The sequence below is a fragment of the Actinoplanes sp. NPDC048988 genome, assembly GCF_043197815.1.
Classification (GTDB): Bacteria; Actinomycetota; Actinomycetes; order Mycobacteriales; family Micromonosporaceae; genus Actinoplanes.
Window position 1 is genome coordinate 171023 of record NZ_JBICTW010000010.1, and the last position, 57101, is coordinate 228123.

Sequence of the window (57101 nt, forward strand, 5' to 3'; positions counted from 1 at the left end):
CTCGTCGAGCCGACGAACGGCACCATCAGCTTCGACGGTACTGACGTCCGTGCGCTTGAGGGCGAACAGATGCGCCGGTTCCGGCGGCGCATGCAGATGGTCTTCCAGGACCCGATGTCGAGCCTGGACCCGCGCCAGTCGGTCGAGTCCCTGCTCGTCGAGGGCCTCAAGGCGCACGGTCTGGACAAGGACAAGGCCGATGTGCGTACGAGGCTGAGGTCCACCCTCGACTCGGTCGGCCTGCCGGCGTCGGCGCTGAACAGGTACCCGCACGAGTTCTCCGGCGGCCAGCGGCAGCGCATCGGCATCGCCCGCGCCCTGGTCCTCGGCCCCGAACTGATCGTGGCCGACGAGCCGGTGTCCGCCCTCGACGTGTCGATCCAGGCCCAGGTGGTCAACCTGCTCGGCGACCTGCAGGACTCGCACGGGCTGACCTACCTGGTCATCGCGCACGACCTGGCGATCGTCCGGCACATCTCGGACACCATCGGCGTGATGTACCTGGGCGCGCTGGTCGAGGAGGCGGACGCCGGCCAGTTGTACGAGCGCCCGCTGCACCCGTACACCCGGGCCCTGCTCTCGGCCGTGCCCATCCCCGACCCGTACGTGGAGGACCAGCGCGAACGCATCCTGCTGGCCGGCGACCTGCCGTCACCGGCCAACCCGCCGAGCGGCTGCCGGTTCCGCACCCGCTGCCCCTGGTCGCAGGCGCGCTGCGCCGCCGACCGACCGGAACTGCGGGTGTTCGACGACTCGGGCCAGCGGGTGGCCTGCCACTTCGCCGAGGAGATCCTGAGCGGTACCCTGAAGCCCCACGAGGTCCACGCGGAGATCGTCCGCCCGGGCTCCGACGCGGCTCCCGGCGTGGGTCCCGAGCTCATCCCGACCCGAAGCGACGTGCCTGCCCCATGATCATGCGCTCCTCCGGAGCACGCCGCCCGTTCGGCCGCCGGGCCTTCGTCGTGGCCACCCTCGCCGCCGTGCTGGGCGGGCTCAGCGGCATCGCGCTCGGTTCCTGGCTGGCCTGGCGCGCCGTGCCCGTCAAGGCTCCCGACGCGGCCACCGCGATCAGCGTGGCCCGCACGGTGCTGCCCGGCCCGTTCGAGGAGCAGGTGAACTACTACGGGCGGAGCACCTTCTGGAACCCGTTCAGCGAGAACACCCTGCACGGCGGCACCGGCGTCCGGGCCGGCCGGGCGGGCGTGACCGGCGCCGCGGGCGGAGCATCGGCCATCGAGCAGCACATGCGCGCCCACGGTTGGCACGACATCTCGGCGGGGACCGCCGAGGTGACGGGCGAACGGGACGGTTATCTCGCCGTCGTCCAGCTGGCGACCGGGAGGCTCGACCTGATGTGGGCCGAACCACCCGGCCACCGGCGCGACACCATCCTCGGCGGCGTGGCCGGCGCCCTGCTCGGCGCGGCGCTCGGCCTGGTCACGGCCCAGCGGATACGCCGCTACGGCCCGCGCCGCCAACGGGTGTACTCGTGGCTCTGCGTGTCGGCGCTCGTGCTGCTGACCCCGGCCTGCCTCGGCAACATCCCCACCTCGACCGGTTCCCTGCTCGCCAACACGAATCGCGAGGGCACGGGCCCCTCGGTGTACTGGGGCGGCTTCGTCATCTGGGGCGCCGAGCCGCTGGCCCTGCTGTCCCCGGTTCCGATCCTGGCCCTGCTCGCGGTCTCCTTCTGGCCGCCCGGCTCCCGGGCTTTCGAGACCGCCTGAACGGCCGGGGTCAGAGAACGGCGCCGACCGGCCGCCCCAGCAGCTTCTCGAGATCGGTGCCGGTGGTCGCGAACTCGCCGCGGCGCGACGCGCGGTACATCCCGAGCATCAGGGCCGCCAGGTGCGGGGGAAGGGTCGCCGCCCACTCCTCGTCGTCGGCGATCACGCGGCGGACGCCGAGCATGCCGGCGATGTCCCGCAGGTCGTAGGCGGCCGGGGCGACCAGCGGGGGAGTCGGGCCCTCGAAGCGCCCGTCCTCGGCCAGGATGATCGCGGCCGCCTCGGCCAGGTCGGCGTGGGTGGTCCAGGAGACCGGTCCGTCGGCCGGCGCCACGATCTCGCCGGTCTCCCGCGCGTTGCCCACCATGAACGCGATCGTGCTGGCGTAGAAGCCGTTGCGCAGCGACGTGAACGGGACGCCGGACTCCCGCAGATACTGCTCGGTGGCCGCGTGGTCGGGCATCGGCGCGAACAGCGAGTCGGGGGCGGCGCCCTGGTGACTGGTGTAGAGGATGCGGCGGGCGCCGGCCGCGCGGGCGGCGTCGATGGCGTTGCGGTGCATGGTCAGGGCTTCGCCGCCGGTCGCGTTGGCCGAGACCAGCAGCACCTGGGTCGCTCCCGCGAACGCCTCGGCCAGGCCGGCCGGGTCGGTGTAGTCACCGCGGCGGACCTCGACGTCGGTGCGGGAGATCTTCTGCGGGTCGCGGACGCTCACCGCGACCCGGTCGGCGGGGACGCGCTCCAGCAGCCGGTCGACGATCTGCGAGCCGAGCTGGCCGGTGGCGCCGGTCACGACGATCATGATGCCTCCTGTTATCGCTGTTGATACCGACGATAACATCGACGATGCTATCGTCGTCATCATGACAAAGGTCACCGGACGCGACGCCATCCGGGCGCGGATCGTCGACGTCGCCGCCGAACTCCTGCGCGCCGAGGGCCCGGCCGCGGTGACGACCCGGGCCGTGGCGGCGGCGGCCGGGCTCCAGCCGCCCGCGATCTACCGCCTCTTCGCCGACAAGGACGCCCTGCTCGACGCGGTCACGCAGCACGTGCTGGCGGCGTATGTGGACAGCAAGGCGGTGGGCGACGGCGACCCGGTCACCGAGCTGCGGGTCAGCTGGGACACTCACATCGCCTTCGGGCTGGACAACGCCCCGCTCTACGGCCTGCTGATCGACCCGGCGCGGCTGGCCACCCCGGCCGGCCAGGCCGGCCAGGCGGTGCTGGCCGAGCGCGTGCGGCGGGTGGCCCGGGCCGGCCGGCTGAGGGTGCCCGAGGCCAGGGCCGTGGCGATGATCCAGGCCGCCGGCAACGGCACCATCATCGCCCTGCTGGCCCAGCCGCCCGACGTCCGCGACCCTCAGCTGGCCGACGCCATGTGGGACGCGATCGCGGCCGTCATCCTGGTCGACCCGTCCTCATCGGCCGGCTCCTCCTCATCGGCCGGCCCGTCCTCATCGGCCGGCCCGTCCTCATCGGCCGGCCCGTCCTCATCGGCCGGCCCGTCCTCATCGGCCGGCCCGTCCTCATCGGCCGGCCCCTCTTCATCGGCCGGCTCCTTCTCGCCGGCCGGTCCCGCCGGCGCCGCGGTGACCCTGCGGGCGGCCGAGCTGCCCACCCTGTCCGCCGTCGAGCAGGCGATGCTGCGGGAATGGCTCGACCGGGTCATCGCGGCGGGGCCGACTGGCTAGGGCGTTGACCACGAACGTTCACCGGGTCAGATCCGTCAGGCGGCCATGGTCCGCGGGCCGGTCCCAGCGTTGCTATCGTTCGCTGCGAGCGGCCATGGTCCGCGGCCGGTCCCAGCGTTGCTGTCGTTCGCTGCGAGTCCGGGCTTGCGCGGTCAGGACGCCGGGGTAGCGGGTCCTAAGTCGACGAACCCCGGGATCAGCGCGTGAGCTGAGCTGCGCTGCGGTGAGGTGATCTCTCTGAGGGGTGGGGACGGGGACATCCCTGGTCCGCACCGGTCGCGCTGCGGCAGACTTCGCGGTCGTGGAGGGGGAGATCGCGAGGCTCATCGGGCTGCTGGACGACGACTCGACGGAGGTCGCTGAGGACGCGAAGGCCGAGTTGATCTCGATGGGCGGTGAGGTCGTCGAGCCACTGGCTGCCGCCGTGCTGTCGTTGGAGCGGTTCGGACAGTTATCCGCGATCGAGGTTTTCGAGCACTTCGGCGATCCCGGAGCCGGGCCTGTGTTGATCGACCTGCTCGGCAGCGAACACGACACGGTGCGTGAATGGTCGGCGTGGGCGATCGCGCAGCTCGGTGTCCGCGAGGCTGCCCCGGCGCTGCGGGCGGCGTACCAACGGCTACGGCTTACTGAGGGCCGTTGGGATGACAGCGAGGCGGTGGCGATGCGTCGTGTGCTCACCGTGCTGGGGGCGCGAGTCGAGGTGATGCCGCCGTTGACGGCGTCGTTACGAGCGCCCGCGGGCAGCTTGGATCACGCCTGGCCGGCCGGCCGGCTGGAGGAGGTCATCAATGAGCTCGCTGATCATCGGCAGGCTGTCTTGTACTTCATGCTGTGGTCGGTCATCGAGGACGGCACCTTCTGGCGTGGTCACGAGACGCTCGATCGAGCGTTCGATCGCGATGCGCCTTGGTCAGCCGTGGTCGAGGCTGCGCGGGAGTCCGCACTGCTGGAGGCGGCCTTCATCCCGCAGCGGGCGAACCTGTTCGCCACCCTGGAGTGGATGGACGAGGGCGATCGGTGAGCGCGCTGTGGACCTGCCATGCGTGGTCACCGCGCTAGGGCAGGTAGAAGCAGCGGTCCGGGTGGGCCGGGGCCAGCTCGAAGCCGAGGGAGTGATGGAGGTGGTAGCCGTCCTGGGTGGGAAAGACGACGGCCTGGACGGCGCTCCCGGCGAGTCGGCGCTGGGTGAGGGCCGTTCCGATTCCTCGGCGGCGCCAGGGTGCGGCGACGCAACAGGCGGCCAGCAGCACGGTGTCGCCGAACTGGAACGAGGTGGCGGCGCCGACCGGAACGCCCTCGTGGTGGGCGGTCCAGTGCCGGATCGGCCGGCCGGGGCCGAACCCGAGGCGGGCGGCCACCTCGACCCGCCGGTCGAGGCCGGCGGGTTCGGGCCACCAGCCGTCCTCGGCGTACACGCTCTGGTTCTCGCGCAGCGCCCGGACGTCGGTCACCTCGCTGATCGGCCACTCGGCCGAGGGTGGTGAAGGCGCCTCGTCCAGCCGGCGGCCCATGTTGTTCCCGGTGCGATCCGGATGGAGTCCCTGGTCGATCAGCCAGGTGGTGGTCGCCGGATCCGGCGGCCCGGTGACGATCACCGAGGCGGGTACGGCCCTCTCGCGCAGCCAATCGACCAGTTCCGGCAGCTCGCGGGCGGAGCCGACGGCGCCGTTCTCGCTGTTGGAGTCCAGGCCGGTCGCCACCGCGAACCCGTCGCCGGCGCTGATCCGGTCGAATCCGCCGTCGGCCAGGTGGCGCAACCAGGCCACCTGGGCTCGCAGCGCCACCTCGGAGATGTCCACCAAGGCAGGCTATCGACCTCGGCCGGCGCCGCATCTGGGCTAGCGTGAAGGCATGTCGGGGTACAAACCGGGAGTTCTGGTCGTCGACGACGACCCGGACGTATTGGCCGCGATGGCGCACATGCTCCAGACCCGCGGCTTCCGCGTGCTGACCGCCGGCGAAGGCGACACGGCCGTCGCCCTGTGCCAGCAGCACGGCGACATCGACGTGCTGGTCGCCGACCTGTCCCTGCCCGGCGACCTCAACGGCAACCTGGCCCGCCGGGTCACCGCCATCCACCCGCACATCAAGGTGGTGTTCGCGACGGGCGTGCCGCGCACCATCGCGCTGGCCATGGGCCTGGTTCAGCCCCAGGCGCCGTACCTGGAGAAGCCGGTCAGCCCGGACATCCTGGAAAGCGCGATCCGCTTGTCCCTCACCTCGCCGCGCTGACCTGCGGTGCGGCAAACGGCTGGCGCAGGGTGAACGCGCCGGCGGTGGGGCCGTCGGCGCGGAGGCGGCCGAGGCGGGTGATGCCCTGGCGCAGGGTGGGGATCGTGCCGGCCGGGATCCACCACAGGACCAGGGCGGCCTCGGTGCCGTGGGGGTGGAACCACTCGCGGCGGCGGCGCAGGTAGTCCAGGTGTTCGGACTGGTAGGCGTACGCCCGCAAATGCTCCGGGGACTCCCAGACGGAAAGCGTGTAGATGCGGTTCGGGTCGTCCGGGCGGGCGATGGTGCCGTCGCCGTTCTCGCCCTCGAGCCGCCAGACGAAGCCGGGTGAGCGGTCGGCGAGCTGGTTCATCCGGGTGAGGCCGTCGACGAACTCGGCCATCGACGGGTCGGTCAGTGGGGCGCGGAGCCGGGCGGTGTTGATCTGAGCCAGGTGGAAGGCGTCCATGGCGTCAGCTCATCAGCCGAGCCGTCTAAAGTCAACGGGATTACTTTTTAGACAGGGTCACGCAGCAGCGGCCGGGCGCGGCGTCCATCCGGGCCGTCCACTCGGCGTCCAGGCCCGACCCGGTCAGCAGGCCGTCGACCATCGCCAGATTCATCCCGCAGATCAGCGGCGGGAACTGCTCGGCCAGCCGGTGGAACGGGCAGTTGCGCAGCACGACGCGGTCCGGGTTCTCCGCCTCGGGCGCGTAGCCCTGCCCGGTCAGCAGCTCGCTCACGTCGGCGGCGGCCGGCCCGGCCGAGCCGTGCCGCCGGGCGACGCCGTACAGGATCTCCTCGGCCCCGGCCTGCTCCAAGGCCTCCGCGAGCAGTTCGGCGGCGGCCCGGTAGGCCCGCGGCGGCACGCTCACCGCGTGTTCCCCCGCGGCCGGCCGGTACAGCTTGGCCGGACGTCCGGCGCCGGGGCCGGTGCGGCCCGAGCGCCGGGCGTACGACACCTCGAGCAGTCCCGCCGCCACCAGCTTGTCCAGGTGGAACGCGGCCAGCGTCCGCCCCGCCCCGAGCGCCTCGGCCACCTCGTCCCGCCCGACCGGCCCGTCACCGGCGGCGACCACCTCGTACGCCCGCCGCCGCACCGGATCGGCCAGGCTGGCCACAGCGTCGAGATCCCGCAGATCGTCCGGAGTCGTCACTCCCCAAGCCTATTGCCAACGCCGATTGGCGCTAGAGCCCGGCGGCGTAACGGCACACCCACGGCCAGAGCCGACCCGCGCCCGGGGTCGGCATCCGGCACGCCGTCGGCGCATCGTCGCCGGTGATCCACTGCGGGCTAGGCTCGGGGCATGCCGGAGGGGAGCGGGCGCGCCGAACTGCGGGGGCGGCGGCGGGAGCGGGACGTGCTCGAGCGGCTGCTGCGTGAGGTGCGCGGCGGGCGCAGCCGAGCGCTGGTGCTGCGAGGCGAGGCCGGGTGCGGGAAGACCGCGCTGCTGGACCATCTGGCCGACCGGGCCGACTTCGCCCGGGTGCTGCGGGCCGCCGGTGTCCAGTCGGAGTCGGAGATCGCCTACTCGGGGCTTCAGCAGCTCTGCGCGCCACTGCTGGGCGAGCTCGACCGGCTTCCGCCACCGCAGCGGGACGCGCTGGCCACCGCGTTCGGGCTCAGCAGCGGTCACGCGCCGGACCAGCTGCTGGTCGGGCTGGCCGTGCTCGGGCTGTTCGCCGAGGCCGGGGCCGGGCGGCCGCTGCTCTGTGTCGTCGACGACGTGCAGTGGATCGATGCCATGTCCGCCGTCATTCTCAGCTTCGTCGCCCGGCGCCTCGACACCGAAGCGGTGGCGCTGGTCTTCGCCGCCCGCACCACCGACGACGGGAACACCCTCGGTGGCCTGCCCGAACTGCTGATCGAGGGGCTGCCCGACGCCGACGCCCGCGCCCTGCTCGACGCGACCCTGACCGGGCCGGTGGACCCGGGCGTACGGGACCGGATCGTGGCCGAGGCCCGCGGCAACCCGCTGGCGCTCATCGAGCTGCCCCGCAACATGTCGCCGGCCGAACTGGCGTTCGGGTTCGGCGGCTACCACCCGATGCCGCTGACCAGCCGGCTCGAGGAAGGCTTCCAGCGCCGGATCGCCGCGCTGCCCGCCGACACCCGCACCGTGCTGCTGGCCGCCGCCGTCGAACCGGTGGGTGACGCCCAGCTGCTGTGGCGCGCCCTCGAACAGCTCGGGGTCGGCCGTGAGGCCGCCGAGCCGGCCCAGGCCGCCCGGCTCATCGACGTCGACACCCGCGTCCGGTTCAAGCATCCGCTGGTCCGCTCGGCCGCCTGGCGCTGCGGGCGGATCGCCGAGGTCCGCGCCGTGCACGCCGCGCTCGCCGAGGCCACCGACCCGGAGCGCGACCCCGACCGGCGCGCCTGGCATCGCGCCCACGCGGCCGACGGCCCGGACGACGCGGTCGCGGCCGAACTCGAACAGTCGGCCGGCCGCGCCCTGGCCCGGGGCGGCCCGTCCGCCGCGGCCGCCTTCCTCGAACGCGCGGCCGAGCTCACCCTCGACGGCGCCCACCGCGGCGCCCTGCTCGTGGCGGCCGCCTCGGCCCGGCTCGACGCCGGCGCGTACTCCCGCGTGCCCGAACTGCTCGGCGCGGCCCAGCTCGGCTCCATCGACCCCCTGCACCAGGCCCGCGTGGAACGTCTACGGGCCCAGGTCACGTTCATGCTCACCCCGGGCCGCGCGGCCGGGCCGCCGCTGCTGGCGGCCGCCCACCGCCTGGAACCGCTCGACCCGGCCGCGGCCCGCGACGCCTTCCTGAGCGCGATCGGCGCCGCCGTCTACGCGGGCCGCTTCGGCGGCGACGACCTGCGGACCGCGGCCCGGGCCGCCCGCGCCGTACCGGCCGCCGGGCAGTCGTTCCCCGACCTGCTCCTGACCGGTCTCGTCTCCTGGATCCTGGACGATCGGGCCACCTCCCGCCCGCTGCTGGAACGTGCCCTCGACGCGCTGAACCCGGCCGAGCACATCGGACTGCTCTGGCTGATCCAGCCGGCCGTGCACGAGCTGTTCCGCATCGACCTCGCGTACCGGCTGAGCGCCGAGGCCGTCGCCCATGCCCGGCGCACCGGTGTGCTCCGGCTGCTGCCGGCCGCCCTGACCCTGCGCTCGGGCAGCCTGCTGTACGCCGGGCGGTTCGCCGACGCCGCGAACCTGCTCGACGAGGGCGACGCCATGACCCGGGCCACCGCCGCCCCGCTGCAACAGTCGGCCGGGCTCGCCCTCGCCGCCTACCGGGGCCAGGAGAAGCCGGCCCGCAAGCTGATCGAGGCCAAGCTGCGCGACGCCACCACCCGTGGTGACGGCCGCCTGCACACCCTGGCCCACCACGTGAAAGCCGCTTTGTACAACGGGATCGGCGACCATCGGGCCGCTTTGGAGGCGGCGCGGGAGGCCACCGCGTACACCGACCTCGGTCTTCCGCATTTTCCCCTGCGCGAGATGGCGGAGGCGGCGGCACGCCTGGGCGAGCGGGAGATCGTGGTCGAGGCGCGGGACCGTCTCGCCGAGCGGACGGCCGACGTGCGTACCCGATGGGCCCGGGGAACTCAGGCGATCGCCGACGCGCTGGCCGATCCGGCCGCCACGGCCGAGGACCGCTACCGCGAGGCCATCGAGCACCTGTCGGTCACCGAGACGACCACAGAGGCTTTCCGGGCCCGATTGCTGTACGGCGAATGGCTGCTCCGGGCCGGCCGGGACGCCGACGCCCGGGTCGAACTGCGCGCCGCCCACCAGGCGTTCACCACCATGGGCGCCGAGGGCTTCGCCGAACGGGCCCGCCGGGAACTGGCCGGCGCCGGCGAGAACGTCCGCCGCCCGGCCGCCGACGCGCGCCGGGATCTGACCGCCCAGGAAACGTCGATCATCCGCCTCGCCGTCGACGGCCGTACCAACGCGGAGATCGGCGCGGCGCTGTTCCTCAGCCCTCGCACCGTCGAGTGGCACATCCGCAAGATCTTCACCAAGCTGGGCGTCACCTCACGCCGGGAGCTGGCCACCACGTGGAAGGGCGCTCCGGACTTGTGAGCCGGCCGGCCTCGCCGGGACCGGCGCCGGTTCCTTGACGGCCTCCAGCCGCAGCAGCGTGGTCAGGCGGCGCGCGCCCACGCGGGTCAGCGAGCGCAGCACCTGCTGCAGTTCGCGGGCGTCGGCGGCGGCGATGTGCAGCAGAACGTCCTCGGGCCCGGTCACCGCGTCGGCCCGCAGGACGGCCGGGATAGCGGCCAGGGCTTCGGCGAAGCGGGCGTCACCCTCGTCGGAGTGCTCGGTGAGGGCCACGAGCACGAACGCCTCGACCCGGGCGCCCGCCTTCTCAGGGTCGACCAGAGCCCGTACCCCGGTGATCACGCCTTCGGCGCGCAAGCGCTGCACCCGCCGCAGGGTGGCCGCCGGCGAGAGCTGGAGCCGGCGGGCCAGCTCGATGTTCGGCAGATCCCCCTCTTGTTGCAGCAGGTCGAGGATCGCGCAATCTTTCTCGTCCAGGGCAGCCACCTTCTTACAATAGTTGCGCGTTCCATGCCGCTGAACGCCCATTAGTTGTGTACGGACGGCGGGCTCGGCACCGTGGCGTACATGGTCAGGAAAGAATGGGCTCTTGTCGCGGTGACCGCGGTCTGGGGCGGCACCTTCCGCGCGGTGCAGAAAGGGCTCGCCGTCGCCGGGCCGTGGTCCTTCGTCGGCCTGCGCTTCGGCGTGGCCGCGCTCGCCCTGGCGGCGCTGTCCCCACGAGCCCTGCGACAGGTGACCCGGCGCGAACTGGCGGTTGGCGCCGTCGTCGGCGTGGCGCTGGCCGGCGGGTACGGGCTGCAGACCGTCGGGCTCCAGTCGATCCCGAGTTCCACGTCGGCGTTCCTCACGGCGCTGTACGTGCCGCTGGTGCCCCTGGGGCTGTGGGCGACGACCCGCCGTACGCCCAGCGCCGGCACGTGGGCCGGGATCGGTTGCGCTTTCGCCGGCCTGCTGCTGCTCACCGGCGCCGCCACGGCCGGGCTGAGCCTGGGCGCGGGCGAGGTGGTGACGCTGATAGGCACGGTCGCGATCGCCGCCGAGATCCTGCTCATCGGACGTTTCGCCGGCACGGTCGACGCCCGGCGGGTCACCGTCGTCCAGGTGGCGGTGTGCGCCCTGATCTGCTTCGCGGTGCGCCCGCTGGCCGGCGAGCCGCTGCCCGCCCCCTCGTGGACCCTGGCCGCGATCGCCGGCGCTCTCGGCGTGGCCAGCGCACTCATCCAGGTCACGATGAACTGGGCCCAGCGCGCGGTCCCACCCACCAGGGCCACGGTCATCTACGCCGGCGAGCCGGTGTGGGCCGCCCTGATCGGCCGCCTGGCCGGCGAACGCCTGACCGCGGGCGCCCTCACCGGCGGCGCCCTCATCGTCGCGGCCGTCATCGTGTCGGAGCTACCGTTCCGCCGCCGGGGTGTAAGAAGTGCCCATGCAGATCACGCCGGAGCAGTACGACGCGTGGACAGCGCAGAGCCGCACGGGCATCGAGATCGTCGACGGGGTGGTCCACCCACTCCCGAGCCCGTCCAAGCGGCACAACCGCCTGGCCAGGTTGCTGGCGAACGCGTGGGACACCGCCGTGGGCCCGGGCTGGAACGCCGACACCAATGTCGAGGTGCGGCTGTGCGACGCTCCGCTGACCAACCTCCGCCCTGACGTCACGGTGTATCGCGCGGACACCATCGACGTCACTCCGACGCGCCCCGAGCACGTACTCCTGGTGGCCGAGATCGTAGCCCCGGGAACGGAGACGACCGACCGGGTCGTCAAGGCGGACCAGTACGCGAGGGCCGGCATCCAGTTCTACTGGCGCGTGGAGCAGGCCGCCACCGGGGCGCCGCTGGTCTACACGTACGTCCTCGACCCGGCCGCCGGCCGCTACCGTGACGGCGAGGTCTTCACCGGCGTCGTGAAGGTGACCGCCCCGTTCCCGGTCGAGGTCGATCTCGGCCGGCTCTGAGGTGTGAGCTGGGCCTTTGTTTCGGCCGGGGGAGGAACAACCCGGCACCGGAGGGTGCTGGAAGGTTGGTGATCGACTCTCGGTTTCAGGTCTCGCTTCTTGACCGGTCCCGTACGCGTGCTGGTGAAGCCGAGGCGGAAGCGCTTCGTGGGACGGTTGCGCGGGCGGCGCGGGCCGAGCGGCTCGGGTATCGGCGGTTCTGGGTGGCCGAGCATCATGGGGTGCCGGGGATCGCGGGGTCGGCGCCGGCTGTTCTGCTGGCGGCCGTGGCCGGGGTCACCGGGACGATCCGGGTCGGGTCGGCCGGGGTGATGTTGCCGCATCATCAGCCGCTTGTGGTGGCTGAGCAGTTCGCGACTCTGTCGGCCTTCGCGCCGGGGCGGGTCGATCTGGGGCTGGGGCGGTCGCCGGGGTTCACCGCGCCGGTGCGGCGGGCGCTTCGGCAGGTGGAGCGGGACTTCGCCGCCGACCTGGGGGAGCTGCGCGGGTTTCTCGACGGGACGTCGGAGATCGGGCTGCATCCCCGGCCGTACGGCGTCGTGCCTTTGTTCGTGCTGGCGACGGGTAGTGGGCTGGAGGTCGCGGCGGCGCTCGGGCTGCCGGTGATCGTGGGTGGCCCGATTCTGCGGGAGGACAGGCTGGACGCGCTGGAGCGTTATCGGCGTGAGTTCCGGCCGTCGGCGCGGCAGGAGCGGCCGTGGGTGGCGATCAGCCTGGACGTGCTGGTGGCGGACACCGCCGCCGAGGCCGCCGATCTGCTCCTTCCGGAGGCGTGGGCGATGGCGCGAAGCCGTACGACCGGGGTGTTTCCGCCTTTGGAACCGGTGGCCGTCGCCAAGGCCGCCGACCGCACGCCGCGCCAGCGGCAATACCTGGAGCAGACCGTCGCGGCGGCCATCGCCGGCACGCCACGGCAGGTGGAGAGCCGGCTCGCCGAGCTGCTTGACCGTACGGGCGCGGCCGAGCTCGTCACCTCCGGCAGCACCTTCGACCGGGCCGCCCTGGCCGCCTCGGACGCGGCGCTGGCGGCACTGTTTCCGAGCGCCTGAACCGCTCCCGCGGCCGGCATCCCCATTGACGCCGGCCGCGGGAGTGGCGGTCAGGCCAGGCGGCGGACCACGTAGTTGGCGTTGAAGATCTTGCGCTTGCTGATCCGGGCGCCGGTGTGGGGCGAGTCGTACATGTACCCGTTTCCGGCGTAGACGGCGGCGTGGTAGCCGTACGAGCCTCGGCGCGAGATGAGCAGGTCACCGGGCTGCTTGGCGCCCTTGCTGATCGCCCGGCCGTACCGCTGCTGGGAGTTGGCCTTGTGCGGCAGCTTGACGCCGACCGACTTGCGGTAGACGTACATCGTGTAGCCGGAGCAGTCGAACCGGTTGGGGCCGGCCGCGCCGTACAGGTAAAGCTTGCCGACGTGCCTCTTCGCCTCGGCCAGGATCTTCGCGCTCCGGCCCGAGGAGACGCGGACGACGGTCACCTTGAGTTTTCCGCCGGTGCGTGCGGCGAAGGCGCTGTTGCCGCTGTAGACGGTGCGGAAGTAGCCGGTGACCTTCGGCGCGGGGGTGAAGGCGACGGTGCCCTTACTGGTGAGCTTCTTCGCGAACCAGGTGACCCACTTGCCGTTGCGGTACGCCTGGAGCCGCACCGTGCCGGAGTTGACCGCGGCGCCGTTGGCGGGGTTCCGGTAGGAGACCGTGATCCTCGTCGACCGGCCCATGGCGATGGTGCGGGCGCTGATCGCGGTGCGGATCGAGACCTGTTTCTTCGCCGCGGCCACGGCCGCGAGCTGTGCGGTGGAGATCGGTGCCGCCGTGGCGCTGGAGGCGGCGACCAGTTGCCCGGCGCCCAGGCTCAGCGACAGGGCGATGGTGCCGGCGGCCATGCGGCGCCGGCTCGAACGTTGTTCGTGCACGGTAGGGAGATCCTTCCGGCACGCCTGCGAGGTTAGCTGTCGGGTTCGGGCGGGAAGGTTGCCCGGCCGCGCGGAGCGGCTTCACCCCAAGGCCCACTGCGTACGTGAGCCGATGGTGGTTCCCCCGTCCCTGCCCCGGATGCCTTCATGGTGTTCTGAACGCTCATGGTCGCGGCGATCGGCCCGGGCAGGGCTCGGCGTGAGCCGGATCGACGCGAGTCGGCCAATGGGTGCGGCCGGCCTCACCTTGCTACACCCCGATCTGCCGTTCCCGTGACGAAGGCGGAATGACCCTCAGTAGTTGGCATGCTGAGCGCCGCCCCCTTTCGCCGGTTCCATCGGAGTTTCGGAAACGGATTGTAGCTGTCTGACTACGGTGCGCTTATCCGACTCGGTGAAATAGCGCACATGATTTTTTGGCCGACGGCGCTGGTCGTTCGGCCTGTTCGAGATCGTTCCGAACAGTACGGGCCCGGCCCGAACACTAGCCGGGCAGTCGATCAAGCGGCTCCACTGTGCACGGCGCGCAGAACGCGGCCATGACGATCGGGGACGGAGTGCCATGGCCGCCGGACGACGAATTCTGGGCTTGTTCGCGTCGATGTCGCTGACCATCAGTGGGGCGGTCCCGCTCCACCTGGCCGGCGAGCTGGAACGCGGGCCGTCCGTCGTCTCGATGCTGGGATCGCTGAAGGCGTACTTCCAATCCCCGCCGACGGTGGCCGCCAAACCCGTCCCGCGGCAGCTCGACGGGGGGCCGCTGCGGGCCGGGCCGGCCTCCGCCGCCGACACCCGGGCCGACGGGGGAGCGGGGCGTAAACCCGGCAAGGGCGTCGGCGCTCTGCCGCCCGCCAGCCGGCCGCAACGGCAGGTCGAGAAGTCCACCAGCCCGAAGATCGTCGCCCGCGGGGCCGCCGCCGCGCTCGCCGCCGCCGGCAACGTCGCGCCGCAGATCGACGCCCAGTACCCCGGCACCGGTGCCACCGTGCCCACCCTGACGCCGGAGCTGATGGTCACCGGCAACGATCCCGACGGTGGCCCGAACGCCACCACGTACGCGTTCACCGTCACGAACGCGGCCGGCACGGCCGTGGCCCAGTCCGGCACCCGGTCGTCACGCAGTTGGACCGTGCCGGCCGGGGCGCTCAAGTGGGGCCAGACCTACACCTGGACGGCCACCGCGAGCGACGGCGCGGCCGTGAGCACGTCCCAGGAGACCAACGCGCTGCTGCCCCGGTTCCCGCAGTCCCTGATCACCATGAGCCTGTCGCAGAACGGCGATCGCGGCTTCGACCCGGACACCCGTAACTACACCACCACGGTCACCGACGTCACCGTGCCGACCGTCGGGCCGTCACTGGCCATGGACCGTTTCTACAACACGCTCGACGTCCGGCGGGACACCGCGTTCGGCGCCGGCTGGTCGAGCATCCTGGACGCCAAGGCGACCGAGGCGCGCGATCGGGCCGGCGCGCTGCAGGGCGTCGTGGTCACCTACCCCAACGGGCAGGAGGTCGGCTTCGGCCGCAACAGCGACGGCTCGTTCGTGCCGCCGCCGGGGCGGTTCGCGACCTTCACCGCGGTCAGCGGGGGCTATCGCCTGATCGACAAGGACGGCACGGCGTACGTGTTCACCGCCGCCGCCGGCGCCGGCCGGTACCGGATCGCCTCCATCACGGACGTGCAGAACCGCGCGCTGAGTTTCCAGTACGCCGACGGGCGTACCAAATCCATCACCGCCGCCTCCGGCCGTCGCCTGTGGATCGACTGGATGTCCACCGGTTCGGGGCGATGGCACGTGCGGTACGTCAGCACCGAACGGCTCGACCCGGACGACCCGGAGACCAGCTACACCCACGAGTACCACTACGGGCCGGACGACGAGCTGACCCGGGTCTGCCCGCCGCACAACGACGGCAAGTGCACGGCGTACGAGCACACGTCCGCCTCCCAGCATCCGTCCATCGTCGCCAACGCCGGCCCCGACGCCTACTGGCGCCTGACCGACACCGGCGGCGCCACCGCGACCAGCGCCGTCCTGGCCAACCAGGGCCTGGACAACGGCGGCTACGTCGATGTGACGCTGGGCCGGCCCGGCCCGCTGACCGGGGCGTCGGCCACCGCGGCCGCGTTCAACGGAACGTCGTCACGAGTCGAGCTCCCGTCGCCGCTCGGCGCGTCGGCCGGCGTGCAGTCGTTGTCGCTGTGGTTCCGGGCCGAGCCCGGCAACCGCGGCGTGCTGTACGGCTATTCCGCCGACCCGGTCACCAAGTCGAGCACCACCGGCCACTACACGCCCGCCCTCTACATCGGAGCCAGCGGCCGGCTGCACGGCGGCCTGTGGGACGGGTCGAAGACGACGATCGCCACCCCGGCCGCCGTCGACGACGGCCGCTGGCACCAGGCCGTGCTGGTGGCGGGCGCGGGCAAGCAGTGGCTCTACCTCGACGGCGCCGAGGCCGGCACGAAGACCGGCGCGCTGGCGATCTCGGCGTTGTCCGGCGCCACCCGGCGCTACCTGGGCGCCGGCTTCAACGGCAACGGCTGGCCGGACCAGCCCTCGTCGGCCGCGGTGCCGAGCTTCTTCAAGGGCGAGCTGGCCGAGGCCGCCCACTTCGACCGCCCGCTGACCGCGGACGAGATCGCCGCGCTGTACCGTTCCGGCACCACCGACTCGCACCCGGTCATCAAGATCCTGCGCCCGTCGGGGAACGCGACAGCGGCCATCGACTACGACCGGGCCGACGGCACGGTCAGCACGGTCACCGACATCAACGGTGGCGTGTGGCGGCTCGGCAAACCCACCACCTCGGGCTCGAGCAAGGTCTACCGGGCCGCGGTGCTGGCCGCCCGGCCGGCCGACTACTGGCGGTTCGCCGAGTCGGGCACCTGGCGGCCGGTCAACGAGGTCATCGGCGACGACGCCCACTACAGCGACGTCGGCCTGGGCAACACCGGCGGGCCGTTCGAGGACAAGGTCGCCTCCTTCGACGGCGAGGCGTCGTACGTGGCGCTCGGCGACGGCAACGTGCCGCGGTCCGGGCCGGTGTCGGTGAGCCTGTGGTTCAAGATGAACGCCGGGGCGAGCACCGGCGGCGTGCTGTACTCGTTCCAGTCGCACGAGATCTGGAACGATCCCGACGAGGACACCGACGCCTGGGTGCCGGCCCTCTACGTCGGGCGTGACGGCAAGGTGCGCGGCCAGTTCTGCTACTGCGACGGCGCCACGCCGATCACCACCGGCGGCACGGTGAACGACGGTCAGTGGCACCACGTCGCGCTCGCCGCGGGCACCGGCAGCACCACGCTCTACCTCGACGGCCGGCCGGCCGGCACGGTCGACCGCACCGTCGAGGCGACCGACGCCTGGAACCCGTACGTCGGCGCCGGCACCACGCTCAACTGGCCGTCGGCGGCCGCGGACAGCACCAACGGCTTCTTCCCGGGTTACCTGGCCGAGTTCGCCTACTACCGCTCGGAACTGTCGACCGCCCAGGTCAAGACGCAGTTCGACGCCCGCGCCAAGACGCCGGGACCGCCCGTGAAGACGGTGATCACCACCGATCCGGGCGGCAAGTGGCTCACCGACGTGCACGAGCTCGACACCGACCGGAAGATCTCCTCGACCGACGCCCTCGGCAAGACCACGAAGTACGGGTACGACTCCGGCGGCTTCCCGCGCACCACGACCGACCCGAACGGCGCGGTGACCACCGAGGAGCACGACGTCCGCGGCAACGTGGTCTCCACGACCACCTGCCAGGACCAGTCCGCCGGCCGGTGCTCGACCGTCTACAACACCTACTACCCGGACGCGACCACCGCCCAGCTCACGCCCGATCCGCGCAACGACGTCCTGCTCACCATGCGCGACGGGCGCTCGTCGTCGGCCACCGACAACCGCTATCTGACGACCTACACGTACGACACCAAGGGCAACCGGACGGCGGTGACCGACCCGCTCGGCCGGGTCACCCGGACGGCGTACTCCGACGGCACCGGCGCGGCGACCGGCGGCGGTCTCGTTCCCGCCGGCCTGCCGACGTCCATCACCACCCCGGCCGGCAACCGGCAGACCATCGCCTACTACAGCAACGGCGACGTGGCCGCCCGGACCGAGCCGTCGGGCAAGCGCACGTCCTTCGTGTACGACCTGGCCGGGCGGGTCACCGACGAGACGGTGACCACGTCCACGTACCCGCAGGGGCGCACGACGTCCTACGGCTACGACGCGCTGAGCCGGGTGATCTGGAAGGTCGAGCCCAAGGTCACCGACCGGATCACCGGGGTGGCGCACACCGCGGCGACCTCGATGGCGTACGACGTCGACGGCTATCTCGTCGAGCAGCACGTGCAGGACAGCACCGGCGGTGACGCCGGGCGCACCGTCTTCAGCGTCTACAACGCCCACGGGCAGCAGGCCGAGACCGTCGACTCCACCGGGCACAGCACCTTCTACACCTACGACGCGTTCGGCAACGTGGTCACCGAGACCGAGCCGGACGGCGACGTCACCCGCAACACCTACGACGCCGACGGGCAGCTGACCTCGGCCGTGCTCGAGGACTTCACCGGCGACCCGAACAACCCGTCGCCGGCCCGCGACGTGACGGTGCTGACCAAGACGTACGACCCGGCGGGCCGGCTGGCCACCGAGGCCGACGCGATGAACTGGGTCACCGCCTACACCTACACCGACAACGGGCTGAACGGATCGACCACCCGCCGCGACCCGGCCACCGGCGCCTCCTTCGTGGTCGAGCAGAACACGTACGACGCCGCCGGCAACCTCACCGAGCGCAAGACCAACAACGGCGTCACGGTGACCAGGTACGCGGTCGACGCCGCCGGGCGGACCACCTCGTCGACGCTCGAGCCGGACGGCGTCAACCAGGTCACCGAGCACGAGTACAACGGCGACGACGCGCTGACGGCGACGAACCGCCGGGCCGGGACCGGGCCGGTGCTGGAGCGGATCGGCTACGCGTACGACGGGGCCGGCAACCAGACGTCGGAGGCGTTGTGGCTGACCGGCGCCGACCGGGCGGCCCGCTGGAAGCTGGACGGGCTCACCGAGGGCCGGGCCGCCGACGAGGTCGGCAACGGCAAGCTCACCCCGGCCGGCGGCGTCACGTTCTCCGCCGAGCGCGGCGGCGCGGCCGTGCTGAACGGCGCCGACGGCCGGCTGACGAGCGCCGCCACGCCCGTCGACACCACCCGCGGCTTCACCGTCGCCGCCTGGGTCAAGCTCGGCGCGACCGGGCAGACGCGCCAGGCCGTCAGCGCCGACGGGCTCAAACAGAGCCCGTTCCAGCTGCGCTACGACGGCCCGGCCAACCGGTGGCAGTTCATCACCAGCCAGTACGACACCGCCTCACCGGCCGCGGTCGCCTCCACTTCCACCTCGGTGCCGTCGGCCGGAACGTGGACCCACCTGACCGGCGTGTACGACGCCGACGCCCAGATGATGCGGCTCTACGTCAACGGCTCCCTGCAGGACACCGACGCCGCGGCCCGCCCGTTCGGCTCCTCCGGGGGTGTCACGGTCGGCGCCGGGCGGTGGAACGGCGCCGTCACCGACTTCTGGTCGGGCCAGATCGACGACGTTCAGCTCTACCAGAAGGCGCTGAGCGCGACCGAGGTCGCCGCGGTCCGTGACGGCGGTGGCCCCGGCGGCGACGCGCGGGTCATCCGGACCTCGTACCGGCTCGACGAGGACGGCCTCGTGCTGGCCTCGACCGATCCGAACGGCGACACCACCGACTACACCTACGACGAGGCCGGCCGGCCCACGGTGGTCACCGCGCCGGCGGCGATGACCGAGACCGCGGGCACCCAGCCCGTCGCGGCCCGGGCGGCGACCACGACCGGCTACGACACGTACGGCAACGCGGTGGCGGTCCGGAACGCGGCCGGCCATGTCACCACGACCCGCTACGACGCGGCCAACCGGCCGATCGCCACCGTCCTGCCCACCTACACGCCGCCCGGCGGCGCCGCGGTGACGCCCCAGTCCACCCGTGCCTACGACGCGCTCGGCCAGCTGAAGACGGTCACGGACGCGCTCGGGCGCACCACCTCGTACACCTACGACCAGCTCGGCCGCGTAGCGACCGAGACCGCGCCGGGCAACGCGGTCACCAGGCACACGTACGACCTGGCCGGCGACCCGCTCTCGATCACCGACCCGACCGGCGCCGTCGACACGGCCACCTTCGACTACCTGGGCCGAAAACTCACCAGCACCGAGGTCGTCCGGCAGGACAACGCCAACCACACCACCCGGTACGGGTACAACGCCGGCGGCTGGCTCGGGTCGGTCACCTCGCCGGCCGGGGTGACCACCTCGCAGACCTACAACGCCACCGGCCAGGTCGTCTCCAGCACCGACCAGGCCGGCAGCGTCACCAAGCTCTACTACGACGGGCTCGGCCGCCAGAACGTCACCATCCTGCCCAACGGCACCGAGACGGGCCTCGCGTTCGACAAGGCGGGCCGGCCGGTGGAGACCTACGAGCTCGCACCGGACGGCGACTACCTGGCCGGCACGTTCACCGAGTACGACCTGGAAGGCAAGACCACCGCCCAGGTCGACGAGCGCGGCACCCGCACGACGTTCACCTACGACGCCACCGGCCTGCTGACCTCGGAACGGCAGCCGGTGTCGGCCACCGAGGCGATGCAGACCAGCTTCGGCTACGACGCGCTGGGCAACCGCACCCGCTTCACCAACGGGCGCGGCAACGCGTTCTACACCACCTACAACGCCATGAACCTGGCCGAGTCGGTGATCGAGCCGCCGACGGCGCGCTATCCCGATCCCGCCGATCGCACCTTCACGCGGGCCTACGACGCCGCCGGACAGGTAGCCACCGACCGTTCGCCGGGCGGAGTCGTCGTCGGCTACGAGTACGACGCCCGCGGCAACCTGACCCGGCAGACCGGCGCCGGGGCGGAGGCCGACACCACCGACCGAGTCTTCGGCTACGACGCCGGCGACCGGATGACCTCGGTCTCCGCGCCCGGCGGCACCGACACCTTCGCCTACGACGACCGGGACCTGCTGCGCGGCACGACCGGTCCGTCCGGCGCCGGCACCTTCAGCTACACGCCCGACCGGAAACTGGCCGGCCGGACCGACGCGTCGGGCACCACGGCCTACACGTACGACAACGCCGGCCGGCTGCGCACGCTGACGAACCAGACCGCCGGCCTGTCCGCCGCCTTCGCCTACAACGTGCTGTCCCAGCCGGCGTCGATCGCGTACGCCGGCGGCAACACCCGAACCTTCGAGTACGACGATTTCCGCCGGCTGTCCCGCGACCAGCTGCACACGTCGGCCGGGACCGAAGTGGCCGCGATCGACTACGGCTACGACAAGAAGGGCAACCTGACCGACAAGACCACCACCGGGTTCGGCGGCACCACCGAGAACTCCTACACGTACGACCTGGCCGACCAGCTCACCTCCTGGAACAACGGCGTCACCACGGTCCGCTACGAGTACGACCTGGCCGGCAACCGCACGAGGATCGGCAACCGGACGCTGGCCTACGACGCGCGCGACCAGTTGACCTCGTCGAGCGACGGCACCCAGTACACGTACACCGCACGGGGGACGCTGGCCCAGGCGGTGGTCAACGGCACGACGACGCTGACCCGCAGCAACGCCTTCGGCCAGGCGATCAGCCAGCAGGCGCCCAACGGCGGCGGCACCCAGACGTACGCGTACGACGGCCTGGGCCGGGTCCTGCGCACCGGATTCAGCTACAGCGGCCTGGGCAACAACCTCGCCACGGACGGCACCACCGGGTACGTACGGGACCCGTCCGACGATCTGTTCGGCACCGGCAACGGCCGGTACTCCTACACCGACCAGCACACCGACCACGTCGGGCAGTTCACCGGCGCCGGGACCACGCTGACCGGCTCGGCGATGTTCGACCCGCTCGGCAAGCCGCTGCGCGCGACGGCGATGAGCGGCTCCCTCGGCTTCCAGCAGGAGTGGACGGACAGCAGCACCGGGCGGGTCAACATGCACGCCCGCTGGTACAACCCCGACACCGGCCAGTTCGACTCGCGCGACTCGGTGGCCAACAACCCGGTTCCCGACCCGGTCAGCGCCAACCGGTTCGCGTACGCCGACAACTCGCCGCTGCTGGACACCGACACCACCGGCCAGTGGCCGGACATCTTGAAGAAGACCTTCAAGAAGGTGACCAAGGCCGTCACGTCGATCCCGATCGTGAAGGTCGCCGTGCAGGCGGCCAAGCCGTTGGCCCAGCGGGTCAAGAACACCTCCACCTACAAATCCCTGGCCAGCACCACCAAGAACCTGAAGACCAAGTGGGACCAGGGCAAGAAGTGGATGGGCACACAGGCGGCCCGGGCCAAGCAGCACTACGACCAGGGCGTCAAGAGACTCAAACAGCAGGGCGCCGCGGCGATGCGGACGGCGACCAAGGCCGTCACCAATCCCGCGGCGGCGATCCGCGACGCCAAGGCGTTCGTCAAGAAACACAAGGACACGCTGATCGAGATCGCCGCGTTCGGCGGCGCCATCCTGGCCGGCCTGGCCTGCACGGCCGCCACGGCCGGAACGGCCGCGGTGGCCTGCGTGGTCGGCTCGGCGGCGATCATCAACCTGGCCAAGGACGCGGGCCAGGGCGACATCAAGAACTTCGGCGACATGGCCCAGTCACTGGGCTCCGGAGCGGTGACCGGCCTGCTCGGCGGCCCGTTCGGCGGTCAGGTGGTCGGCAAGCTGGTCGGCCCGCTGGTCACCAAGGCCGGGGCCGGCCTGGGCCGTACCCTGATCAGCAAGGCCGGCGACGCCGCCCTCTCCGGCGTCGAGGACGCGGTCAACCAGTTCATCACCACCGGCACCATCGACCTGAAGCAGGTGGCGATCACCGCCGCCACCGACGGCATGATCCCCGGCCGCAGCAGCAAGGGCAAGCCGAGCAAGGGCGCCACCCCCGACACGACGGCCGCCCCCGACCCGTCCCGGCCGGCCCCGCCACGCGGCTCCGACATCTCACCGGCCAAGACGGCCCCCGAACACGTCTCGAAGCCCACCGTCAACCGCGGCGGCGAGGCGGGCCCCCGGGCCCCGACCGGCCGGAAGGCCCAAGATTCGGCATCGGACGGCGGTTCGTGCCCGGTCTCGTTCAGGCCCGAACCGCACAGTTTCGCCCCGCAGACCCGTGTGCTGATGGCGGACGGCTCCACAAAACCCATCAAGAACGTCAAAATCGGCGACCGGGTACGCACCACCGACCCCGACACAGGCCTGACCGGCGCCCGCGTCGTCACAGCCCTGCATGTCCACCGTGACACCCACCTGACCGACGTCACGGTCGCCACCAAAAACGGCCGAGCGGTCCTGCACACCACCCAGAAACACAAGATCTGGAACGCCACCACCGGCGACTGGCAGGAGGCGGCCCAACTCACCCCCGGCACCCGCCTGCACACGGGTACCACCCCCGCATCCGTCGTGGCAAGCCGCACTTTCGCCGGCGCCCAGCCGATGCACGACCTCACCGTCGCCGACCTGCACACGTATTACGTGCTCGCCGGCACAACGTCGGTGCTCGTACATAACTGCGGTGGGCGCTGGAAATTGGGCGAAGATTATTCCAAGCCCAATAAAGATGGTGTTGATCCGTCCATGTCCACCATGCGCAAAAGGTTCTGGAAAAATGAAGCTGCGGAGCCGGACGCCGCAGATCAATATGAAGCCGCAAACATCAGCCGCATGAAACGTGGAATGGCTCCTCGGCGCCAGCGCGAAGATGGATCGTGGGAATCAATGGAGCTGAGCCACGAACCGATTCCCGAGCGAGATGGTGGTATGTTGCTGACACCTCGGTGGCCAGAGGATCACGTCCTCATGGATCCTGGCGGACACCGTAGGCTCCCGCCCGGTTACTGATGCCGTGAAGAGGGGCGGTGCTGGAACCCTTGGCGTGGCGCTCAAGTGCTGAGTTCGATTCGTAACGGTCGGGGAGGATTCGGGTGAGCACAAGCGGAGCTCAGGCGGCGGCCTTCTTCCGCGAGATCGTTCAAACTCATACTGTCTGGTGGGTTCGGGACGACGGCGGCAGCCCGACCCCCGTCTCGAGTTCCGGGCGGCCGGTTTTCCCATATTGGTCGTCGGAAGCCCGTGCGCAGCGGGCCGCCAATTTATGGGGCCCTCAATTCCGCGTCGTATCGATGCCGTTGGATCATTGGCGGGATGCGGCGCTGCCCGACCTGGCCCAGGACGACTTCCGCGTGGGCATCAACTGGAGTGGCCAGCGGCTGACCGGGTGGGACTTCACCGTCGATGAGGTAATCAATCGTCTCAGACATGCACTCGGCGAGCCGCCATACGGGGGATGAACTCGGTCGAACGATGTCCGTCATAGGGGACCGCTCCGGTTGGCCGGGGTTGGGCCTTGCCGGCTTCTCTCTGTTGCCGCTTCCACGAGCGACCTGACCCCACGATGTGCCGACGGCGCTTGTCAGAAAAGTTTTGGGGGGCTGCATCCGTTCGCTGGGGTGGTGACGAAGGACAGGGCGTACGACATCGACGACGATCCCGTGGAGGACACGATGCGCTCTTTGCCTTTCCGCCGTGCGGTCACCATCGGCGCGGTAACCATGCTCGCCCTCGGTGGGGCCGCGGCGCTGGGGACGTCGCCGGCCTACGCCAAGGCGAACTCTCAGGTGTCAGTGGTGCACGGCATTCCCGGTCAGGCGGTGGACGTCTACGTCAACGGGAAGAAGACCATTCCGGACTTCCAGCCGGGGAAGGTCGCCGGGCCGCTGAGCCTGCCCGCGGGACAGTACGACATCGCGCTGACCAAACCGGGCGCCGCGATCGGCAGCGCCCTGCTGAAGGTCGACGACGCCGAGGTGCCCGGTGGCGCCAACATCAGCCTGGTCGCTCACCTTTCGGCGGACGGCAAGCCGACGCTGACGCCGTTCGTGAACGACACCGGCAAGCTGGCCGCCGGCAAGGCGCGGCTGATCGTGCGGCACACGGCGGCGGCCCCGGCGGTCGACGTGCGGGCCGGTGGGAAGCCGGTCTTCGAGGACGTGACGAACGGCAAGGAGGGCAAGGCGGACGTCGACGCCGGCACGGTCTCGGCCGATGTGGTGCTGGCGGGCACGCAGACCCGCGTACTCGGGCCGGCCGACCTTGACCTCAAGGAAGGAACGGCGACCATCGTGTACGCCATCGGCTCGGCCGAGGGCAAGACGCTCGGCATCGTCTCGCAGTCGATCACGGGCCTGCACTCGGCGCCCGGCGGCGTGCCCAGCGGCGACGGCGGCCAGGCCGACGGCAACGGCTCGCTGCCGTGGTACGGCGTCGGGGCGGTCGGCATCCTGCTGGCCATGGCCGGCCTGACCCGGCTGGTCACCGCCCGCCGATGAGCGTCTCGGACCGAGACGGCACGCCCCGGCCGCGGCCGGGGCGTGCCCTGCTTCTGCTCACGGCCGGCCTGACCCTGACCGTCACGGCGGGTGTGGCCGCCTGCCGGGCCGAGCCCGCGGACGACTTCGGAGCACCGGCCGTGACCACGCTCGCCTCCACCCCGCCCACGAGTTCGCCGGCGACCTCCTCGGCGGTGCCTGTCGCGGACGGTGCTCTGCCCCGCGCCTCCGCCACCGACGCGCCGGCCCGGCTGCGCGTCCCGGCACTCGACCTCGACGCGCGCGTCGACGCGGTCGGCATCGACAAGGCGACCGGCGACTTCGCCGTCCCGCCGAGCGTGGACCGGGTGGGGTGGTACCGGTACGGTCCCGGCTTCTCGGCGACGGCGGGCTCCATAGTGGTCGCCGGCCACGTGGACAGCGCGGCTGAGGGGAAAGGAGCCTTCTTCCGGCTCGGCTCTCTGAAGCCCGGTGACGCGGTCACGCTGACGGGCGCCGACGGCAAGGACCGTACGTTCGAGGTGGTGGCCCGCGAGCGCTACCGCAAGACGGCCATCCCGCTGGCGAAGTACTTCGCCCGGGACGGCGCTCCACGGCTGACCCTGATCACTTGCGGCGGCCCCTTCGACCCGGAAACCCGCCACTACCGCGACAACGTGGTGGTCACCGCGACCGCCCAGTCCTGAGAACGACGCGCAGCACCCCGGCCGCTTCGGCCGGGGTGCGCGATGCGATTCAGGCTGTGCAGGTGAGGGAGGGTGAGCCGGCCAAGCCGGAGGCGATGAAGCCGAACTCGGCGCTGGCGCCCGGGGCGAGGGAACCGTTCCAGGCGGCGTTGCGGACGGTGGCCGTCGATCCGGACACCGTCAGGTTGCCGCCCCAGACCTGGCTGATCGACTGGCCGGAGGCGAGGGTCCACGAGACGGACCAGCCGCTGATCGCGCTGCCGCCGGCCTTGACGGTGATCTGGCCCTGGAAACCGCCCTGCCAGGCGCTGGACGTCACGTACGTCGCGCCGCAAGCGCCGGCCGACGGCGTGGTCACCGGCGGCGTGGTGGGCGGGGTCGTCGGCGGGGTGGTGGGTGGCGTGGTCGGCGGGAGAGGTGCTCCGGTGGCCAGGCTCGCGGCCAGGTCGGGCTGGAACGATCCCGCCGCGTACCGGCAGCCGTCGGCCTCGCCCGGGGGCTTCACCCAGAGGTAGGCGTCGATGTTGGCGTCGCCGGTGTCGAGCGTGGGGTAGCGGCCGATGCGGCGGTCGGTGTTGTCGTCGCCGCACCAGTCGCCGGCCGCGCCGCCGTTGCGGCTGGTGTCGATGACCTGGCGTTTGCCGTTGATGCCGCGGCCGGACAGGGCGCTCAGGACCGACCGGCCGAACGCCGTCTCGTTCGCTGTGGACTGGAAGTTCGAGACGTTGGAGTAGAAGCCGTCGGCGTCGGCGACGCCCGCGTTGGCCAGCCGGTTGGCCGCCTCGCCGGCCGGGTTCCAGGCCGAGTGGCCGCCGTCCAGGTAGACCTTGGCCCCGGCCGCCTTGAGGGTGCGGGTGGCGGTGGCCAGGGCCTGGTTGCGGGCGGTGATCTCGTTGGCGCTCAGGCAGGTCTGCAGGGCGATCGAGTCGGGTTCGAGCAGGATCAGCGTGGTACGCCGGGCCAGCCCGCCGGCGATGTTGTTGATCCAGGCCTGGTACTGGTTCAGGTCGGGCGCGCCGCCGGCGCTGGCGCCGCCGCAGTCGCGGTTCGGGATGCCGTACAGGGTCAGCGCCGGAACCTGACCGGCCGCGACCGCCGCGCCGACATAGCCGGAGACCTCGGACTGGACGGTGCCGACGTTGAAGTTGGACAGCCAGCGCGTGGCCGGCTGGCCGGCGATGCGGGAGCTGATCAACGCCGTACGGGAATCGTTGGGGTTGGCACTGACCCAGCGGGCGACGGCGGTGCTGGGGTCGCGGTAGAGGGTGCCGGACAGAGTTCCGGCCGTGGCCGGGCTCGAGGCGAGCGCGACGGCGGCCGCGGCGGTCGCGCACACGGCCGCCGCGGCGACGGGGATCATTCGGGGGAGAGGCACAAGGCTTCCTTCCGGGGAGTTGGGAGCGCTCCCAATCGTACCCCCGCAATTGAAGCCTCTCAATGCATGATTAAAAAGTGCGGCTTCGCTGGTTGAGGCCGAGCGGACCGTACGGGTAGTCGTTCGGCCGTGGATCGCTCGCCTCGTCGAGGGCCGTGGTCTCCTCGGCGGTGAGATGAAGGCCGGCCGCCCGGAGATTGGCCTCGAGCTGGTCGAGGGTGCGGGCGCCCAGAATGGTCGAGGTCACCGCGGGCCGGTCGGTCACCCAGGCCAGCGCCACCTCGGCCATCGACACGCCACGATCCTCGGCGATCCGCTGCACGGCGTCGACCACATCCCAGGTGCGGGCGACATTGCGGCGGTCGTACGCCTCCATGCCCCGCTCCGGGTTGTCCCCGAGCCGCGTGGCGCCGGTGGGCCGCTGATCGCGCTGATACTTTCCGGTTAGCCAGCCCCCACCGAGCGGACTCCACGGCAGCAGGCCGATGCCGGCGTCGAGCGAGGCCGGGACGATCTCGTACTCGGTCTCGCGCACCAGAAGGTTGTACTGCGGCTGAAGGGTGACCGGGCCGGCCAGCCCTAGCTCGCGGGCCAGGGCGACGGCCTTGGTGAGCTGCCAGCCGGTGAAGTTCGAGAAACCGTAGTAACGGATCTTCCCGGCCCGGACGAAACCGTCGAGGGTACGCAGGGTCTCCTCGAGCGGGGTGAACGGATCCCACGAGTGAGCCTGGTAGAGGTCGACGGCCTCGACCCCGAGCCGGGACAGCGAGGCGTCGAGGGCACGGGTGAGGTGGCGCGCGGACAGACCGGCGCCGTTGGGGTCGGCCGCCATCGGGAACCGTCCCTTGGTGGCGAGCACGACCGCCCCGGTGACCTCGGCCGGCCGCGACGCCAGCCAACGACCGATGATCCGTTCCGACTCACCGGCCGAGTAGACGTCCGCGGTGTCCACGAACGTCCCGCCCGCCTCGACGAAACGGTCAAGCTGGGCGTGCGACACCTTCTCGTCGGATTCGTCACCGAAGGTCATCGTTCCCAGACAGAGCGAGGAGACGGCGCATCCGCTGCGCCCGAGCGTGCGATATTCCATGACCGGGCAAGTACCTTCCGCGACGGCCCTCAAACGTCCGGCCTCCCGCGGCCTTCGCCGATGGGTCACTTCTTGCCGGGCTTTTTTCCGTGGGCGGGGTGGGGCTTCTTCGGCGCCTTTCCCTTTCCCTTCGCCTTGCCCCTCGCTTCAGCCTTTGCCGGGCCAGGCCCCGTGTTGAGAGCGACCGTGCGTACGGCGGGTCGAGCCGGCGGAGCAGCACCGGCCGGATTGGCCGCGCCGCTGTGGGGCAAGGCGACCGGCTGAGCGGCACGGAGCGACTTGGCGGCCCCAGCCGGCTGGGTAGCGCGGGGTGGGTCGGCGGCGCCGGTGTCGGCCGGCCGGGTTACGCCGGGTGAACTGGTCGTGCCGGTGGAGGGCGCGGATGGAACGGCGGCCGCCTGGGCCGGCTGCGACGGTGGGCTGTCCGCCCACCAGACACCACCCGCGGTCAGCATCCCGGCGGCCACACCGGCCGCGATGAACAGTTTGTGAGAGCGCCGACGGCCGGAAACCATCGACATCCAACTGCTGCGCCGGCCGGCAGCGGCTACGGCCGGCCGGCTGGTGTGTCGGTGGTCCTGGGGGCGTCGTCCGGCGGGAACCGCCGACAGCCGGCTGGTGTCCTGGCCGGCGGGACCCGCCAGCTCGCCGGTCTTCTGGTGGGCGGCTGTCGACGATCCGCCGGTGGCCTGGTCGGCGGCACTCAGATCGCTGGTGCGCTGGCTGGCGGGAACGGCCGGCCATTCGGTGGTGTCCTGGTGGGCCCGGTTGGTACGCCGTGGCGCGGGGAACGCCGGCGGCCTGGTGAGGCCGCGGCGGGCCGGAGCCTTCGGCGGTGACAACGCCGGGCCGGCGGCGCGGCGCATCAGGGAAGCCGGCGGGAGGCCGGCGAGTTCCCCGAGCACCTCCGAGGCTTCGATCGAGCTGGGCCGGTCGGCGGCGTTCTTCGTCAGGCAGCGCGCCACCAGCCGGGTCACCGCCGATGGCAGGCCGGCGATCGCCGGCAGCGGCGCCGGCTTGGCGTACACATGTGCCTTCACCATCTGGGTGACCGTCGAGGCGTCCCACGGCATCCGGCCGGCCAGGGCCAGGTGGAGCACCAGGCCGAGGGCGTAGACGTCGGTCGCGGGCCGGACCGGGCCGCCCGCGATGCGCTCCGGCGCCAGGTAGGCGGGCGTGCCCAGGACCTGGCCGTCCTGGCCGTCGAGGGCGCCGACCGTGGCCGAGATGCCGAAGTCGACGAGTTTCACGCCGCTCGCCGTGACCATGATGTTCGCCGGTTTCACGTCGCGGTGGACGACACCGTCGGCGTGTGCCGCCGCCAGCGCGGCCGCCACCTGGGCGCCGACGAGCACGGCGACCTTCCACGGGAGCGGGCCGCCGGTGAGCATGTCGGCCAGGGTCCGGCCGTCCACGAGTTCCATCACGACGTACGACAGGGTGTGCCCGCCCTCGCCGAACTCACCGTAGTCGTAGACGGCGACCACGTTCACATGCCGTAGCCGGGCCGCGGCCCGCGCCTCGTCCCGGATCCGCCGTCGCAGGTCGGGGTCGCCGGCCAGGTCCGGTGACAGCACCTTCACCGCCACCTCGCGGCCCAGCACCTCGTCGTCGGCCCGCCAGACGACGGCCATGCCGCCGCGGCCGAGCCGTTCCCGAAGCCGGTACCGGTCGCCGATGAGTTGTCCACTCTCCACGAGCCGTTTCCGTTCCCCCGCGGGCCGCCGCGAAACGCCCCGGTCCGCCGGCGGAATAATATGTTTGCCGATCCCCCGGCGGCCGCTCTACGTTAATCACCAGCACCAACGCCGTCACACGAGACCGGGAGCACTCCGATGATCCGCTGTTATGCCGTCGCCGAGCCGCAGCCTCAGCTGCCGGCCGAGGCTGCCCGCGGATCGTTCCTCGAGGAGCAGCCCACCTGTCGGGAGGCGCCACCCAGCGCCTGAGCCCAGCGCCCAGCGCCGAGGCCGCCTCCCGACTCCGGGAAGGCGGCCTTTTTGTTTGGTGAGCACATGGACCCGTGGAGCAGCGGCACGCTCGCCGCCCCCTCAAGGCGGAGACACCGGTTCGATCCCGGTCGGGTCTACGAACACACCATGCGTTCGATCGGAGATGGTCCAACGGCAGGACACCTGGTTCTGAGCCAGGACGGTGGAGGTTCGAATCCTCCTCTCCGAGCTGCTTGTCCTCGTAGCCCAACGGCAGAGGCACGACGCCGAGGAGACGGACGGGATGTGGCCCAGGAGGTAGGGCGCCGGTCTTGGGAACCGGAAGCCGGGAGTTCGAGTCTCCCCATCCCGACGCGGTATTTCGTGGGAGCGCCGACGTGGGAGAGTCGGGCCCGCCTGTAAAGCGGGTGCATCGCTGAGCGGGTTCGAATCCCGCCTCCCGCACGCACGTACACGGCCTCGGTGGGTTCCTGGTGGAGCCGCCCGCCTGCAAAGCGGGTCCTTCGGGCGCTCCGGTTCGATTCCGGCCTTGGCCTCGACAGCACCCGGCGGCGTCAGTGGACGGCGGGGAGGGCCGGGAGGGTGGCCGAGATGACGGTGCCGCCGCCCGGCTCCGATTCCACGACGACGCGGCCGGACAGGCGCTGGACACGCCGGCGCATGCCGGCCAGGCCGAAACCGCCGTCGGGGGAGCCGTGGGCGCGCCGGGCCGCCGGGACGAAACCGACCCCGTCATCGCGGACGTCCAGGGTCACCAGGTCTTCCATGTAGGACAGTGTGAGCGTGACCTCGGTGGCCCGCGCGTGTTTGGCGACGTTGGTCAGGGATTCCTGGGCCGTGCGCAGGAGGGCGGCCTCGATGTCGGGACGCAGGGGACGGGCGTCGCCCGTGGTGGTCGCCGCGGCGGTGATGTGGTTCGCCCGCGACCAGCGCCGGGCCAGGTCGTCGAGGGCTTCCGGCAGCCGGGCCTCGGCCAGCATCGACGGCTCCATCGCGTGGACCGTGCGGCGCGCCTCGGTCAGGCTTTCGCGGGCCAGGGTGAGCGCGTTCGTCAGGTGCCGGCGGTCCATGGTGTTCTCGGCCGCCTGGAGTTGGGTGATGATGCCGGCCAGGCCCTGGGCCACGGTGTCGTGGATCTCGCGGGCCATGCGCTGCCGCTCGTCCTGGACGCCGGCCCCGCGGGCGTGGACCAGCAGTTGGGCGTGCAGCTCGGCGTTCTCTTGCAGCGTCGCCTCCAGCTCGGCCAGGGCCGCTTTCAGTTGCTGGTTGCGCCGGTAGGTCAGGTCGGTGAAAAAGAAGAAGACGCTTGCGAGTACGACGCTGAGCGCGCTGACGGCGATCCACTCCCACCAGCCGTCCGCGACGATGGCGGAGTACCCGCCCTGGAAGGCGGCGGCCGAGATCGTCGCCGTGGCCGCGACACCGGCGTAGCGCCACCGGCCGTTCAGGTGGACGTAGGCCTGGGGGTAGCCGGCGAACGCGAACAGGCCGTAGAAGGGCGCTGTCGCCACCAGGCCGGCGGTGAGCAGCATCAGGCCCGCGTAATAGAAGCGCGTACGCGGGCGGAGCAACCAGAGCGCGGTGGCGGCCGACAGCCCGAGCACCGCTGGACGGTGCCCGGGCTGAAGCAGCAGCGTGAGCAGGAGGCTGATCGCGAGGAGGGCGTACGGGAGAACGGTGAAGAAGGTGATCTCCCGGTGTTCCCAGCGGTCGAACTCCGCCCGTGGTTCCGCTTCGGCGCTCACGGCCCCCAGCATGACAGCCGGGGGCCGCTTCGCCTCAGCTCGTTCGGCAGGTGACTGTGGGCCAGGTCCAGTTGCCGTTGGCCATGATGGTCACGCCGAAGTTGTTGCCGTTGCCGTTCGGGGTGGCGGTGACGGTCCCGGTGGTGCCGCTGACCGCGGCGTTCCAGCTGTTCTGCACGCTCTGGCCGCCGTTGAGGTTGAGCTGGACGGTCCAGTTGGTGGCGTTGCTGACCGCGACGTTGAGGTTGAAGCGGTCACCGAACTGCTGGCCGGCGCTCAGCACCGCGGTGCAGTTGCCGCCGCCGCCCGGGGGCGGGGTGGTCGGGTTGGTGCCGCCGCCGCTGCCCTCGCGGACGGTGATGTCGGAGCTGCCCTGGCTCTGGTAGCCCTCGGTCGCCATGATCTGGTACGCGAAGCTGCTGCCCAGGTTGAGGCCGGCGCGGGCCCACGCGTCGAAGTGGTTGGCGACCGTGATGGTGCCGGAGCTGCGCTTCTGCTGGCGGACGCTCCAGTACTGGTAGAACGTGGCGGTGCCGTCGATCGACGGCTGGTTGACCCGCTGGCTGCGCAGGATGTCGTACGTGCCGCCGTCGGTGGTGACGGTGCCCAGCCGCTGGGCGCCGCTGCTCGGGTTGTAGCTGCCGAAGTTCTCGACGATGTAGTACTCGATGAGCGGGTTGCGGGTCCAGCCGTACAGGGCCAGGTAGGTGTTGTTGTTGCCGGGGTTGTAGGTGCCGGAGTAGGTGACGGTCCGGCGCGTGCCGGTGGCCCAGCCCTTGCCGCCGACCCAGTTGTTGGTGCTGCGGTCCCAGCTGCTCGAGTACCGGCCGTCGGCGCGCAACGTCATGCTGGCGTTGCCGCTGTCCTTCCAGAACGAGAAGTAGTAGCCGTTGTGCGTGCCCGTCGTGTTGGAGCTGACGGTCCGGTCGGCCTCGGCGTGCGCGACACCGGCGACCATCACGCCGGTCACGGTCATCGCCAAGGCACAGGCAGCGCCGGCTAGGAGCCGGAGCCGGCTACGGCGGCGGGGGAGTTCTGCGGTCATCTAGGTGCGTCCTCCTCGTGAGGGGGCTGCCGGGGAAACAGCCCCACGGACATCGAAGTGCGTCTGTGCGAGAGCGTGGCCCGCCGGCCGCTCGTTGTCAACAACTTCCGGAAACATCGCGGAAATACCGAAGTCGATCTCCGGTGGCATGAGTACGGAGTACTGCCAGGTGAAGCGCGGTTCCGGAACTGCTCAGCGACGCGTTGAGGCCGCATCGCGAGCTTGCCGAGGCTCCGCTGCTGCTGCTAGTACCGAAACTTACGGACCCCGCGGTCGCCGTGGTGTGGACGAGGGCGGGCAAGCGCTTTCCGGGTGGCGCCCTAGAGGATTAGTTCGTTCAGTCGGCCGCTCATTCCGAACCGCCAGACCCGTGTCCGGTCATGCCGTTTATGTGTGGTTTATCGGTAACGTGCGTATTGCGCCGATCTTGGCGCGTCATCACGACGTGGGGTTGACGGGATGCGACAGACTTTCGCGAATGCTATGGCGTTGGCGACGCCCTTTTCTTCGGCGCTCGACACGGAATTCATGCTTCCTCTGGTGAACGAGGAAAGCCGGGCCCGAACGATATTGGCGGCCTTTTCCGACGTCATCGCCCGCCTTCCCGTCGCCGGCTCCATCGCCGTTATCGACGGCGGTTCGAGCGACCGGACGATCGAGGTCGTCGACGAATTCGCGCTCTGTTCGCCGGTGGGTATCCGGGTGGTCGGCAGCTCGCGCCCGGGCTGGACGCCGGCCGTGCTCCGGGGCGTCGCGACGAGCCCGGCCCGCCGCATCGGCGTCGGCGACCCGCACGTGCTCGGCCCCCGGGCGAACGTACTGCTGACCCACGCCCTGCGCGTGCTGGCCGGCGGCGCGCACGTCGTGACCATCGGCGGCAACGGGCGGCACGTCAGCCTGATGGACCGGGACGTGGCCGCCCTGATCGTCGGGGACGCCATGCCGGACGGGGCCGGGTCCCTGCCGGTGGCGCGGGACACCGCGGACTACGCCGGGCTGCGCATGTCGGCGTACAGCGTCGTCTCGAACCGGTACGACCTCCGCGAGGACACCACGGACGTCCTGCCGGTGCCGGCATGAACCGACGGCGCTACCGCTCGCACGAGGGCGAGCACGTGGTGTGGCTGAACTTCAAGGACTCGTCGCATCCGCGGGCCGGCGGGGCCGAGGTCTTCATGCACTCGGTGGCCCGGCGCCTGGCCGGTGAGGGCCAGCGGGTCACCGTCCTGGCCGCCCGGCCCGCCGGAGCCCCGCGGGCCGAGACCGTGGACGGGGTGACGGTGCGGCGGATGGGTAACGCGTACACCGTTTATCTGCTCGCCTGGCTCTGGGTTCTCCGGCACCGCAATCACATCGACGCCATTGTCGACACCTGCAACGGCATACCATTCTTCTCTCCCTTGGCGGTGGGTCGCCGGGTGCCGGTTCTGGTGCTTATTCATCACGTACATCAGACGATGTTCGCCCAGAATCTGCCCTTTCCGGTGGCCGCCATCGGCCGATGGATGGAAAGGGTGGGAAATCGGCTCGTCTACGGGCGGCGAACCATTGCCGTGGTGTCGCCCTCGTCGCGGTCGGAGGTGCGTACGGCACTCGGGCTCGTGGGTCCCATCTACATCGCCAACAACGGCCAGGAGCCGCTTTCCACGGCCGGCGCCAAGCGCAGCCGTACGCCCCGGATCGTCGTGGTCGGCCGTCTCGCCCCGCACAAGCGGTGGGACCTGCTCCTGAGCGCGTTCCCCCGGGTGGCCGAGTTGGTGCCGGACGTCGAACTGCACATCGTGGGCGACGGTCCCTGCCGCTCCGGCCTGGAGGCCATGGTCGGCGCCGGTGACCGGGTGTGGCTGCACGGCCGGCTGCCCCAGGCCGAGCGGGACCGGCTGCTGGCCACGGCCTGGGTGACCGTCTGCACGTCCGAGCTCGAAGGCTGGGGCCTGTCGGTCACCGAGGCGATGAGCCTGGGCGTCCCGGCGGTGGTGCTGGCCGCGCCCGGCCTGCGGGACTCGGTGCGCAACCGGGTCACCGGGTGGGTCGTCCCGCATGCCGAACAGCTGCCGGGCCAGCTCGTGGCGGCCCTGGTCGAGCTCGAGGACCCGGCGGTGGCCAAGGAGTGGGCCGAGCGGTGCCGGTCGTGGGCCGCCCGCTTCGACTGGGACGCCACCACCGACCGGATCGCCAGCCTGCTGATCCACGAGGACTGCCGCCGCGTCCGGGCCGACCGCCGGGCGATCTGCGACCTGTCCACCGTGGCCGACCTGCCGCTCAGTCAGGCCGCCCGGATCGACTACCGCGCGCTGCGCAGCGTGGACCAGATCGACTGGGACGAGCCGGGCATCGGCGAGAGGCGCGTCCGGCTCCTGCTGGCCGGCCTCGACGAACGCGACACCCTCGTCCTGCTGGGCCGCTACGGGCTGGACGTGACGGGCATCGAGGCCCGCGTCGCCCGCCCGGCCGACCTGGTCGGCTGGAAGCGCACCGGCGGTCCCCGGGCGTACGACCTGCGCGCCTATTTCGAAGACATCATGCAAGGAGTGTCGTGAGCACCAAGGTAGTGATCCTCGGCGGCAGCAGTTCCCTGGGGCTCGGCGTGGGCGGCCGCTCGTACGCCGTCCGCGCGGCCCGGCTGCTCGACGCGGACGCCGAGATCAAGCAGCTGTCCCGGTCGGCGCAGACCGTGGCCGAGGTCGACCGCCGCACCACGGAACAGATTCGCCGGTTCCGGCCGGACGTCATCATCCTGTCGTTCGGCGCGGCCGAGGGGCACGTCCATCCGAGCCGCCTGCTCCAGGCCCTGCTCGACCGGTTCGGCCCGCGGAGCTGGCGCGGCCCGGCCGGGATGGAGCCCCGGCCGTACTACTCCCGCCACCCGGTCAAACGCTGGCGGCAGCGGCTCGTCTCCGGCTCGAAGATCACCGTCAAGCGGGCCATCATCGCGGTCACCGGCGGCTACCACCGGCTCGGGTCCGACGACTTCGACCACCGGCTGCGCGACCTGCTCGACGACCTCGGCCCGGCCACCAAGGTGCTGGTCGGCCTGTGGCGCGTCGACGACCACATGTTCCCCCGCTCGAACGCCGTCCTGAGCCACCACGACGCCCTGCTCCGGCGGATCGCCGGTGACCGCGACGACGTCGTCTACGTGCCCACCCGCGACGTGGTCCGCCACTGGGACGACTTCCTGATGGACCACGCCCACCTCAACGACCACGGCCACGACGTCGTAGCCCGGTTGATCTCCGAGAACATCACCGCGAAGGCAGGCACCGGTGCTTGACACGACACTGCTCGACGTAGCCCGGCCGGCTGAGCCGCGGTACTGGCGCCGAGGGCGGCCGTGGATCTACGCCGGGGCCGCGCTGACCGCCGCCCTGGCTCTGTTCACCAACGTTCGCGGGGCCCGCGACTTCGACCTCGACGAGGTGATGTACGCCGTGGCCGGGCAGAACATCGCCGAGCACGGTTCCATCTCGTGGGGACAGCAGCTCACCGCCGTCCACCCGCCCCTGCATTTCCTGCTCCTCGGGCTCTGGGAGACGGTCGGGGGCGGCGGGTCCGTGCTCGAGGCGATGTTCCACGCCCGGACGATGGGCGCCCTGGTCACGCTGCTGACCGTCGTCGCGGTCGGAATGCTGGCCCGCCGCTTCACGGCCGACCCGCTGCTGGTGGCGGCCGCGATGATCATCTTCGCGGTGGACGCGTTCGTGCTCCGCTTCGGGCGCACCGCGCTGATCGAGCCCACCGCCGTACTGGCCCAGGTGATCGTGGTCTACCTGGCCATCCGGCTGCGCCGCGCCTCGTCGCCGACCTACATCGTCGTGGTCGGCTGCGTGTCCGGTCTGGCCCTGCTGGTCAAGGAACCCCTGCTGTTCGTGACGCTGGTGCCGCTCGCGGTGGCCCTGCTCCGGCGCGACTGGCCCTTCCTGCGCCGGGCCGGCGGCTCCCTGCTGGTGGCGGCGGCGGTCTACGCGGTCTTCCCGATCTGGGCCGGCCTCAACGGCGCCGGCTCGTGGTGGCTGGCCGAGCACAACATCAGCGCCGAACGGCTCTTCGGGCTCAAACAGCTGAGCGGCCTCAACCGTACGGGCGTCTCGTCCTTCTCGGTCTTCACCGACAGCTTCCTCGGCTACGCCGCCGGCTATCTGGTCTTCGCACTCGGCGCGGCCGGCCTGCTCCACCTGGTCGTCCGTCATGGCCGGCGGCCGGACGAGCGGGCCGCCTGGCTGATGGCGTTCGGCGGCCTCAGCTTCGGCTTCCTGGCCTACTGCGTGCTGGTCGGGCAGGCCAACGAGCAACTCAGCGTCTACTCGGTCGTCCCGGCGGTCCTGCTGACGGTGCTCTCCTTCGACGGCGTCGCCCGGCGGGTCACGGTCGCCGTCTGCGTGGCCGCGGTCGCGGTCAGCGCGCTGGGCTGGGTGACCAACGTGGCCCTGGCCCGCGACGACGCCACCACGCGGATGGGCGCCCGGATCACCGCTCAACTGCCGTGCGTGGCGGTCAACGCCACCGGGAACGCCGAACGCTGGGTCCCGGTCCTGCCGCGCAACCACGTCACCGCGTTCCGCGACGGCCCCGCCGCCGTCCGCTCCGGCGTCCAGGCCTTCCTCCTGTCCGGAAAGGACAGTCGCCTGCGCTACGGCAACAGCTCGCCCGAGCTGGCCGACTGGGTCAAGGGCAACGGCCGGCAGCTGTACGGGTTCGGCAGCCGCCGCTACGAGAACATCGAGCTCTGGGTCGTCGGGGGGATGACCGCCCTGTCCGAGTGCGCCAACCCGCCCCGCCCGATCGCGGCGAACGCCTCGAGCAGTGGCTTCCTCGCCCTGCTGTTCGCCGTGCTGGCGCTGGCCGCCTTCGGCGTCGTCGGCCGGCACCGCTGGGTCCGGCGGAGCATCTGATGACCGACACGCTGCGCGGCGCCGGCCGCCGTGGCCGCGGCGGCGCGGGCTGGCTGCTCGTCGCCACGACCTCGGCCGGCGCCGTCAACTACGGGTACGCGCTGGCCATGACCCACGGCCTCGCCCCCGCGGAGTTCGCGGCGTTCGCGGCCGGCCAGGCCCTGCTTCTGGTGCGCACCACCATCTCCAGCGCGGCCGTCTCCTGGGTGCTGGCCCGGGAGGTCGGCCGCGCCGCCGGCGACCCGGAGCGGCAGGCCGTGGTCACCTCGTTCGCGTTCTGGTCGAACCTCGTGCTCGGCGCCGGCCTCACCGTCCTGCTCGTGGCCGGCGTGCTCCTGTTCGGCTCGGTGGCCGACGCGGCCCTGCTGGCCGCGGCCTCGCTCATCCTCGCCGTCGGCTCGACCGGGATGGGCTACCTGCAGGGCACCGGCCGGATCACCGCGATCGCCGGGCTGCTCACCCTCGAGGCGCTGGTCAAGGCGGCCACCGGCGCCGGTCTGGTCTTCGGCGCGCACTGGCAGTCGGCGGGCGCCCTCGGCGGGTTCGCGGCCGGCGGCCTGGTGCTGCTGGCACCGGTGCTGGCCGCCCGCCGGCTGCTGCGCCGGCCCACCTGGGGCCCGGCCCAGACCGAGCTTCTCCGGGCGGCCGTACGCCAGGTCCGGTTGCAGGCCAACGTCGCCGTCACCTCGGCCGCCGACACGGTGATCGTGGCCGTGCTCGGGCTGGCCAGCGCGGCCGCGCCCTATCAGGCCGCCTCCGCGCTCGGCCGGGTTCCGCTGTTCGTGTCGAACGCGGTCTCCACCGCGAACTTCGCCGCCCTGAGCCGGGACGGCTCGGCACGTCGTAAGGCCGACGCGATCCGCACCTACCTGCTCGTGGCGGCGGTCATGGCCGCCGCCCTGATCACGCTCCCGGCGCCGATCCGGCGGCTGCTGCTGCCGGACACGTTCGCGGCGGTCGACCGCTGGCTGCCGTTCGCGGCCGTGCTCGGACTGGCCGTCGGACTGCTCAACCTGGTGGTGACCGTCCTGCAGGCCGACGACGTCCGGGGGAGCGCGGTCCGGACCCTGACCGGGACGACGGTGGCCTACCTGGCCGTCGCCGGTCTGTCCGGTCTCGCCTACGGGGTCGCCGGGGTGGCGGTCAGCGCCACGGTGGCCGCCCTGAGCGTCGTCCTGCTGCCGCTGCTCGCGTTGCCGTCCCTGCGGCCCGCGGTGCGTGTCCTGCTCACCCGCCGGCGCTCGGCCGGCGACCTGGCCGTGCTGATGCTGCTGGCGACGGCCCTGGCCGTCGTCGACAACCCGGCCGGATGGGTGGCGGTCGCCGGCGTCTCGGGCGCGGTCGCGCTGGCGATGGCCTTTCCCGAGTTCGCTCCGCGGAGGTGGCGATGAGACTGCGCATCGGGGTCGACGGACGGGTCCTCGACGACCGCTACCACGGCATCGGCCGGGTCATGTACGGGCTCTGCGCCGAGCTGGCCCGGGCCGAGGGCGTGGAGCTGGTGGTGTTCACCGGCCGTACCCGGTCACAGCGGTTCGACGTGGACCGGCTGGCCGGCCGGCCGAACGTCACCCTGCACCCGGTCGATCTGCCGCCGGTCGACGTGCGGCAACTGTGGCGGTGGCGCCGGGTGCTGCGCCGGCGGCCGGTCGACGTGATGTTCTTCCCGTACCACCTGGGCGCCACGCCGTTCGCCGGCGTGCCCAGCCTGGCCATGGTCCACGACTGCATCTTCGAAGCGGATCCCCGGTTCGCGCCGTCGCGCGCCGTCGCGCTGTCCTACCGGCTGCTCACCACGCTGATCACCCGGACCACCACGGCGCTGACCGTCAGCCGGGCCTCGGCCGGCCAGATCGCCGAGCGCTACCGCCGCCGGGCGCACGTTATCCCGAACGGCGTCGACCTCCTTCCGCCGCCGGGGCGCGGGCTCGCCACCGAGTACGGGATCGAGCCCGGCTACGTGCTGCACGTCGGCGCGCAACGGCCGCACAAGAACGCCGTGGTGCTGGTGGAGGCGATCGCGAAGGTGCCGGACGCCCGGCTGGTGCTGGTCGGCTCGCCCGACCCGCGGTTCCCGGACGAGGTCGGGCCGGCGGTCGACCGGCTCGGTGTGGCCGACCGGGTGGTGCGCCTGCCGTTCGTGGCCGAGGAACTGCTGGGCGCGGTGTACGCGGACGCCGCCCTGCTCGCCTACCCGTCCCTGGTCGAGGGGTTCGGGCTGCCGGTGCTGGAGGCGATGACGGCCGGGACGCCGGTCGTGGCCAGCGACGTGCCGGTGCTGCGCGAGGTCGGCGGGACCGCGGCCACCTACGTGCCGCCGCACGACAGCACCGCCTGGGCGTCCGCGATCGCCCGGCTGCTGGCCGATCCGGCGCTGCGCGGGCCCCTGGCGGCCCGTGGAGTCGCTCACGCGGCCACCTTCACCTGGGCGGCGGCCGCCGAGCGGTTGCTGGAAGCCTGCGTTCAGGCCGTACGCAGGTAGCTCGCGTTACCGACGATGTCGGCGGCGCCCAACCGGACGATGTAGAGCGCGGCCAGGCCGTTCGCCCGGGCGATGCCCATGACGGCCGGCAGCTGCGACGGCCGGCAGACGTGCGTGGTCTCGGCCATCACGGGCAGGCCCTTACCCCGGGCCAGCCCGGCCAGGTACGCGACGGTGTCGGCATTCTCGGCCCACGTCCCGTACACGGCGACCTTCTTGTCCTTCAGCGCGCCGATCTGCCGCGTGGCGTCGTACCCCCGCTGCACCTCGCCGTTGATCTCGGCGCTGGAGGTGCCGGACAGGTTGGTGGCGACGGCCTTGTCGAAGTCGCCGGCGCGCATGCCGTACGACGGATACAGCATCGCGACCGTCCCGGCCCAGCCGGCCTGGCGCAGCGCGGTGATCTGCCAGTTCTGATATCCGGCGAGCGCGTTCAGGTACCAGTTGAGGAACTTGGCGGCCTGGCCGGCGCGGCTCGGCTGACCGGGCTTCCAGCCGGGCACCGGGTTGAGGCGGGCGGCGTTGACGTCGAACGCGAAGTAGAGGTTGCGCTGCTTCTCGCTGCTCGGGTAGGTCAGCTCACCCCAGTGCCCGCCGCCGGCCCGGACCAGCGAGAAGTCCGTGCCCAGCTGCTGGAAGACCCGGGTCAGATAGCGGACGGCGAGCGGACGGTAGGCCGTGCCGAAGACCAGGTTGGGCTCGCGGCCGCCGGTGTAGGTGACGCCGTTCTGGTCGACGTAGCGCGCGCCCGGCCGCGCCAGCAGCCAGGCCGGGGCGCTCTGGATCCCGGTGTTGAGCGAGATGGTGTAGCCCATCGCCCGCAGCGTGGCTGCGCGTGCGGCGACCGAGTCCAGGTACCGCACGTCGAACTGGCCCGGTGCCGGCTCGGCCTGCGACCAGTTCATCTCGACCAGGGCGTCACCGGCCCCGCCGGCCGAACGCATGCTTCGCATATCGGCGTCGGAGTAGTTGCCGATGATGCCGAGCGAGGCCGTGGCCGCCCCCGCCGCCGCGGCGTCGCCGTTGCCCACGACGAGAGAAACGATCGACAGGACGGCGGCCAGCGTCACGGAAAGCTTTTTCACCCCTTCCGCATCGGCCCGCCCGCCCGGCGGCGTCGCGGCTGCAACCGAGCGCTCCGCAAGAGCACCGCACGAGCAACCAGCTACCTCGCGCTCGGCTCACTCGGCGTCAGGCCGTACTTGACGTATTCGCCGGTCTCCTCGATCCGGTGCATGCCGAGGCGTTCCATCAGGCCCCAGGAGGCCGTGTTGGCGGGGGAACAGGTCGCGGTCACCGTGCGCAGGGCGAAAGTCGCGAAGGCGTACGGGAGGAAGGCCCGCATCGCCTCGAAGGCGTAGCCCCGGCCGTGGAAGCCGGGGTGGAACTGGAAGCCGACATCGCCGGTGCCCACGGGCCGGGCCGGCAGCCAGACGCCGACATCGCCGATCACCCGGTCCTCGCCGAGATGGTGGACGGCGTACCCGTGCCACGCGTCGCGGACCCCGTCGTCCAGATCCGCCTGGACAGCCAGATAGCCGGCCGCCTGGGCGGCGCTCATCGGCTCGCCCGGCAGGTACCGGCGTACCACCGGGTCGCTCTGGTAGGCCAGGAAGTCGGTCAGGTCGGTCGCGGCGAACCTGCGGATCGCCAGCCGTTCGCTGCGCAAAAAGATCAGTGCTCCTTCGCGTACGCGTGGATCCACTCCGACGTCGCCCGCAGGCCGCCGAACGTGTAGAAGTGCAGCTTGACCTCGCCGTGCGTGGCGGGGTGGTAGTCGGTGGCGAGCGCGCGCAGGAACCGGCCCGGCCCGGCGGTGCCGGTGGTGGTGACCAGATCGGCGATCGAGGCGCCGGTGCCGACGCCGAGGCGGGCGGCGTAGCGGATCAGCCGGCCGGCGCCGGCCGGCCCGGGCACGCCGACCCGGACTGGGCTGTGGAGGCCGCGCTCGCGGAGGGCGGCGATCCAGTCGAGGACCGGGTCGGCGTCGAAGCCGAACTGGGTGATGATGTCGCCGCCGAGCGCGTGCCTGGCCAGGGCGGCGCTCTTGTCGGCGACGGCGTCCCACAGCACACCGTCCGGGATGCCGGGATGGCCCTCGGGGTGGCCGGCGATGCTGACCCGCCGGACGCCGTACCGCTCGAGCAGGCCCGACTCGATGATCGAGAGCGAGTCGGGGTACGGCCCGTGCGGATCGGCGGGGTCGCCGCCGACCACGAAGACCTCGTCGCTCACCCCGGCCGCCTGGAGCGCGGCCAGGAACTCCTCCAGCGTCTGCCGCGAGGCCAGCCGCCGGGCCGACAGGTGGGGTACGGGGACGAAGCCGGCCGCCCGCGCGGCGGTCGCCGCCGCCAGCCGTACGGCCGAGTCCTCGTGGGCGAGGAAGGTGATGTTGATCCGGGTGCCCGGCGGGATCGTGCCGCGGGCGGCCGCCAGCTCGCCGAGGTCCTTGCCGGTCATCTCGAGCGAGAAGTCGTGTAACAGCCGGTCCGCGTTCATGGAAGTGCCCGGAACGCTACCCGCGCCGACGCGGTCAGCCGTTGTGGGGGCGGCGGGCCACCGCGAGCAGGTGGGTGGACGGCCAGGGGAGCGGGGTGCCGTCGAGGCCGGCGAGTGACGCGACGGGGGCGATCCGGTTGTCGACGACCCAGTCGTTGCGGATCGGCGCCGAGGCGGGGTCGAGCGTGAACCCGACCTCGGTGAGCAGGGCCGTCCAGTCGGCGAAGCTCAGGCCGCAGAACTGCTCCTTGGTCTCGGAGAGCCAGTTGTCGGTGTAGTCCTTGCGGGTCAGGAAATCCATGGCCGAGCCCAGCTCGATCCGCACGGTCTCGTCGTCGACGGCCGCGAAGGAAAACGGGAACGCGAAATCGGCGGCGAACTGGTCGAGCCGGGCGCGGGTCGACAGGCTTTCCACGTACGCCTTCGACGGCTCACCGGAGACGGTGGCCGGGTTCGCGCCGTCGTCGCGGGTCAGGCGCAGCAGAACCTCGCGGTGCGGGTCGTCGGGTCCGCAGACGTCACTGTTGATCCAGACGCCGCCGGGGGCGGTGTGCTCGAAGATGCGGCGGGCGAATTCCCGGACCGAGGCGCGGCGTTGCCCGTACGACCAGATCTCATGGGTCAGGGCGAAGGTGAGAGTCGTGTCGACGGAACGCTCGTCGAAGATGGCGCCGCCCAGGACGTTGCGCTGATAGAAGTAGACGTTCGCGTTGCGGAAGACGCCCTGATCCTTCTTGTGCAGGCACTCCTGGTACAGGTGGCGGGCGATCTCGACGCCGATCAGATCGCTCTCGTAGAGCGCCGGCTCCCGGTCGGCCAGCTCGAGCACGGAGCCGGCCCCGCAGCCGATGTCGACGATCCGGCCGGGCTCGACATATTGCCGGACCGCGGCCCACTTGCGCTCGGCGGCGGCGGTGAAGGCCTCGACGTACGTGCGGTAGTCGCGGGTGGCGGTGAGACCGCCCTCGTCCCCGATGATCGGGTCGTTGATGACGGTACGGACGGTGTCGACCAGCCGGTACCGTTCGAAGACGTCGATGGTCGCCGGGTGGGCGAGCTCGCGCCAGGTCTCGTCCCCGCGGCTCAGCCGCAGAAGCACGTCCCAGGGCCGCTCCGGCGGCGTCGCCCGGGAGGCCTCGACCCGGGCGATCGGAAAGCCGAGAACCTCGTACAGCTTGGCCACTTCCGGCGTCGAACAGGCGACGACGGTGTCGTCCGGCGTGAGGTCGAGCCCGGTCGCCACGGTGATCGTCTTGAGGGTCACCTCGGCGAACGCGTCGGTGGGCGCGGCGTCGAAGATGGGGACGACCACGGACCGCAGACCGGTGCCGACGCTGAACCGCTCGATGGCGGCCTCCCGGCGGTGGTACGGGACGGGATTGCGCTTGGTGTTCTCGTGGTTGGCCGAGGTCACCGCCCAGACGATGGTCGCACCGTCACCGGCGAGCTCCCGCAGGTAGTCGGCCTGAAAGCGGGTCAGCAGATGGTGCCGCCCGGGAAAGAGAACAAAGCGAGCCACCATGCTGATCTTACTCAGGCCCTGCTCCGGCCGCCGAGCGACGAACGTCCTGTCGTTCGGGCGCCACCACGGTCCAGGGCACCTGGTGGTGGTCGAGGCCGCCGGACAGGGCCGCTCGCGCGCAGGCGCGGCCCTGGTCGCGTAACGAGGCCGCCACCGACCAGACTCCCGAGGTGATGGCCTCTCGGGAGCCGTCCCACCCGGTGAGGGTCACCTCTCGCCGGGTGCGGCCCGTGGCGGCGCGGGCGCCCAGCGCCAGCTCGTCGCTCATCGTCAGCATCACCACGGGGCCGGCGCCCTCCAGGGTCTCGAGCAGCGCCCCGGCGGCCTGCTCGCCGAGTTCGCGCTGATTGCGTTCCACCACGGCGATCCGTACGTCGTCCCAGTCGCGACCGGCCTCGGTCAGCGCGTCGCGGTAGCCGGCCAGGCGGGCTCCGGTGACGGGGAAGGGGACCGCCCGCGGGTCCGTCAGGTCCGGGGGCAGGTCGTGGCCGCGCAGGATGCCGCTGGTGCGGCGCCGGTCGAGGGGGAAGCTGACGATGACGGGGGTCGCTTCGGCCAGCGGCGTGGCCGTCGCGACCGCTGCCGCCGCCGCGCGGTCGTCGGGGCCGATGCACGCCAGCCCCGGGTGGGCCGGGCCGCCCTGGATGGCGGCGGGTCGCCCACTGCCGGCCACGGCGGCCAGGACCGGGTCGTCGGCGACGGTGGTCCAGAGCACGTATCCGTCCACCGACGCGGCCAGCACCCGGTCGACGTCGGAGGCGTCGCCTCGGGTGGGGATCAGCACCACGCCCAGGTCCTCGCTGACGCAGACGTCGGTGACCCCGGCCAGGAACTGGGCCGCCTGCGGGTTGTCGAGGAGGTAGGACAGGTGCTCCCCGACCACCACTCCGAGCTGGTTGGCGCGCCCGGAGCGCAGGGCCCGGGCGGTGCTGTCGGGGCGGTAGCCCAGCTGGGCCGCGGCCTCCAGCACGCGGGCCCGGGTGGCCTCGGCGACCCGGGTGGGGTGGTTGAAGGAGTAGGAGACCGTCATCGGCGCCACTCCCGCCTCTTTGGCGACGTCTTTGACGGTGGGGCGGCGTCGGGCGGGGGTGGTCATGGCAGCATCCTATCCGGCTGTGTAACGTTACGATTCATGCCTGCCGCCTACGCGCCGTACGCCGCCTTCGCCGCGTTCGGAATCTTCTGGGGTGCCTGGGGAGCGGCCCTGCCGGAATTGCGCACCCAGGCCGGGGCCAGCGAGGGCCAGTTGGGCACCGCCCTGCTCTTCATCGGTCTGGGGGCGATGCCGGCGATGGCCTTCACCGGCCGCGCGGTGGACCGCTTCGGGCTCCGCGTGGCGCCCTGGCTGCTGGCGGCCCTGGCCGGCGCCGGACTCCTCATCACCGCCGGCGCCGACGGGGTGGTGCTGCTGGTCGCCGGGATGCTCGTGGTCGGCGCCGCCTCCGGGGCCGCCGACGTGGCCATCAACACCTTGGCCGGGCGGGCCGAGCACGCCACCGCCAAGCCTCTGCTCACGCGCTCCCACGGGCTGTTCTCGGTGGGCGTGGTCATCGCCAGCCTGTCCACCGGGGCGCTGCTCGGCGCGGGACTGTCCCTGCCGGCGGCCTTCGCCGTGGTCGCGGCGGTGATGCTCGCCCTGGCCGCGGCCGCTCACCTGACCAGCGCGTCCCTGCGGCTGCCGGTGGAGGCTCGCGAAGAGCGCGCCCGGCTCCGCCCCGCCTTGCCGCTGCTGGTCGTCGGGCTGGTCGCCGCCCTGGCGTACGCCGTCGAGAACGCCCACCAGAGCTGGGGCGCGGTGATGCTCACCGACGTCTTCACCGCCTCACCCCAGCTGGCCGCCGCGGCCCCGGCCACCTTCGCCGCCACCGCCGCGCTGGCCCGCCTGAGCCTGGCCCCGTTCTCCCGCAGCCACCCCACCGCGATGCTGCTCGGCGGCGGCGTGCTGGCCACCGCGGGCAGCGTGGTGCTGGCCACCGCGCCCTCGGTCGCTGTGGCCCTGGCCGGCTTGGTGCTGGCCGCCCTGGGCACCGCGACGCTCTTCCCCACCCTCCTGAGCCGCAGCCTGCGCGACACCGGCCCGGCTGAGCACGGCCGGGCCACCTCCGCCGTCGCCGCCACCGCCTACCTGGGCTTCCTGCTCGGCCCGGCCTACGTGGGCCTGCTGGCCGAGAGCACCGACCTGCGCGGCGCGCTGATCGGCGTGGCCGCCCTCGCCCTGGTCTTCACCCTGGCGGCAGCACCGATCAGCACCTGGGCCGCGCGAAAGCCCACAAGGCGGTAGAACCCGTGACGACGGCTCCGGTTTCCGTACGGCCGGGCCGCCCGCCCGGAGCGGTGTTCAGTCCTTCGGCGCGACCCGGATGCGGTTCCCGTCGGGATCGGCGGCGAGGAAGGTCAGCCCGAATCCCGTGTCGTGCGGCTCGCGCAGGATCGTCACGCCCTTGGACTGCCACTGCTGGAAGAGCGCGGTGATCTCGTCGGGTCCTCCGCCGCCGATGGCCAGGCAGACCTCGCTGGTACGCGGCACGGTCGGCGACAGATCCTCGTACTGGCCGGACCACAGAGCGAGCTGAGCGCCCGGCCCGAGGTCGAAGGTGATGTAGGCCGGCGTCTCCAGCGAAGGGCTGAGGCCGAGCAGATCGCCGTAGAAGCGGGCGGCGGCGGGAGCGTCGTTCACGTAGACGATGGACACGACGGAGGTGGTGGTCATGGGCGTCATTGTCTCCTGAACTCGTTTCAACGGAGCCGGTGCCGAACAGAGCTCGCCTGCACGGCGCCGGTCTCGATGAGGTTCTCGTCCAGGCCGTTGGCGATCTCCAGACGGCCCTCGTCGAACGTGAACTCCACGGCCACCGTGCCCGCGGCCAGATCGGGGCGCGGTGGCCGCCATTCCAGGAGCGCGACTTCGCGCAGTTCCCGCCCGGCGAGCGGTTCGAGCCGGTCGTCCCGGCGCGACCACGCGGGTGTCAGATCCAGCGACTCCCAGCCGGTGATGGCCGCCCCGGTGTCGATCGTGTCCCAGCCGATCCAGAGCTCGGCGAACTTCGTGTGGCAGACCTCCACCTGAACCCCGTCGAAGTCCAGGACCACCGGGCACTCGGCGTACCAGTCCCCGTCCTCGACGAACCGCACCACGGCGAACCCCGTCAGCCGCCGCCCGACGAGCCCGGCCAGGCGCGACCCGTGCGCCCGCCGCACCGCGTCGAGCCCCACCAGGAACGACGGCTCATAACCTGCGATACCCATATACACAGCACCGGATTCTCCCGCCTGGCGCCGCGATCCACGGCCCCCGGACGGGGAGGAAAAGAGAGTCGAATGACCCATGCTGGCCGAGCCCGCGGTGGGGACGATCGGTGGGTGGAAAACCTCGATGTCCAACTAGCCGCCAACCGTGCCTACCTCGAGGGATGGTCGGTCGACACACGCGACGACCCGCTCACCTATCGCAGCGGGGTGCCGCACCCGACGCTCAACGGCGTTCTCCGGGTGCTCGATGCGGACCCGGCCCGGGCGTACGAGCGTGCCCGCACCCGCCTGTCCGGCGTGCCCTGGATCTGGTGGGTGGGGCCGGACAGCACTCCCGGCACGGCCGAGGCGCTGATCGGGCTGGGCGCCACCGAACTGGTCCGGGCGCCCATCATGGCGGTCGAGGCGGACCGGGTGGCCGACGTGCCCACCGCGGTGAGCGTCGGGGTGACCGAGGACGTCGAGGAGTTCGTCACCGCGTACGCCCGAGTCTCGGGGATCGTCCCCGAAGGTGTGGCGGCGGCGGTCGAACGGGAGAAGTCCTTCGACGGGCGCGTGGTGCGTGTGGCCGGGCGGGTGGAGGGCCGCATCGCCGGTACCGCCGAGATCTGGTTCAGCCACGGCCTGGCCACGCTGTACTTCGTCGGCACGCAGCCCGATCGGCGGCGCCGGGGGATCGCGGCCGCGGTGACCCGGGCCGCGGTCCGGCTGGCGTACGAGCGCGGCGCGCGCACGGTCAGCCTCACGTCGAGCGTGATGGCTGTGCCGCTCTACCGCGCCCTGGGCTTCCACGAGATCGGCGAGTACCGGCTGCTCACCTTCTGATCACGGGAGGGCGTCGCGCAGGGCCGCGCGCGTGCTGATGCCGAGCTTGCGGAAGGCGCCGTGCAGGTGGCTGCCGACCGTGCGCGGTGACAGCAGCAGGCGCGCGGCGATCTCCTTGTTGGTCAGGCCCGTGGCGGCGAGCCGGGCGATCTCGGTCTCCTGGCCGGTCAGCCGGATGTTGGTGGTGGCCGACGACTGGCGGCGCCGGCCGGTGGCCTGGAGCTCGGCCTCGGCGCGGGCCGCCCAGGGCCGAGCGCCCAGCTCCTCGAAGGTCTCGGCGGCCGCCGCCAACTGCTGCCGGGCGCGGACCGCCTGCCGGTTGCGCCGTAGCCGTTCGCCGTACAGCAACTGGACCCGGGCGATGTCGAAGCGGTAGCGGGCGGCGGACGGGGTCGCCAGCGCCTGCTCGAACAACAGATCCGCGTCGCCGGCGACGGCGGCGGCCGCGGCGACGTGCAGGGCCAGCCGGGGCGAAATGCTCGCGACGTCCGTGCCGGCGAGCGCTTCGGCGTGGGCCCGCGCTTCGGCCCGGTGGCCGCTGCGGGCCGCGGCCTCGGCCACGTCGAGCAGCACCCACATGACGTGCGGCGACGTGCGGGGCAGCGTGCCGGGCGCCATGATCTCGGCGAGCTCGGTGTAGGCGCGCTGATAGTCGCCACGGGCCAGCGCGGACAGTCCTTCGAGGTGGTGGCCCAGGATCCGACCGATCCCGGAGTCGCGGGGCGCGGTCCACCGGACCGGCTCGCCTCGGCCGGCGGCGACCAGAGCCCGGGTGAACCCGCCGGTCGCGAGGTACCGGCCGTACCCGTACCGGCCGCTCAACTCCATGATCTCCGCCGCGGTGCCCTCGACCCGGTCCCAGGCGCCGGTCAGCCAGTCCTCGCCGGCCAGCGAGACCAGGGCGTGCAGGGCCGCGGCGACGGCTCCGCCACGCCGGCCGTCCTCGGCTACGCGTTCGAGGGCGGCCCGGGCGCGGGGAACCCGGTCGACGTAGGCGGCGGCCATGCCGAGCCGCACCGCGAGCTGAGGGCCGGCGGCCTCGTCGATGAGCGCGTCCAGGGCAGGCATGGCGGCGGCCGCGGTGGCGAGGGGATTCTGGAGTACGGCGAGGCACACGTCCACCGTGGACGAGTTCTGCGGCCGGTGCTCGCCGACCGTCGCCCACAGATCGGTCCGGGCGGCGCTCCAGCAGACCGGCATCAACGTGTGCAGCGCGTCCTCGACGTCGCGCGCGGGCGCGCCGGGGTTCGCCGTCAACGCCTCGGCCAGCATCCGGTGGACGCCGAGAACCGAGCCACCCTCGTCGTAGACCAGCCGGGCCGCGGTGACGGCGGCCCGCAGCGACCCGGTGGCGCCGATCTCGCGGACGGCCCGCGCCGCCTCGCCCAGCCGGCCGCCCAGCTCCAGGCCGACATAGGCGGCGTACATGAGCCGGTCGGCCCGCGCCGGGCCGGCGCCGCTCAGCTCGGCCGCCCGGCTGACCAGCTCGACACCGCCGGCCACGTCGCCGCGGGCCAGCAGCAGCCGCCCGGCGTGCTCGATCTCGGCCGCGACGGCCTCGTCCGGGTCGACGGTCGCCTCGGCCAGGTGCCGGGCTCGCCGGACCGGATCCTCGCGGTACCGTTCGGCCAGCGCGGCGTGGGCCCGCTGCCGGGCGGCCGCGGTCGACGACTCGATGACCGCGACCCGGGTCAGCGGATGACGGAAGCGGGCCCCGGCCGGCTCCGGGTCGCCGCCGAGTGCGGCCCGCAGCAACGACTCCTGGGTGGCCGCGGGCAGCTCGGCGATCTCCCGCCGCAGCCTGGTCACCAGGCGGGAGGCCAGCGGGGTCCAGCTCGACGTGCTGCCCCGGGCCGGCAGCAAGGTCAGGGCGAGCGGGTTGCCGCGTGCCTCGGCCAGCACCCGGCGCCGCGCCCCGTACGACAGGCCGGGCCGCCGCTGGTCGAGCAGCCGGGCGCTGGACTCGTCGTCGAGGGCGCCGACAGCCAGCCGCCGGCCGAAGGGAATCGGCCCGGGCGGCACGGCGCGCTGCGCGCCCAGCAGCCGGAAGCCCGCGCCGGGCAGCCGCCCGGCCGCCGTCGCGATCACCTCGGCGCTCATGCGGTCCAGCCCGGGCGCGTCGTCCACCACGAGCAGCCCCGGTCCGGCCTTGCCCAGCACCGACAGCAGCGCCTCGGCGATCTCCGGAATGCTCGGCGGGGACCCGGTGTCCAGGCCGAGACAGACGGCCAGCGCCGGCTCGGACTCGGGCCCGGCGCCCAGCAGCAGCTGGTTGAGGGCGGCGAAGCCGATCTCCGACTCGAACTCGACGCCGGCGCAGCGCAGCACCGTCAGCCCGGCCTCCGCGGCCCGGCGGGCGGCCTCGTCCAGCAGGGCGGTCTTGCCGATGCCGGGGTCACCGACGACGAGGACCGCGTCGCCGTCCTCGATCTGCCGCAACTCGCGGTCCCGGCCCACCAACGTCATCATCGCCGTCCACGCTAGGCACCGCCCGGGCCGGTCCGCACTATGTCGTACGCCGCAGTGAACATAGGTCAAATGACCGGTGCCGCCGGCCGCCGATCGGCGCAGAGTGGGCCCGATGACGCGGATCAAAGCAGCGAGCTGCGTGGGCACCACCATCGAGTTCTACGACTTCTTCATCTACGGCACCGCGGCCGCCCTGGTCTTTCCCCAGGTGTTCTTCCCGGCGCTGGGCGGCGCGGCCGGCACCGTCGCCTCGTTCGCGACGTACGCCGTGGCCTTCGTGGCCCGCCCGATGGGCTCCGTCGTCTTCGGCCACTTCGGCGACCGCTACGGCCCGCGCCCGGCCCTGGTGGCGACCCTGCTCACGATGGGCCTCGCGACCTTCGCGATCGGCGTGCTGCCGGGCGCGACCGTCCTTGGCGTGGCCGCCCCGATCATTCTGGTCGTCCTACGGTTCGTCCAGGGTCTGGCCGTGGGCGGTGAGTGGGCGGGCGCGGTCCTGCTGGCCACGGGCGCCGCCCCCGCCGGTTCGCGCGGCTGGGCGGCGGTGTTCCCGCAGCTCGGCCCCCCGCTGGCGTTCGGCCTGGCCAATCTGAGTTTCCTGGGCCTGCTCCAGGTCAGCTGGCGAATCCCGTTCCTGCTCTCGATCGTCCTGGTCGGCGTGGGTCTCTACGTGCGGCACGGCCTCCCGTCGACTGACCTTCCGGGCGGGGAACGCCGGCGGTCGCCGCTGCGGGAGGTCTTCGCCGGCCAGCCGCGCCAGGTCATCCTGGGCGGGCTGGCCCAGACCATGCCGTTCGCCTTCTTCTTCACCGGCACGGCCTTTCTGACCGGCTACGGGACGCGGGCCGGGCTCGAGCGGCCGGTGGTGCTCGGCATCGGCGCCGGGGTCGCGCTGCTCTTCGGCGGGGTCGTCGCGCTGGCCGGCGCCTGGTCGGACCGGGTCGGCCGCCGCCGGCCGATCGTCGTGGCCTGCGTGCTGGCCCTGCTGTGGGCGCCCGTGCTGTTCCCGGTGATCGATCTCGGCGGACCGGTCGCCTTCGGGGCCGGGCTCGCCGTGACCCTTTCCATTTTCGGGCTGGCCTACGGCCCGGTCGGCTCCTACCTGCCCGAGCTGTTCCGCCCCGGCCACCGCTACACCGGAGCCGGCGTGGCCTACAACCTGGGCGCGGTCGTCGGCGGGGCGATTCCGGCGCTGGCCGCCCCCGCCCTCGCCGCCGCCCACGGCGGCGAGGCCGTGGGCGGGATGCTCGCGCTGACCGCCCTGATCTCGCTGGCGTGTCTGCTCGCGTTGCCGTCCTACGCGCCGGAGCCGGCGATCAGGTCGGAGGCGCGCTCGGCGATCGCGTAGACGGTGGCGTTGGTGTTGCCCGAGGGCAGTGACGGCATCACCGACGCGTCGACGACACGCAGGCCGGTCACACCGCGGACGCGCAGCTCGCCGTCGACCACGGAGCCGGGGTCGTCGCCCATCCGGCAGGTGCCGGCGAAGTGGTTGTACGGGCGGAGGTTGTCCCGGGCGTACTCGTACAGATCCCGGTCCCCGGGCTGGGCCTCCCGGCTCCGCCAGTCCTTCAGCGCCGTCGTGTCACCCAGCTCACGCGCGATCCGCAGCCCCCGCACCATCGCCTCCAGATCTTCCGGTGCCGTGTAGTAGCCGGGATCGACCAGCGGCGTGGAGCCGGGCCGGGCGTCGGCCAGCCGTACGCTGCCTCGGCTGTGCGGGGTCATCACCGACACCCCGATGGTGTAGCCCCGGTCCAGCTCCGGACCGTCCAGGCCGTCCCGCCGCAGCGGCACGTCGACCATCATGATCTGCAGGTCCGGGCCATCGAGCCCGTCCCGGCTGCGGACCGCGCCCTGCACCTCGCCGTGATTGTTGGCCGCCGGCGGAACGGTGCGCGCCGCCTCGTAGACGACGCCGGACAGCGGATGGTCCTGCAGGTTCCGGCCGACCGCCGGCACGTCGGCCCGGACCGGGATGCCGTGGCGGCGCAGGTCGGCGGCCGGGCCGATCCCCGAGAGCATGAGCAGCTGGGGCGAGCCGATCGCGCCCGCGCTGACCACGACCTCGCGGGCGGCGCTCGCGGTGGTCAGCGGCCCGTCGCCGGCGCGGTATTCGACACCGGTGCAGCGCTCACCGGCGAACAGCAGGCGGTGGACCAGGACGCCGGTGCGGATGTCCAGGTTGGCGCGGTCTTTCGCCGGGAGCAGGTACGCCGTCGCCGCGTCCGACCGCCGCCCGTCGGCGATGCTCAGGTCGGCCCAGCCGAAGCCCTCCCGCAAACCGGAGGAGTAGTCCCGCACAACCGGCCGGCCCACCTCGGTGACGGCCTCCAGGAAGGCGGTCGACAGGGGGTGCCTGGTCACGGCGGGCCCGACGCGCAGGGGGCCGTGCATGCCGCGGATCGCCGGGTCGCGGTCGGCGATCCCGCTCAGGTTCTCGTTGCGTTTGAAGTAGGGCAGGAGATCGTCGTACGACCAGCCGTGGTAGCTGCTGGGGTGCCCGCGCATGAAGGACATGGCGTTGATCGTCGAGCTGCCGCCCAGGGCCCGCCCGCGCGGCACGGAGACCGTCCGGTCGCCGGCGGCGGTCTGCGGAACCGAGTGGCCGCCCCAGTTCGCGGAGGTTCCCTCCAGCGCCGGCCAGGCCGGGGGCACCGCCATCAGCGGAAGCGGCTCGGCGTCGCCCGCCTCCAGGAGCAGCACCCGGGCCGTGCCGCTCTCGGACAGCCGGGCGGCGAGGACGGAGCCGGCCGAGCCGGCCCCCACGATGATGTAGTCGAAGTCGGTCATGGGGTTTCCTCCGGGGTCAGCACCAGCACGGGGATGTGGCGATCGGTCCGGGCCAGGTAGTCGGTGAAGGAGGGCCAGACGGCGGCGGCGCGCGACCACCACAGGTCACGCTCGGCCCCCTCGACCTCGGTGGCGGTGAACCGGCCGTGGGCCGTGCCGTCCCACAACTCGACCGAGGGGTGGGCGACCGCGTTGTGGTACCAGGCGGGGTTGCGGGTGTTGCCGCCCTTGGAGGCGATGACCGCGTACCGGCCGTCGTGTTCGACCCGGATGAGCGGGGTGCGGACCTCGCGGCCGCTGCGCGCGCCGCGCGTGGTCAACACGATCAGCGGGGCGGCGATGTCGCCCAGCACGGCCTTGATGGCGTCGGTGGTGCCCGCCTCGTCCGCGGTCGACAGCAGCCGCGACTGGTCGTAGCGCCAGCCGTCGTCCGGCACCGCGGCCAGGTCCATGTCGGCGGTGGGCTGTTCGGGCTCGGGCTCGGGCTCGGGGGAGGGCGACGGCACGCGCAGGCGTACCCCGACCTCCTCGATGGGGTGCGTGGCCGCGGCCTGCCGCATCTTCTGCAGGCGCGGGCTGCCGTGCTCCACGTCGTCGATCAGCTCGGCCGCGAACGTGCCGTTGCGGATCTCGTTGAGGACCCAGCGCATCTCGTCGCGTACCCGGCCGTCGATGATGCGGGGGCCGCGCGTGTAGTCGCCGAACTCGGCCGTGTCGGAGATGCTGTGCCGCATGGCCGTGAGGCCGCCCTCGTAGACGAGGTCCACGATCAGCTTCAGCTCGTGCAGGCATTCGAAGTAGGCGAGCTCGGGCGGGTACCCGGCCTCGGTGAGCACCTCGAAGCCGGCCGTGACCAGGGCGGTGAGGCCACCGGCGAGCACGGCCTGCTCGCCGAACAGGTCGGTCTCGGTCTCGTCGGCGAAGGTGGTGCGCAAGGCGCCGGCACGGGTGCCGCCGATCGCTTTGGCGTACGACAGGGCGAGCGGCCAGGCCCCGCCGGTGGCGTCCTGTTCCACGGCGACGAGCACGGGCACGCCACGGCCGTCGGCGAACTGACGCCGTACGAGATGACCCGGCCCCTTGGGCGCGACCAGCACCACGTCGACGTCGGCCGGCGGCGTGACGAGCCCGAACCGGATGGCGAAGCCGTGGGCGAACAGCAGCGCCTTGCCGGCCGTGAGGTGCGGCTCGATCGACTCGGCGTAGAGGCGCCGCTGGGCGGTGTCCGGCGCGAGCACCATGATCACGTCAGCCCAGGCGCAGGCCTCGGCCGGCGGGAGGACGGTCAGGCCCTGCTCCTCGGCGGCGGCGCGGCTCGCCGAGCCGGATCGGAGCCCGACGACCACCTCGACGCCGGAGTCCCGTAGCGACAGGGCGTGCGCGTGCCCCTGGCTTCCGTAACCGATGACGGCGACCCGGCGGCCCTGAACAACCGACAGGTCGGCGTCGTCGTCGTAATAGACCTCGACGGTCATCTCTTTCCTCACATCTGGCCGTTGACAGCGGGCGTTTCGCAAATTACTGGCGGGATGACACCGGAAAACAGGTGCAAGATCGACATCGGGCGAGGCCGCCGGTGGAGGAAGCCCACATTCGGGGCGTCGTCTCGAGGCGCCGCCTCGCCCGGTGGAACGGGTAATCGAGTAGGTCATCTGACCGACGCAGCATCCCGCGTCGGCCGCTAGCTTCCAGGACGTGCAACTGGTAGGCCGTGAACGCGAAATGGAGTCCCTGACCGCCTTCCTGGAGAGGGCCGCCGGCCACGGCGCGGTACGCCTGCTCTACGGCGACCCCGGGGTGGGCAAGAGCGTCCTCCTGGACGCCGCGGCGGCCCTCGCCGAGCGGGCGGGAACACACGTGCTGCGCGCCACGGGCACCGAGTTCGAGGCGGACGTGAGCTATGCCGCCCTGGTCGAGCTCCTGGCTCCTCTGACGCGCGACATCGGCCGGTTGCCCTCCCTGTACGCCGACGCGCTGGGCGCCGCCCTCGGCGTGGGCTTCGTCCCGGCGCCGTCGGGGCCGCCCGCGGCGGCCGGCGGGCCCGCGCCGTCGCGGCTCGTGCTGGGTAACGCGGTGCTGGCTCTGCTTCGTGCCGGCGCGGCCGAGCGGCCGCTGTTGCTTGTCGTGGACGACCTTCCCTGGATCGACCGGGCCAGCGCGACCATCCTCGGCTTCGTCGCCCGGCGCCTGGCCGGGTCCCGCGTCGGGCTGCTGGCGGCGTCACGGACCGGCGAGATCAGCCACTTCGAGCGGGCCGGCCTGCCCGAGGAGGGTGTCGAGCCGCTGGCGCCGGCGGCGGCCCGGCACCTCGTCGACGTCCGGCATCCGCGCCTGCCCGGCCGGATCCGGAGCCGGCTGATGGCCGAGGCCGACGGCAACCCTCTCGCGCTGCTCGAACTCGCCGGCACCCTGAGCGGCGAACGGCGGCCCCCGGACGTCCTGCCACTCAGCGACCGGCTGCGAGCGGCGTTCACCGTTCGGCTCGGTGGCCTGCCCACCTCCACCCGGCGGCTGTTGCTGCTGGCCGCCCTCGACCAGTCCATCGACCTGATGATCCTGCGCCGCGCCGCTCAGGACGTGGCCCAGGGGCTGGGCGCGGCGGAGCGGGAGCAGCTGATCGAGGTGAGGCCGGCGGCGAATCGGCTGCGGTTCCGGCACCCGCTCATGCGGTCGGCGGTCGTCGAGCTGGCCACACCGGCCGAGCGGCGGGAGGCCCACACGGTGCTGGCCGGGTTGCTCGCGGACGATCCCGAGCGCCGCGCCTGGCATCTGGCGGCCGCCACCGAGGAATCCGATGAAAAGGTGGCCGCGCTGCTCGAAGACGTCGCCCGCCGGGTGCTTCGCCGTGGCGACGCCTCGGGTGCGGTCACCGCGCTCACCCGGGCCGCCGAGCTCAGCCCGGCGCCGCGGGATCGCAGCCGGCGGCTGGCCGAGGCGGCCTATCTCGGCGCCGACATCACCGGTGAGCTCGGCAGCGCCTCCCGGCTCCTGGCCGACGCCCGGCGGGTCGATCCGGCGCTCGGTGGGTCGCTGCACGCCGCCGCGGCCGCCGCCTACATGCTCGTCAACGGCGACGGTGACGTCGAGACCGCGCACGCCGTCCTCGTCGGGGCCATCGAAGCCGCCGGGCCGGAGCTGGACGCGGGCAACGACGATCTGGTCGAGGCCCTGCACACGCTTCTGCTCGTCTGCTGGTGGGCCGGCCGCACGGAACTGTGGGCGCCCCTGCATGACTTCGTCGGCCGGCTCACCCCGGCCGTGCCCGAGCAGCTGGACCTTCAGATCCGCGCCTTCCCCGACACCGCCCGGTCCACCGCGCGCGACCGGGCCGGCCTTCTCGCCGCCATCGCCCAGCAGGACGAGGAGTTCGAGCCCAACCGGATCATCCGGATCAACACGTCGTCGGTCTATCTCGACCTTCTCGGCGGCTGCCGGGCCGGGGCCTGGCGGCTCGTGGAGGACGGCCGGGCCGGTGGCGCTGTGCGCAGCAGCCTGGGCGCGCTCATGCACCTGTGCCTCGACGA

At 72.3% G+C, this 57101-nt stretch carries 43 protein-coding genes, 4 tRNA genes, 2 pseudogenes and 1 riboswitch (2 of these 50 running past the window's edge); of the genes and pseudogenes, 27 read left to right on the forward strand and 22 right to left on the reverse strand.

Annotated elements, in window-relative coordinates; genetic code table 11:
- Both ACGFJ7_RS28460 and ACGFJ7_RS28465 read left to right on the forward strand, forming a co-directional pair.
- Nucleotides 1-912, forward strand: partial view of an ABC transporter ATP-binding protein gene (locus tag ACGFJ7_RS28460; RefSeq protein WP_392644717.1) — the 3' portion only. It extends 192 nt beyond the left edge of the window; only the last 912 of its 1104 coding nucleotides appear in the window; its start codon lies beyond the left edge, outside the window; the stop codon is at nt 910-912.
- Nucleotides 909-1727, forward strand: coding sequence for a hypothetical protein (locus tag ACGFJ7_RS28465; protein WP_392644718.1), 819 nt, complete (start codon nt 909-911; stop codon nt 1725-1727). The genes ACGFJ7_RS28460 and ACGFJ7_RS28465 overlap by 4 nt, the downstream gene beginning before the upstream one ends.
- Before the next feature lie 10 nt (nt 1728-1737).
- Here the strand turns inward: ACGFJ7_RS28465 and ACGFJ7_RS28470 are convergent, their stop codons facing one another.
- Nucleotides 1738-2529, reverse strand: a complete 792-nt coding sequence (locus ACGFJ7_RS28470) for an NAD(P)H-binding protein (protein WP_392644720.1) — start codon at nt 2527-2529, stop codon at nt 1738-1740.
- Nucleotides 2530-2590: 61 nt separating this feature from the next.
- Here ACGFJ7_RS28470 and ACGFJ7_RS28475 point away from each other — a divergent pair, with 61 nt between their 5' ends.
- Both ACGFJ7_RS28475 and ACGFJ7_RS28480 read left to right on the forward strand, forming a co-directional pair.
- Nucleotides 2591-3421, forward strand: coding sequence for a TetR/AcrR family transcriptional regulator (locus tag ACGFJ7_RS28475; protein WP_392644721.1), 831 nt, complete (start codon nt 2591-2593; stop codon nt 3419-3421).
- A 301-nt stretch (nt 3422-3722) separates the two neighbouring features.
- Nucleotides 3723-4445, forward strand: a complete 723-nt coding sequence (locus ACGFJ7_RS28480; protein ID WP_392644722.1) for a HEAT repeat domain-containing protein — start codon at nt 3723-3725, stop codon at nt 4443-4445.
- 34 nt (nt 4446-4479) lie between these two features.
- Here ACGFJ7_RS28480 and ACGFJ7_RS28485 read toward each other — a convergent pair whose 3' ends face one another.
- Entirely contained in the window at nt 4480-5223 is a 744-nt protein-coding gene (locus ACGFJ7_RS28485) for a GNAT family N-acetyltransferase (protein ID WP_392644724.1), read from the reverse strand.
- A 52-nt stretch (nt 5224-5275) separates the two neighbouring features.
- Between ACGFJ7_RS28485 and ACGFJ7_RS28490 the strand changes: the two genes are divergently transcribed.
- Nucleotides 5276-5656: a response regulator gene (locus tag ACGFJ7_RS28490; protein ID WP_360255174.1), complete on the forward strand. Its 381-nt coding sequence runs from the start codon at nt 5276-5278 to the stop codon at nt 5654-5656.
- Here ACGFJ7_RS28490 and ACGFJ7_RS28495 read toward each other — a convergent pair.
- Entirely contained in the window at nt 5640-6104 is a 465-nt protein-coding gene (locus tag ACGFJ7_RS28495; protein WP_392644726.1) for a DUF3291 domain-containing protein, read from the reverse strand. The genes ACGFJ7_RS28490 and ACGFJ7_RS28495 overlap by 17 nt on opposite strands.
- A 40-nt stretch (nt 6105-6144) precedes the next feature.
- A complete protein-coding gene (locus ACGFJ7_RS28500) occupies nt 6145-6792 on the reverse strand; it encodes a helix-turn-helix transcriptional regulator (RefSeq protein WP_392644728.1) in 648 nt (215 codons plus the stop codon).
- 150 nt (nt 6793-6942) lie between these two features.
- Between ACGFJ7_RS28500 and ACGFJ7_RS28505 the strand changes: the two genes are divergently transcribed.
- Nucleotides 6943-9678, forward strand: a complete 2736-nt coding sequence (locus ACGFJ7_RS28505; protein ID WP_392644730.1) for an ATP-binding protein — start codon at nt 6943-6945, stop codon at nt 9676-9678.
- Here the strand turns inward: ACGFJ7_RS28505 and ACGFJ7_RS28510 are convergent.
- The gene (locus ACGFJ7_RS28510) at nt 9631-10143 is read right to left on the reverse strand and encodes an Lrp/AsnC family transcriptional regulator (protein ID WP_392644732.1); all 513 of its coding nucleotides are present in this window, start codon (nt 10141-10143) and stop codon (nt 9631-9633) included. The two genes, ACGFJ7_RS28505 and ACGFJ7_RS28510, sit on opposite strands and share 48 nt — an antisense overlap.
- Nucleotides 10144-10224: 81 nt before the next feature.
- Between ACGFJ7_RS28510 and ACGFJ7_RS28515 the strand changes: the two are divergent.
- The 3 genes and pseudogenes from ACGFJ7_RS28515 to ACGFJ7_RS28525 all read left to right on the forward strand — a co-directional run.
- Nucleotides 10225-11034 (forward strand): annotated as a pseudogene (locus ACGFJ7_RS28515) (DMT family transporter); the annotation flags it as partial.
- A gap of 52 nt (nt 11035-11086) precedes the next feature.
- Nucleotides 11087-11617, forward strand: coding sequence for a Uma2 family endonuclease (locus tag ACGFJ7_RS28520; protein WP_392644734.1), 531 nt, complete (start codon nt 11087-11089; stop codon nt 11615-11617).
- Between the two features lie 68 nt (nt 11618-11685).
- A complete protein-coding gene (locus ACGFJ7_RS28525; RefSeq protein ID WP_392644736.1) occupies nt 11686-12666 on the forward strand; it encodes an MsnO8 family LLM class oxidoreductase in 981 nt (326 codons plus the stop codon).
- A gap of 50 nt (nt 12667-12716) precedes the next feature.
- Here ACGFJ7_RS28525 and ACGFJ7_RS28530 read toward each other — a convergent pair whose 3' ends face one another.
- On the reverse strand, nt 12717-13529 hold the full coding sequence (locus tag ACGFJ7_RS28530) for an NlpC/P60 family protein (protein ID WP_360255157.1): 813 nt from the start codon (nt 13527-13529) through the stop codon (nt 12717-12719).
- Nucleotides 13530-13536: 7 nt separating this feature from the next.
- Nucleotides 13537-13683, reverse strand: a riboswitch (cyclic di-AMP (ydaO/yuaA leader).
- A gap of 408 nt (nt 13684-14091) precedes the next feature.
- Between ACGFJ7_RS28530 and ACGFJ7_RS28535 the strand changes: the two genes are divergently transcribed.
- From ACGFJ7_RS28535 to ACGFJ7_RS28550, 4 genes are all read left to right on the forward strand, one after another.
- A complete protein-coding gene (locus ACGFJ7_RS28535; RefSeq protein ID WP_392644737.1) occupies nt 14092-23466 on the forward strand; it encodes a LamG-like jellyroll fold domain-containing protein in 9375 nt (3124 codons plus the stop codon).
- An 83-nt stretch (nt 23467-23549) separates the two neighbouring features.
- Entirely contained in the window at nt 23550-23915 is a 366-nt protein-coding gene (locus ACGFJ7_RS28540; RefSeq protein WP_360255153.1) for a DUF2750 domain-containing protein, read from the forward strand.
- A gap of 213 nt (nt 23916-24128) precedes the next feature.
- Entirely contained in the window at nt 24129-24953 is an 825-nt protein-coding gene (locus tag ACGFJ7_RS28545) for a DUF4397 domain-containing protein (protein WP_392644855.1), read from the forward strand.
- Nucleotides 24950-25639 carry a class F sortase gene (locus tag ACGFJ7_RS28550; protein ID WP_392644739.1) on the forward strand — a complete coding sequence of 230 codons (690 nt, stop codon included), beginning with the start codon at nt 24950-24952 and terminating at the stop codon, nt 25637-25639. The genes ACGFJ7_RS28545 and ACGFJ7_RS28550 overlap by 4 nt, the downstream gene beginning before the upstream one ends.
- Nucleotides 25640-25688: 49 nt before the next feature.
- Here ACGFJ7_RS28550 and ACGFJ7_RS28555 read toward each other — a convergent pair whose 3' ends face one another.
- The 3 genes from ACGFJ7_RS28555 to ACGFJ7_RS28565 all read right to left on the reverse strand — a co-directional run bounded on the left by ACGFJ7_RS28555 (nt 25689) and on the right by ACGFJ7_RS28565 (nt 29801).
- Nucleotides 25689-27014 carry a glycoside hydrolase family 6 protein gene (locus tag ACGFJ7_RS28555; protein WP_392644740.1) on the reverse strand — a complete coding sequence of 442 codons (1326 nt, stop codon included), beginning with the start codon at nt 27012-27014 and terminating at the stop codon, nt 25689-25691.
- Nucleotides 27015-27084: 70 nt separating this feature from the next.
- Complete coding sequence (locus ACGFJ7_RS28560; protein ID WP_360255147.1) at nt 27085-28104, reverse strand: aldo/keto reductase; 1020 nt, start codon at nt 28102-28104, stop codon at nt 27085-27087.
- 65 nt (nt 28105-28169) lie between these two features.
- Nucleotides 28170-29801 (reverse strand): protein kinase, encoded by a 1632-nt coding sequence (locus ACGFJ7_RS28565; RefSeq protein ID WP_392644741.1) that lies wholly within the window; start codon nt 29799-29801, stop codon nt 28170-28172.
- A gap of 320 nt (nt 29802-30121) precedes the next feature.
- Between ACGFJ7_RS28565 and ACGFJ7_RS28570 the strand changes: the two genes are divergently transcribed.
- The 4 genes from ACGFJ7_RS28570 (at nt 30122) to ACGFJ7_RS28585 (ending at nt 30500) form a co-directional block, all read left to right on the forward strand.
- Nucleotides 30122-30193: transfer RNA gene (locus ACGFJ7_RS28570), tRNA-Glu, on the forward strand.
- Between the two features lie 20 nt (nt 30194-30213).
- Nucleotides 30214-30285: transfer RNA gene (locus ACGFJ7_RS28575), tRNA-Gln, on the forward strand.
- Between the two features lie 50 nt (nt 30286-30335).
- Nucleotides 30336-30408 (forward strand) — tRNA-Pro (locus ACGFJ7_RS28580).
- Nucleotides 30409-30419: 11 nt separating this feature from the next.
- Nucleotides 30420-30500 (forward strand) — tRNA-Tyr (locus ACGFJ7_RS28585).
- Between the two features lie 110 nt (nt 30501-30610).
- On the opposite strand, the gene ACGFJ7_RS28590 is transcribed toward ACGFJ7_RS28585, so the two are convergent.
- Both ACGFJ7_RS28590 and ACGFJ7_RS28595 read right to left on the reverse strand, forming a co-directional pair.
- Nucleotides 30611-31801 carry a sensor histidine kinase gene (locus tag ACGFJ7_RS28590; RefSeq protein WP_360255142.1) on the reverse strand — a complete coding sequence of 397 codons (1191 nt, stop codon included), beginning with the start codon at nt 31799-31801 and terminating at the stop codon, nt 30611-30613.
- A 34-nt stretch (nt 31802-31835) separates the two neighbouring features.
- The gene (locus ACGFJ7_RS28595) at nt 31836-32846 is read right to left on the reverse strand and encodes a glycoside hydrolase family 11 protein (protein WP_360255140.1); all 1011 of its coding nucleotides are present in this window, start codon (nt 32844-32846) and stop codon (nt 31836-31838) included.
- A gap of 540 nt (nt 32847-33386) precedes the next feature.
- Here ACGFJ7_RS28595 and ACGFJ7_RS28600 point away from each other — a divergent pair.
- From ACGFJ7_RS28600 to ACGFJ7_RS28625, 6 genes are read left to right on the forward strand one after another with little or no spacing between them, the layout of a single operon-like run.
- The gene (locus tag ACGFJ7_RS28600; protein WP_360255138.1) at nt 33387-33926 is read left to right on the forward strand and encodes a glycosyltransferase; all 540 of its coding nucleotides are present in this window, start codon (nt 33387-33389) and stop codon (nt 33924-33926) included.
- Complete coding sequence (locus ACGFJ7_RS28605; protein WP_392644744.1) at nt 33923-35386, forward strand: glycosyltransferase family 4 protein; 1464 nt, start codon at nt 33923-33925, stop codon at nt 35384-35386. Before ACGFJ7_RS28600 ends, ACGFJ7_RS28605 begins: the two co-directional genes overlap by 4 nt.
- Complete coding sequence (locus ACGFJ7_RS28610; protein WP_360255133.1) at nt 35383-36120, forward strand: hypothetical protein; 738 nt, start codon at nt 35383-35385, stop codon at nt 36118-36120. The genes ACGFJ7_RS28605 and ACGFJ7_RS28610 overlap by 4 nt, the downstream gene beginning before the upstream one ends.
- Nucleotides 36113-37738, forward strand: coding sequence for an ArnT family glycosyltransferase (locus ACGFJ7_RS28615; RefSeq protein ID WP_392644745.1), 1626 nt, complete (start codon nt 36113-36115; stop codon nt 37736-37738). Before ACGFJ7_RS28610 ends, ACGFJ7_RS28615 begins: the two co-directional genes overlap by 8 nt.
- Nucleotides 37738-39129, forward strand: a complete 1392-nt coding sequence (locus ACGFJ7_RS28620) for a hypothetical protein (protein WP_360255127.1) — start codon at nt 37738-37740, stop codon at nt 39127-39129. Before ACGFJ7_RS28615 ends, ACGFJ7_RS28620 begins: the two co-directional genes overlap by 1 nt.
- Nucleotides 39126-40220 carry a glycosyltransferase family 4 protein gene (locus ACGFJ7_RS28625; protein ID WP_392644747.1) on the forward strand — a complete coding sequence of 365 codons (1095 nt, stop codon included), beginning with the start codon at nt 39126-39128 and terminating at the stop codon, nt 40218-40220. Before ACGFJ7_RS28620 ends, ACGFJ7_RS28625 begins: the two co-directional genes overlap by 4 nt.
- Here ACGFJ7_RS28625 and ACGFJ7_RS28630 read toward each other — a convergent pair.
- The 5 genes from ACGFJ7_RS28630 to ACGFJ7_RS28650 all read right to left on the reverse strand — a co-directional run bounded on the left by ACGFJ7_RS28630 (nt 40202) and on the right by ACGFJ7_RS28650 (nt 45337).
- Complete coding sequence (locus tag ACGFJ7_RS28630) at nt 40202-41290, reverse strand: beta-galactosidase (RefSeq protein WP_392644748.1); 1089 nt, start codon at nt 41288-41290, stop codon at nt 40202-40204. The genes ACGFJ7_RS28625 and ACGFJ7_RS28630 overlap by 19 nt on opposite strands.
- Nucleotides 41291-41385: 95 nt before the next feature.
- Entirely contained in the window at nt 41386-41889 is a 504-nt protein-coding gene (locus tag ACGFJ7_RS28635; RefSeq protein WP_392644749.1) for a GNAT family N-acetyltransferase, read from the reverse strand.
- Nucleotides 41890-41894: 5 nt separating this feature from the next.
- The gene (locus ACGFJ7_RS28640; protein ID WP_392644751.1) at nt 41895-42719 is read right to left on the reverse strand and encodes a methylenetetrahydrofolate reductase; all 825 of its coding nucleotides are present in this window, start codon (nt 42717-42719) and stop codon (nt 41895-41897) included.
- A gap of 34 nt (nt 42720-42753) precedes the next feature.
- Complete coding sequence (locus tag ACGFJ7_RS28645) at nt 42754-44241, reverse strand: class I SAM-dependent methyltransferase (protein ID WP_392644752.1); 1488 nt, start codon at nt 44239-44241, stop codon at nt 42754-42756.
- Between the two features lie 7 nt (nt 44242-44248).
- A complete protein-coding gene (locus tag ACGFJ7_RS28650; protein ID WP_392644754.1) occupies nt 44249-45337 on the reverse strand; it encodes a LacI family DNA-binding transcriptional regulator in 1089 nt (362 codons plus the stop codon).
- 36 nt (nt 45338-45373) lie between these two features.
- Here ACGFJ7_RS28650 and ACGFJ7_RS28655 point away from each other — a divergent pair, with 36 nt between their 5' ends.
- Nucleotides 45374-46522, forward strand: coding sequence for an MFS transporter (locus ACGFJ7_RS28655; protein ID WP_360255109.1), 1149 nt, complete (start codon nt 45374-45376; stop codon nt 46520-46522).
- Nucleotides 46523-46579: 57 nt separating this feature from the next.
- Here ACGFJ7_RS28655 and ACGFJ7_RS28660 read toward each other — a convergent pair whose 3' ends face one another.
- Nucleotides 46580-46951, reverse strand: a complete 372-nt coding sequence (locus tag ACGFJ7_RS28660; RefSeq protein WP_360255107.1) for a VOC family protein — start codon at nt 46949-46951, stop codon at nt 46580-46582.
- 26 nt (nt 46952-46977) lie between these two features.
- A complete protein-coding gene (locus tag ACGFJ7_RS28665; protein ID WP_360255104.1) occupies nt 46978-47487 on the reverse strand; it encodes a hypothetical protein in 510 nt (169 codons plus the stop codon).
- A 114-nt stretch (nt 47488-47601) separates the two neighbouring features.
- Between ACGFJ7_RS28665 and ACGFJ7_RS28670 the strand changes: the two genes are divergently transcribed.
- Nucleotides 47602-48315, forward strand: a complete 714-nt coding sequence (locus ACGFJ7_RS28670; RefSeq protein WP_360255101.1) for a GNAT family N-acetyltransferase — start codon at nt 47602-47604, stop codon at nt 48313-48315.
- On the opposite strand, the gene ACGFJ7_RS28675 is transcribed toward ACGFJ7_RS28670, so the two are convergent.
- The gene (locus ACGFJ7_RS28675; RefSeq protein WP_392644757.1) at nt 48316-50784 is read right to left on the reverse strand and encodes a LuxR C-terminal-related transcriptional regulator; all 2469 of its coding nucleotides are present in this window, start codon (nt 50782-50784) and stop codon (nt 48316-48318) included.
- Between the two features lie 112 nt (nt 50785-50896).
- Between ACGFJ7_RS28675 and ACGFJ7_RS28680 the strand changes: the two genes are divergently transcribed.
- Nucleotides 50897-52132 (forward strand): MFS transporter, encoded by a 1236-nt coding sequence (locus ACGFJ7_RS28680; protein ID WP_392644759.1) that lies wholly within the window; start codon nt 50897-50899, stop codon nt 52130-52132.
- Here ACGFJ7_RS28680 and ACGFJ7_RS28685 read toward each other — a convergent pair.
- The 3 genes and pseudogenes from ACGFJ7_RS28685 to ilvC all read right to left on the reverse strand — a co-directional run.
- Nucleotides 52081-53577 carry a GMC family oxidoreductase gene (locus tag ACGFJ7_RS28685; RefSeq protein ID WP_392644761.1) on the reverse strand — a complete coding sequence of 499 codons (1497 nt, stop codon included), beginning with the start codon at nt 53575-53577 and terminating at the stop codon, nt 52081-52083. The genes ACGFJ7_RS28680 and ACGFJ7_RS28685 overlap by 52 nt on opposite strands.
- Entirely contained in the window at nt 53574-54029 is a 456-nt protein-coding gene (locus ACGFJ7_RS28690) for a nitroreductase family deazaflavin-dependent oxidoreductase (protein WP_360255506.1), read from the reverse strand. The genes ACGFJ7_RS28685 and ACGFJ7_RS28690 overlap by 4 nt, the downstream gene beginning before the upstream one ends.
- 54 nt (nt 54030-54083) lie before the next feature.
- Nucleotides 54084-55052 (reverse strand): annotated as a pseudogene (gene ilvC, locus ACGFJ7_RS28695) (ketol-acid reductoisomerase); the annotation flags it as partial.
- 220 nt (nt 55053-55272) lie between these two features.
- Between ilvC and ACGFJ7_RS28700 the strand changes: the two are divergent.
- A protein-coding gene (locus ACGFJ7_RS28700; RefSeq protein WP_392644762.1) for an ATP-binding protein crosses the window boundary here: on the forward strand, nt 55273-57101 show its 5' portion. It continues 916 nt past the right edge of the window; 1829 of the gene's 2745 nt are visible here — the first part of the coding sequence; its start codon is at nt 55273-55275; its stop codon lies off the right edge, out of view.

What these genes read in the sequence shown, in the direction of transcription:
- ACGFJ7_RS28660 (WP_360255107.1), bottom strand. Translation starts at nt 46,951, where the DNA reads ATGACCACCACCTCCGTCGTGTCCATCGTCTACGTGAACGACGCTCCC.
- ACGFJ7_RS28690 (WP_360255506.1), bottom strand. Translation starts at nt 54,029, where the DNA reads ATGGACCTGGCCGCGGTGCCGGACGACGGCTGGCGCTACGACCAGTCG.
- ACGFJ7_RS28505 (WP_392644730.1), top strand. Translation starts at nt 6,943, where the DNA reads ATGCCGGAGGGGAGCGGGCGCGCCGAACTGCGGGGGCGGCGGCGGGAG.
- ACGFJ7_RS28625 (WP_392644747.1), top strand. Translation starts at nt 39,126, where the DNA reads ATGAGACTGCGCATCGGGGTCGACGGACGGGTCCTCGACGACCGCTAC.
- ACGFJ7_RS28465 (WP_392644718.1), top strand. Translation starts at nt 909, where the DNA reads ATGATCATGCGCTCCTCCGGAGCACGCCGCCCGTTCGGCCGCCGGGCC.
- ACGFJ7_RS28675 (WP_392644757.1), bottom strand. Translation starts at nt 50,784, where the DNA reads ATGATGACGTTGGTGGGCCGGGACCGCGAGTTGCGGCAGATCGAGGAC.
- ACGFJ7_RS28560 (WP_360255147.1), bottom strand. Translation starts at nt 28,104, where the DNA reads ATGGAATATCGCACGCTCGGGCGCAGCGGATGCGCCGTCTCCTCGCTC.
- ACGFJ7_RS28685 (WP_392644761.1), bottom strand. Translation starts at nt 53,577, where the DNA reads ATGACCGACTTCGACTACATCATCGTGGGGGCCGGCTCGGCCGGCTCC.
- ACGFJ7_RS28665 (WP_360255104.1), bottom strand. Translation starts at nt 47,487, where the DNA reads ATGGGTATCGCAGGTTATGAGCCGTCGTTCCTGGTGGGGCTCGACGCG.
- ACGFJ7_RS28470 (WP_392644720.1), bottom strand. Translation starts at nt 2,529, where the DNA reads ATGATCGTCGTGACCGGCGCCACCGGCCAGCTCGGCTCGCAGATCGTC.
- ACGFJ7_RS28680 (WP_392644759.1), top strand. Translation starts at nt 50,897, where the DNA reads ATGACGCGGATCAAAGCAGCGAGCTGCGTGGGCACCACCATCGAGTTC.
- ACGFJ7_RS28490 (WP_360255174.1), top strand. Translation starts at nt 5,276, where the DNA reads ATGTCGGGGTACAAACCGGGAGTTCTGGTCGTCGACGACGACCCGGAC.
- ACGFJ7_RS28645 (WP_392644752.1), bottom strand. Translation starts at nt 44,241, where the DNA reads ATGGTGGCTCGCTTTGTTCTCTTTCCCGGGCGGCACCATCTGCTGACC.
- ACGFJ7_RS28620 (WP_360255127.1), top strand. Translation starts at nt 37,738, where the DNA reads ATGACCGACACGCTGCGCGGCGCCGGCCGCCGTGGCCGCGGCGGCGCG.
- ACGFJ7_RS28640 (WP_392644751.1), bottom strand. Translation starts at nt 42,719, where the DNA reads ATGAACGCGGACCGGCTGTTACACGACTTCTCGCTCGAGATGACCGGC.
- ACGFJ7_RS28545 (WP_392644855.1), top strand. Translation starts at nt 24,129, where the DNA reads ATGCGCTCTTTGCCTTTCCGCCGTGCGGTCACCATCGGCGCGGTAACC.
- ACGFJ7_RS28595 (WP_360255140.1), bottom strand. Translation starts at nt 32,846, where the DNA reads ATGACCGCAGAACTCCCCCGCCGCCGTAGCCGGCTCCGGCTCCTAGCC.
- ACGFJ7_RS28475 (WP_392644721.1), top strand. Translation starts at nt 2,591, where the DNA reads ATGACAAAGGTCACCGGACGCGACGCCATCCGGGCGCGGATCGTCGAC.
- ACGFJ7_RS28655 (WP_360255109.1), top strand. Translation starts at nt 45,374, where the DNA reads ATGCCTGCCGCCTACGCGCCGTACGCCGCCTTCGCCGCGTTCGGAATC.
- ACGFJ7_RS28520 (WP_392644734.1), top strand. Translation starts at nt 11,087, where the DNA reads ATGCAGATCACGCCGGAGCAGTACGACGCGTGGACAGCGCAGAGCCGC.
- ACGFJ7_RS28495 (WP_392644726.1), bottom strand. Translation starts at nt 6,104, where the DNA reads ATGGACGCCTTCCACCTGGCTCAGATCAACACCGCCCGGCTCCGCGCC.
- ACGFJ7_RS28605 (WP_392644744.1), top strand. Translation starts at nt 33,923, where the DNA reads ATGAACCGACGGCGCTACCGCTCGCACGAGGGCGAGCACGTGGTGTGG.
- ACGFJ7_RS28535 (WP_392644737.1), top strand. Translation starts at nt 14,092, where the DNA reads ATGGCCGCCGGACGACGAATTCTGGGCTTGTTCGCGTCGATGTCGCTG.
- ACGFJ7_RS28550 (WP_392644739.1), top strand. Translation starts at nt 24,950, where the DNA reads ATGAGCGTCTCGGACCGAGACGGCACGCCCCGGCCGCGGCCGGGGCGT.
- ACGFJ7_RS28650 (WP_392644754.1), bottom strand. Translation starts at nt 45,337, where the DNA reads ATGACCACCCCCGCCCGACGCCGCCCCACCGTCAAAGACGTCGCCAAA.